Origin of the sequence: Pseudoalteromonas phenolica (assembly GCF_001444405.1) — a bacterium.
In the GTDB taxonomy this organism is placed as follows: Bacteria; Pseudomonadota; Gammaproteobacteria; order Enterobacterales; family Alteromonadaceae; genus Pseudoalteromonas; species Pseudoalteromonas phenolica.
In genome coordinates this window covers 807401-865071 of sequence record NZ_CP013187.1, presented here as the reverse complement: position 1 = coordinate 865071, position 57671 = coordinate 807401, and the positions used below count along the sequence as shown (strand labels likewise).

Annotated in this window: 52 protein-coding genes and 1 pseudogene (2 of these 53 running past the window's edge); 20 read left to right on the top strand and 33 right to left on the bottom strand. The window is 41.3% G+C overall.

All coding sequences use genetic code 11. The features are described from left to right. Together PP2015_RS22060 and PP2015_RS22180 are read left to right on the top strand one after the other, a co-directional pair. Positions 1 to 616: pseudogene (locus tag PP2015_RS22060) on the top strand (ATP-binding protein); its annotated part reaches 1808 nt to the left of the window's first position; the annotation flags it as partial. A 1017-nt stretch (positions 617 to 1633) separates the two neighbouring features. Next, positions 1634 to 1966 carry an Hpt domain-containing protein gene (locus PP2015_RS22180; RefSeq protein ID WP_418054974.1) on the top strand — a complete coding sequence of 111 codons (333 nt, stop codon included), beginning with the start codon at positions 1634 to 1636 and terminating at the stop codon, positions 1964 to 1966. Between the two features lie 293 nt (positions 1967 to 2259). Here PP2015_RS22180 and PP2015_RS03830 read toward each other — a convergent pair whose 3' ends face one another. The 7 genes from PP2015_RS03830 to proB form a co-directional block, all read right to left on the bottom strand. Beyond that, on the bottom strand, positions 2260 to 2442 hold the full coding sequence (locus tag PP2015_RS03830) for a hypothetical protein (RefSeq protein ID WP_058029026.1): 183 nt from the start codon (positions 2440 to 2442) through the stop codon (positions 2260 to 2262). A gap of 26 nt (positions 2443 to 2468) precedes the next feature. Beyond that, the gene (locus PP2015_RS03825; RefSeq protein ID WP_058029025.1) at positions 2469 to 3698 is read right to left on the bottom strand and encodes a DEAD/DEAH box helicase; all 1230 of its coding nucleotides are present in this window, start codon (positions 3696 to 3698) and stop codon (positions 2469 to 2471) included. A gap of 92 nt (positions 3699 to 3790) precedes the next feature. Then, entirely contained in the window at positions 3791 to 4483 is a 693-nt protein-coding gene (locus PP2015_RS03820; RefSeq protein WP_058029024.1) for a DUF3581 family protein, read from the bottom strand. 152 nt (positions 4484 to 4635) lie between these two features. Next, a complete protein-coding gene (gltX, locus tag PP2015_RS03815) occupies positions 4636 to 6120 on the bottom strand; it encodes a glutamate--tRNA ligase (protein ID WP_058029023.1) in 1485 nt (494 codons plus the stop codon). A gap of 96 nt (positions 6121 to 6216) precedes the next feature. Further along, a complete protein-coding gene (locus tag PP2015_RS03810; protein WP_058029022.1) occupies positions 6217 to 6582 on the bottom strand; it encodes a glutaredoxin family protein in 366 nt (121 codons plus the stop codon). 42 nt (positions 6583 to 6624) lie between these two features. After that, positions 6625 to 7629 (bottom strand): GGDEF domain-containing protein, encoded by a 1005-nt coding sequence (locus PP2015_RS03805; RefSeq protein WP_138561922.1) that lies wholly within the window; start codon positions 7627 to 7629, stop codon positions 6625 to 6627. A gap of 203 nt (positions 7630 to 7832) precedes the next feature. Next, on the bottom strand, positions 7833 to 8939 hold the full coding sequence (gene proB / locus PP2015_RS03800; protein WP_058031533.1) for a glutamate 5-kinase: 1107 nt from the start codon (positions 8937 to 8939) through the stop codon (positions 7833 to 7835). Positions 8940 to 9161: 222 nt separating this feature from the next. Here proB and PP2015_RS03795 point away from each other — a divergent pair, with 222 nt between their 5' ends. Next, complete coding sequence (locus tag PP2015_RS03795; protein ID WP_058029020.1) at positions 9162 to 9380, top strand: hypothetical protein; 219 nt, start codon at positions 9162 to 9164, stop codon at positions 9378 to 9380. Between the two features lie 18 nt (positions 9381 to 9398). Here PP2015_RS03795 and PP2015_RS03790 read toward each other — a convergent pair whose 3' ends face one another. Further along, complete coding sequence (locus PP2015_RS03790) at positions 9399 to 9899, bottom strand: DUF1543 domain-containing protein (protein WP_058029019.1); 501 nt, start codon at positions 9897 to 9899, stop codon at positions 9399 to 9401. Positions 9900 to 10079: 180 nt separating this feature from the next. Between PP2015_RS03790 and PP2015_RS03785 the strand changes: the two genes are divergently transcribed. Next, positions 10080 to 11723: an amidohydrolase gene (locus PP2015_RS03785; protein ID WP_058029018.1), complete on the top strand. Its 1644-nt coding sequence runs from the start codon at positions 10080 to 10082 to the stop codon at positions 11721 to 11723. A 72-nt stretch (positions 11724 to 11795) separates the two neighbouring features. Here PP2015_RS03785 and PP2015_RS03780 read toward each other — a convergent pair whose 3' ends face one another. Further along, a complete protein-coding gene (locus PP2015_RS03780) occupies positions 11796 to 12017 on the bottom strand; it encodes a YgjV family protein (RefSeq protein WP_058029017.1) in 222 nt (73 codons plus the stop codon). A 174-nt stretch (positions 12018 to 12191) separates the two neighbouring features. On the opposite strand from PP2015_RS03780, the gene PP2015_RS03775 reads away from it, so the two are divergent. Together PP2015_RS03775 and PP2015_RS03770 are read left to right on the top strand one after the other, a co-directional pair. Continuing rightward, complete coding sequence (locus tag PP2015_RS03775) at positions 12192 to 12845, top strand: Crp/Fnr family transcriptional regulator (protein WP_058029016.1); 654 nt, start codon at positions 12192 to 12194, stop codon at positions 12843 to 12845. Positions 12846 to 13116: 271 nt separating this feature from the next. After that, a complete protein-coding gene (locus PP2015_RS03770; protein ID WP_058029015.1) occupies positions 13117 to 14721 on the top strand; it encodes a hypothetical protein in 1605 nt (534 codons plus the stop codon). Between the two features lie 470 nt (positions 14722 to 15191). Here PP2015_RS03770 and PP2015_RS03765 read toward each other — a convergent pair whose 3' ends face one another. Next, on the bottom strand, positions 15192 to 15671 hold the full coding sequence (locus tag PP2015_RS03765) for a winged helix-turn-helix transcriptional regulator (RefSeq protein ID WP_058029014.1): 480 nt from the start codon (positions 15669 to 15671) through the stop codon (positions 15192 to 15194). Positions 15672 to 15809: 138 nt separating this feature from the next. On the opposite strand from PP2015_RS03765, the gene putA reads away from it, so the two are divergent. Both putA and PP2015_RS03755 read left to right on the top strand, forming a co-directional pair. Continuing rightward, positions 15810 to 19613: a bifunctional proline dehydrogenase/L-glutamate gamma-semialdehyde dehydrogenase PutA gene (gene putA, locus PP2015_RS03760; RefSeq protein WP_058029013.1), complete on the top strand. Its 3804-nt coding sequence runs from the start codon at positions 15810 to 15812 to the stop codon at positions 19611 to 19613. 312 nt (positions 19614 to 19925) lie between these two features. Beyond that, positions 19926 to 21134, top strand: coding sequence for an HD-GYP domain-containing protein (locus tag PP2015_RS03755; protein WP_083496508.1), 1209 nt, complete (start codon positions 19926 to 19928; stop codon positions 21132 to 21134). Positions 21135 to 21243: 109 nt separating this feature from the next. Here PP2015_RS03755 and PP2015_RS03750 read toward each other — a convergent pair whose 3' ends face one another. Next, a complete protein-coding gene (locus tag PP2015_RS03750; RefSeq protein ID WP_058029011.1) occupies positions 21244 to 22317 on the bottom strand; it encodes a general secretion pathway protein GspB in 1074 nt (357 codons plus the stop codon). An 11-nt stretch (positions 22318 to 22328) separates the two neighbouring features. Then, complete coding sequence (locus PP2015_RS03745) at positions 22329 to 23249, bottom strand: ExeA family protein (RefSeq protein ID WP_058031532.1); 921 nt, start codon at positions 23247 to 23249, stop codon at positions 22329 to 22331. Between the two features lie 100 nt (positions 23250 to 23349). On the opposite strand from PP2015_RS03745, the gene PP2015_RS03740 reads away from it, so the two are divergent. Both PP2015_RS03740 and PP2015_RS03735 read left to right on the top strand, forming a co-directional pair. Further along, on the top strand, positions 23350 to 24468 hold the full coding sequence (locus tag PP2015_RS03740) for a tRNA nucleotidyltransferase/poly(A) polymerase-related protein (protein ID WP_058029010.1): 1119 nt from the start codon (positions 23350 to 23352) through the stop codon (positions 24466 to 24468). 448 nt (positions 24469 to 24916) lie between these two features. Next, positions 24917 to 27820 (top strand): TonB-dependent receptor plug domain-containing protein, encoded by a 2904-nt coding sequence (locus PP2015_RS03735; RefSeq protein ID WP_058029009.1) that lies wholly within the window; start codon positions 24917 to 24919, stop codon positions 27818 to 27820. A gap of 297 nt (positions 27821 to 28117) precedes the next feature. Here PP2015_RS03735 and PP2015_RS03730 read toward each other — a convergent pair whose 3' ends face one another. Genes PP2015_RS03730 through folB form a run of 3 tightly spaced genes read right to left on the bottom strand, consistent with a single transcriptional unit; the run spans position 28118 to position 29765 of the window. Then, positions 28118 to 28924 (bottom strand): undecaprenyl-diphosphate phosphatase, encoded by an 807-nt coding sequence (locus PP2015_RS03730; protein ID WP_058029008.1) that lies wholly within the window; start codon positions 28922 to 28924, stop codon positions 28118 to 28120. Between the two features lie 3 nt (positions 28925 to 28927). Next, a complete protein-coding gene (gene folK / locus PP2015_RS03725; protein ID WP_058029007.1) occupies positions 28928 to 29407 on the bottom strand; it encodes a 2-amino-4-hydroxy-6-hydroxymethyldihydropteridine diphosphokinase in 480 nt (159 codons plus the stop codon). A gap of 1 nt (position 29408) precedes the next feature. Further along, positions 29409 to 29765, bottom strand: coding sequence for a dihydroneopterin aldolase (gene folB, locus PP2015_RS03720; RefSeq protein ID WP_058029006.1), 357 nt, complete (start codon positions 29763 to 29765; stop codon positions 29409 to 29411). A gap of 112 nt (positions 29766 to 29877) precedes the next feature. On the opposite strand from folB, the gene plsY reads away from it, so the two are divergent. After that, the gene (gene plsY / locus PP2015_RS03715) at positions 29878 to 30465 is read left to right on the top strand and encodes a glycerol-3-phosphate 1-O-acyltransferase PlsY (RefSeq protein WP_153188134.1); all 588 of its coding nucleotides are present in this window, start codon (positions 29878 to 29880) and stop codon (positions 30463 to 30465) included. Positions 30466 to 30474: 9 nt separating this feature from the next. On the opposite strand, the gene tsaD is transcribed toward plsY, so the two are convergent. Genes tsaD through PP2015_RS03700 form a run of 3 tightly spaced genes read right to left on the bottom strand, consistent with a single transcriptional unit; the run spans position 30475 to position 32424 of the window. Then, positions 30475 to 31488 carry a tRNA (adenosine(37)-N6)-threonylcarbamoyltransferase complex transferase subunit TsaD gene (gene tsaD / locus PP2015_RS03710; protein ID WP_058029005.1) on the bottom strand — a complete coding sequence of 338 codons (1014 nt, stop codon included), beginning with the start codon at positions 31486 to 31488 and terminating at the stop codon, positions 30475 to 30477. Positions 31489 to 31517: 29 nt separating this feature from the next. Next, positions 31518 to 32108 (bottom strand): YjaG family protein, encoded by a 591-nt coding sequence (locus PP2015_RS03705; protein ID WP_058029004.1) that lies wholly within the window; start codon positions 32106 to 32108, stop codon positions 31518 to 31520. Next, the gene (locus tag PP2015_RS03700; protein ID WP_058029003.1) at positions 32101 to 32424 is read right to left on the bottom strand and encodes a putative signal transducing protein; all 324 of its coding nucleotides are present in this window, start codon (positions 32422 to 32424) and stop codon (positions 32101 to 32103) included. Before PP2015_RS03700 ends, PP2015_RS03705 begins: the two co-directional genes overlap by 8 nt. Positions 32425 to 32461: 37 nt before the next feature. Here PP2015_RS03700 and PP2015_RS03695 point away from each other — a divergent pair, with 37 nt between their 5' ends. From PP2015_RS03695 to PP2015_RS03685, 3 genes are all read left to right on the top strand, one after another. Continuing rightward, positions 32462 to 32857: a DUF2721 domain-containing protein gene (locus PP2015_RS03695; protein ID WP_058029002.1), complete on the top strand. Its 396-nt coding sequence runs from the start codon at positions 32462 to 32464 to the stop codon at positions 32855 to 32857. A 61-nt stretch (positions 32858 to 32918) separates the two neighbouring features. Beyond that, on the top strand, positions 32919 to 34448 hold the full coding sequence (locus tag PP2015_RS03690; protein WP_058029001.1) for a DUF3369 domain-containing protein: 1530 nt from the start codon (positions 32919 to 32921) through the stop codon (positions 34446 to 34448). Between the two features lie 108 nt (positions 34449 to 34556). After that, positions 34557 to 35450, top strand: coding sequence for a LysR family transcriptional regulator (locus PP2015_RS03685; RefSeq protein ID WP_058029000.1), 894 nt, complete (start codon positions 34557 to 34559; stop codon positions 35448 to 35450). Positions 35451 to 35665: 215 nt separating this feature from the next. Here PP2015_RS03685 and ubiA read toward each other — a convergent pair whose 3' ends face one another. Next, positions 35666 to 36541: a 4-hydroxybenzoate octaprenyltransferase gene (gene ubiA / locus PP2015_RS03680; RefSeq protein WP_058028999.1), complete on the bottom strand. Its 876-nt coding sequence runs from the start codon at positions 36539 to 36541 to the stop codon at positions 35666 to 35668. After that, positions 36531 to 37055: a chorismate--pyruvate lyase family protein gene (locus PP2015_RS03675; protein WP_058028998.1), complete on the bottom strand. Its 525-nt coding sequence runs from the start codon at positions 37053 to 37055 to the stop codon at positions 36531 to 36533. The genes ubiA and PP2015_RS03675 overlap by 11 nt, the downstream gene beginning before the upstream one ends. A 238-nt stretch (positions 37056 to 37293) precedes the next feature. On the opposite strand from PP2015_RS03675, the gene PP2015_RS03670 reads away from it, so the two are divergent. After that, on the top strand, positions 37294 to 37683 hold the full coding sequence (locus PP2015_RS03670) for a flagellar basal body-associated protein FliL (protein ID WP_405127328.1): 390 nt from the start codon (positions 37294 to 37296) through the stop codon (positions 37681 to 37683). On the opposite strand, the gene glpG is transcribed toward PP2015_RS03670, so the two are convergent. The 6 genes from glpG to PP2015_RS03640 all read right to left on the bottom strand — a co-directional run bounded on the left by glpG (position 37680) and on the right by PP2015_RS03640 (position 43253). Then, a complete protein-coding gene (glpG, locus tag PP2015_RS03665; RefSeq protein WP_058028996.1) occupies positions 37680 to 38501 on the bottom strand; it encodes a rhomboid family intramembrane serine protease GlpG in 822 nt (273 codons plus the stop codon). The two genes, PP2015_RS03670 and glpG, sit on opposite strands and share 4 nt — an antisense overlap. Then, positions 38498 to 38815, bottom strand: coding sequence for a thiosulfate sulfurtransferase GlpE (gene glpE / locus PP2015_RS03660; RefSeq protein WP_058028995.1), 318 nt, complete (start codon positions 38813 to 38815; stop codon positions 38498 to 38500). Before glpE ends, glpG begins: the two co-directional genes overlap by 4 nt. Positions 38816 to 39139: 324 nt before the next feature. Then, complete coding sequence (gene tdh / locus PP2015_RS03655) at positions 39140 to 40165, bottom strand: L-threonine 3-dehydrogenase (protein WP_058028994.1); 1026 nt, start codon at positions 40163 to 40165, stop codon at positions 39140 to 39142. Positions 40166 to 40255: 90 nt separating this feature from the next. Then, complete coding sequence (locus PP2015_RS03650; RefSeq protein ID WP_058028993.1) at positions 40256 to 41452, bottom strand: glycine C-acetyltransferase; 1197 nt, start codon at positions 41450 to 41452, stop codon at positions 40256 to 40258. A 153-nt stretch (positions 41453 to 41605) separates the two neighbouring features. Further along, positions 41606 to 42160 (bottom strand): D-glycero-beta-D-manno-heptose 1,7-bisphosphate 7-phosphatase, encoded by a 555-nt coding sequence (gmhB, locus tag PP2015_RS03645; RefSeq protein ID WP_058028992.1) that lies wholly within the window; start codon positions 42158 to 42160, stop codon positions 41606 to 41608. Between the two features lie 40 nt (positions 42161 to 42200). Then, positions 42201 to 43253 (bottom strand): glycosyltransferase family 9 protein, encoded by a 1053-nt coding sequence (locus PP2015_RS03640; RefSeq protein WP_058028991.1) that lies wholly within the window; start codon positions 43251 to 43253, stop codon positions 42201 to 42203. Between the two features lie 145 nt (positions 43254 to 43398). Here PP2015_RS03640 and PP2015_RS03635 point away from each other — a divergent pair, with 145 nt between their 5' ends. Then, complete coding sequence (locus PP2015_RS03635; RefSeq protein WP_058028990.1) at positions 43399 to 44121, top strand: 3-deoxy-D-manno-octulosonic acid kinase; 723 nt, start codon at positions 43399 to 43401, stop codon at positions 44119 to 44121. Between the two features lie 70 nt (positions 44122 to 44191). Here the strand turns inward: PP2015_RS03635 and hldE are convergent, their stop codons facing one another. Genes hldE through PP2015_RS03620 form a run of 3 tightly spaced genes read right to left on the bottom strand, consistent with a single transcriptional unit; the run spans position 44192 to position 47738 of the window. Next, positions 44192 to 45634, bottom strand: a complete 1443-nt coding sequence (hldE, locus tag PP2015_RS03630) for a bifunctional D-glycero-beta-D-manno-heptose-7-phosphate kinase/D-glycero-beta-D-manno-heptose 1-phosphate adenylyltransferase HldE (RefSeq protein WP_058028989.1) — start codon at positions 45632 to 45634, stop codon at positions 44192 to 44194. Beyond that, positions 45634 to 46236 carry a D-sedoheptulose-7-phosphate isomerase gene (locus PP2015_RS03625; RefSeq protein WP_058028988.1) on the bottom strand — a complete coding sequence of 201 codons (603 nt, stop codon included), beginning with the start codon at positions 46234 to 46236 and terminating at the stop codon, positions 45634 to 45636. The genes hldE and PP2015_RS03625 overlap by 1 nt, the downstream gene beginning before the upstream one ends. A 53-nt stretch (positions 46237 to 46289) precedes the next feature. Beyond that, on the bottom strand, positions 46290 to 47738 hold the full coding sequence (locus PP2015_RS03620; protein ID WP_058028987.1) for a capsule assembly Wzi family protein: 1449 nt from the start codon (positions 47736 to 47738) through the stop codon (positions 46290 to 46292). A 153-nt stretch (positions 47739 to 47891) separates the two neighbouring features. Here PP2015_RS03620 and waaA point away from each other — a divergent pair, with 153 nt between their 5' ends. After that, positions 47892 to 49148 (top strand): lipid IV(A) 3-deoxy-D-manno-octulosonic acid transferase, encoded by a 1257-nt coding sequence (waaA, locus tag PP2015_RS03615; protein ID WP_058028986.1) that lies wholly within the window; start codon positions 47892 to 47894, stop codon positions 49146 to 49148. 18 nt (positions 49149 to 49166) lie between these two features. Continuing rightward, positions 49167 to 49718, top strand: coding sequence for a DUF1415 domain-containing protein (locus PP2015_RS03610; RefSeq protein ID WP_058028985.1), 552 nt, complete (start codon positions 49167 to 49169; stop codon positions 49716 to 49718). Positions 49719 to 49776: 58 nt separating this feature from the next. Here PP2015_RS03610 and PP2015_RS03605 read toward each other — a convergent pair whose 3' ends face one another. The 4 genes from PP2015_RS03605 to PP2015_RS03590 all read right to left on the bottom strand — a co-directional run bounded on the left by PP2015_RS03605 (position 49777) and on the right by PP2015_RS03590 (position 54620). Next, complete coding sequence (locus tag PP2015_RS03605) at positions 49777 to 50733, bottom strand: aldose epimerase family protein (protein ID WP_058028984.1); 957 nt, start codon at positions 50731 to 50733, stop codon at positions 49777 to 49779. Positions 50734 to 50809: 76 nt separating this feature from the next. Then, entirely contained in the window at positions 50810 to 52393 is a 1584-nt protein-coding gene (locus PP2015_RS03600) for a sodium/sugar symporter (protein ID WP_058028983.1), read from the bottom strand. Between the two features lie 44 nt (positions 52394 to 52437). After that, positions 52438 to 53583 (bottom strand): galactokinase, encoded by a 1146-nt coding sequence (galK, locus tag PP2015_RS03595; RefSeq protein ID WP_058028982.1) that lies wholly within the window; start codon positions 53581 to 53583, stop codon positions 52438 to 52440. A 2-nt stretch (positions 53584 to 53585) separates the two neighbouring features. Continuing rightward, positions 53586 to 54620, bottom strand: a complete 1035-nt coding sequence (locus PP2015_RS03590; protein WP_058028981.1) for a UDP-glucose--hexose-1-phosphate uridylyltransferase — start codon at positions 54618 to 54620, stop codon at positions 53586 to 53588. Positions 54621 to 54749: 129 nt separating this feature from the next. Between PP2015_RS03590 and PP2015_RS03585 the strand changes: the two genes are divergently transcribed. Together PP2015_RS03585 and lacZ are read left to right on the top strand one after the other, a co-directional pair. Next, positions 54750 to 55802, top strand: coding sequence for a LacI family DNA-binding transcriptional regulator (locus tag PP2015_RS03585; RefSeq protein WP_083496506.1), 1053 nt, complete (start codon positions 54750 to 54752; stop codon positions 55800 to 55802). Between the two features lie 128 nt (positions 55803 to 55930). Beyond that, a protein-coding gene (gene lacZ / locus PP2015_RS03580; RefSeq protein WP_058031530.1) for a beta-galactosidase, LacZ type crosses the window boundary here: on the top strand, positions 55931 to 57671 show its 5' portion. Its footprint extends 1454 nt past the window's final position; 1741 of the gene's 3195 nt are visible here — the first part of the coding sequence; its start codon is at positions 55931 to 55933; the stop codon falls past the right edge of the window.

Here is a 57671-nt window from a genome sequence, read left to right as displayed (position 1 = left end):
GCTCAATCACGCCAACATTTTCTATTTAAATGCGGCACCATTATGTAAGAGTAGTTTCATGACCTCTGTAATGGTTGCTGCTGGTTTACATAAACCAAAACAATTAAAGAAAGCCACATCACTTAATAATTTCTTAAATGTAGACAAAGCTCGCGCAGAAAATAAACTTGTACTATTAGCTGAAGATAATGTGTTAAATCAGCAAGTTTTGACCGACCAACTTCATTTACTTGGCTATGGTGTTGAAGTCGCTGAAAATGGGGAAGAAGGATTAGCAATGTGGAAGAAAAACCACTATCCGATCATTCTGACCGATTTACATATGCCTAAAATGTCAGGTTATGACATGGTTAAAGCCATTCGTGATGAAGCAGAAAAGAGTGATGACATCAAAGCTCAGCCTTATATTATTGCGGTAACAGCCAACGCCTTAAAGGGTGAGAAAGAGCGTTGTATTGCAACGGGTATGAATGATTACATCACTAAGCCAATTGAATTAAACGTATTAGAGGCAACACTTGCAAAATGGCAGCCTGAAAAACACGTTCAAATGTCGGCTTCGCAAGACAGTACAAAAGAGGAGCCTACTCTACCAGTTGACAATGAAGAAATATCGGACACGCATCCTAGTTCTCAGACTCAACAAAAACAGGATGAGAGTGAGCAATTTGAAGACATATCAGACACACACCTTGATGAGCCAAAAACAGAGATATCTGATGAAAACACGGATTTTGATTCAGACCTAAATTGGACTGGAGAAACGCCTCAACAAGCACAAAATACGATAGAAGATGATATTCATACTATAGATATCGATGCTTTAACCGAAACAGATAACGCGCATTTAGCATGGCAAGAGCCTGAGACAGAAGAGACAAAATCTACAAGCGCTCATGAAGATAATTATGACCTCGATTTATCAATACAGTCTCATGAAGCTGATGATCTAGCATGGCAAGAGGAAATATCATCTACCTCTTCTACACACACTCCATCTGAAGATGCGTTAGACCTGAGCCATTTTGACGAGAGTGACAGCGATTTAGAGTGGAAAGACGATTCCAGCAACGCAAAAGTTGATGAGCTTGAGCATGAGCATGAGATAAATATCGATAAAGTTGAAGCAGACAGCCAAGACAATCTTGATTGGCAAAACCTCAATGATATTGATGAAACTGCTTCAATCTCTTCCGAAGATAAAACAGAGAATGCTGTAACTGACACTTTAACTGAAGAAACTGAACAGGTTGGTTTTACAACTCCTTCTCAGGCAAGCGCTCTAACCGGCTCTCTAAGTAGCATTTCATTAGAATCGACATGGGAAGCAACACCTGCGACTCAATCTTCTGATAATACGATTCCAACGCCAAGCTTTAGTTTAGCACCGGAAGGGACTTCGCAAGATGCACTTAACCCTGCAAGCACTCAAGAAAATGCTACACCTGAAATTAAAGTACTCGTTGAAGATACGATAGAAGTTGATACTTCTAATGAAGTAAAAGCTATAGAGCCTGAATTTAGTGAAGTTCAGCCTGAGGTTGAGGCTACTACTGAGGATGATTTACCTGCGGAAGAAAGTATTGAAGAGCCGCAAGTCGATATCTCAACACTCGCTGTAGTCGATATTGATATGTTTGATAAATACGTCAATCACGACGAAGCGAAAAAACTGCGTTTCTTCAGAATGTACCTAGAACAAAGTAGTGAGTTAATCCGTGATATTTTTGCCAATGTCATGACACGCGAACAAGACAAAATCATCTCGGACTGCCACCAGCTCAAATCAATTTCAAAGACCGTTGGTGCAATGCAAGTGGCCGAAATCGCGATTCAATTCGAACAAGCATGTAAAGACCGTGAATTAACCATAGATGAGCTAATTAGTTTCAGAGACAAATTAGACGATTACTACACCGATGCGATGATGTTTATGCAAGACTTCATCAAGCAGCGTTCAGAGTAAGTCGTTAGATATAAAAAAGCCCGCTAGTTTTAAACTGCGGGCTTTTTTGTGACTGTTTTATTGTGATTAGCTTTAACTGAGCAAAATTTAGGTTAATTAACCTGAGCTTTGGTTAAGAGATTTACTAAAGTATTGATATTGAAATGATAAGTACTTTTTCAATTCTGCAGCCGGAGACTTTTAGCGATAACAAGGCGAATTTACGCATCAATAGCTGGCCTATTGTAAGTAAATTCAACGCTGTTAGCGCTGAAAGTAGCCGCTGGAGATAGATTTATTATCCAAAGCTCAGGTTAATTACCATGCCAAAGCATATAAATCAGTTTAATCACCAAAGACACCATCACTAAAGGCAAAATATATTTACTATATTTTTGCATCTTGTGTAGCCCTAAGCTTTCCTGATAGCGCTCTAACAGTGGGATCAAAATCAATAAGCTGATAACTAAACTGCCAATTATAATCAGTACATTCATAAAAACTCCTGTTTTACTTCGTTAGGCTATCTTCTTCTGCGTTGACGCTGCCCAAGTACACGTTTTTTATCTCTGTCTTTACGTGCTTTATTGGTATTCTTACGGTTATCTTTGACCTCTCGGGTCAAATCAGGTTCAAAACCACTTAGCCATTGTGGGGTTAATCGCTCATCTAATAAAACTTCAAGCTCTTCAAGTAACCACTGCTCATCTTGGCTGACTAAGCTAATAGCCTTACCCGAGCGCCCTGCTCGACCTGTGCGACCAATTCGGTGAATATAATCTTCTGCCACATAAGGTAGCTGAGCGTTAATCACGTAATCTAATGTGCTGATGTCTATACCACGCGCCGCAACGTCAGTCGCAACAAGCACGCGTACTTTGCCTTCTTTAAACTGAGTTAACCCTTTATCTCGAGCGCCTTGTGATTTATCGCCATGAATTGCACTGCTCGGCAAACCATCTTTGATTAGCTCTTTCACAAGGCTATCAGCCTGCGCTTTAGTGCGTGTAAATACCAGTACTTGCTGCCAGTTATTCTTACCAATTAAATAAGCAATGACAGCAGCTTTCTTCTCTTCATCTATTGCATAAAAGGTTTGTTCAATCGCCTCAACGGTGGTGTTTTGCTGCTCTATGCCTACACGCTTAGGATCTGATAACCAACGGCTAGCCAGCTTCTCAACACTTTCATCTAAAGTTGCTGAAAACAGCATGGTTTGTCGTGAGTCTGGTACATGACGCATAATGCGTTTTATCTCACCAATAAAGCCCATATCTAACATTCTATCGGCTTCATCAAAAACCAAATGCTGAAGTTGATTGAGTGACAAAGTGCCTTTAATTAAATGATCGAGTAAACGCCCTGGCGTTGCGATGACAATATCAACGCCTGCCTTCAAACGCTTCTCTTGAGGGCCAATATTTGCACCACCATACAGACATACCACTTTCAATTCAGTATTAGCTGCATATTGCTGGGTATTCTCCGCAACTTGTTGCGCAAGCTCGCGCGTTGGCGCCAAAACCAGTGCCCTCACTTGACCAAGCTGTGTGTCATAACGCAACAGATTGTTCAGGATCGGCAACATAAACGCCGCAGTTTTACCCGTACCAGTCTGCGCAGTCGCGATGATGTCTTTGCCTGTAAGAGCAAGTGGAATAGTCTGTGACTGAATATCAGTTGGGCTCTCGAACCCGAGTGTTTCAAGAGCAGAATGAATGGCTGGTGCCAAAGAAAAAGAAGAGAAAGACATAAATATCACTGCGAATAAATAAACTGTGTGCAGTATAACAAAAACGCGCCTGAGGCGCGCTTTGTAGTGTTATGACTTATTTTTGAATACTTTTAAAGCGTCGCTTTACGCTCATTGTAGTAAGCAATTAAATCGTCAATTGCCTGTTGGTCATAGGCCTTAATGCCAGATACTAGCATGTGCTTTTCGCCACGACCGACTTTTTTACCTTCACTTATGAAGTTAAATTTAAGAATGATTTTGCCGCGCTTGCCTTCGTATTCGAACTCAGGTGTATCCGTTTCTAATTCAACCGACTTTACATTGATATCATCAAAATGGATCGCCATCGACTCGTAAATAACCATAGGGCGAGCTGGATTGATCATCACCTCTTTTTCACCCATCACAGGCACTATCATATGCGGGAAAGTTGTGCCTGAGAAAGCCACATAATTTTTCGTTAAGCTTTCAATTAAAGTTGGGCATTGGCTTGTTTCGCCATCTCGCTTCACCGATAGCATCACTTTATCGTTTGATGTTACAGCAAACTCATCAGCCGCTTCAGGGAATTGAAGTTGTGACGTTTCGTCAACCATGCCTTCAAATTTGAAGTACATGTTTTCACTTACACCATAGCGAGATAATACTAATGAAAATAACAAGTCACCCGGCACACAAAACTTCTTCGCATCAACATCATGTAATGGATTAAAATCATCAGCTATTTTTTTAGCGAATTGGCTACCCTGTTCACGTGTGATCGTAACAATCTCGGCATCTTGTTGGTAGTAAGGCGTTAACATACATCTAGTTCCACAACTTTAAGGACGGGCTATATTAGCAGAATAAATTGTTAGAGAGGTCGTATCTGTTGTGAAATTGGCAAAAATGCACCAATAGAAAAGCCACTTTGAAATAAAGTGGCCTTTAAATAGCTTAAAATCAATATATTAGCCTACGCTTTTGGGTAGTCGCGATATGCTTTTTCTAACTTCTTAGCTTGCTTCTTAGATACACCAATGTGCTCAAGTGCCACACGTAAACGTGCACGAGACAGATCTGAACCTAAGATTTCCATTGCATCTACAACCGACGTTGAAGACGTTTTACCTGTGATGGCAACAAAGATTGGCTCTAAGAAATCTTTAATCTTCAACTCGTGATGCGTTGCTACTGCTTTCGCAATCGCGAAAATTTCATCTTTTGTCCAGCTACGAAGCGTTTCTAGTTCCCAAATAAAGAATTGAAGTGCCTGACGTACAACGTCCTCTTCCGCTTTGCCCGCGGTTAATAGCTCAGGGTCATATTCTGGAATACCACCCACAAAATGACCTGCAAGGTCCACTAAGTCTGACAGCTTGTTAATACGCGTTTTTGCTTGAGGTAAAATGCGTGATAACGTCTCACCGTTGAACTTCCAATCAACAAAGCGCTGAATCAGTTCTTCGTCAGATAGATTTTCGCGGATCCAAAGACCGTTTAACCAGTTTAGTTTGTCGATATCAAAAATTGGACCGCCAAGCGATACACGCTTCATGTCGAAGTGCTCGATCATTTCAGCCAGAGTGAACTTTTCACGCTCATCAGGCATTGACCAACCCATACGGCCTAAATAGTTAAGCAGTGCTTCTGGCAAGAAGCCCATTTCTTTGTAGTAGTTAATCGACGTCGGGTTCTTACGTTTTGACAGCTTAGATTTGTCAGGATTACGAAGTAATGGAAGGTGACCAAGTACAGGCGCTTCCCAACCAAAATCTTCATACAGCTTTAATAGCTTCGGTGCTGAGTTGATCCACTCTTCACCACGGAAAATATGGCTGATCTGCATATGGTGGTCATCAACAACGTTCGCTAAGAAATAGGTTGGGAAACCATCTGCTTTTAAAAGCACCTGCATATCTACATTTTCCCACGGGATCTCAATCTCACCGCGTAGGTAGTCATTAAACTTGAAGCTACCTTCAGTTGGGATCTTCATACGAATAACGTAAGGTTTACCCGCTTCAAGGTTTGCTTTGATTTCATCTTCGCTTAACAACAGACCACGACCATCGTACTTAGGACGAAGACCTTCAGCCATTTGCTGCTCACGCATCTCGTCTAGTTCTTCGGCTGTTGCGAAACAATAAAACGCTTTGCCTTCGTCAACTAGCTGCTGCGCAAATTGCTTGTACAAATCGCTGCGCTCAGACTGACGATATGGGCCAAACTCACCGCCCACATCTGGACCATGATCCCAGTTTAGGCCTAACCAACGCAGGCTATCCATGATCGCTTGCTCTGATTCAGGCGTGCTACGCACTTGGTCTGTATCTTCAATACGAAGAACAAATTCACCGCCTTGTTGCTTAGCAAAACAGTAATTGAAAAGGGCAATATAAGCTGTGCCTAAGTGCGGATCACCTGTTGGTGATGGAGCTACACGAGTACGGATAGTCATGTGATTTCTCTTAATTGATCAGACAATAAAATAATGGCGGGTATGCTAGCACACCCGCCATTATTCGACAAAAAATTACCTAGTATTTTGAGTTTTTTAAGCGGCTTTATCTAAGCCTTGCAAAAACGCAACGATGTCACTTGATTCATACATCCAAGTCACCTTACCTTGCTCTTCGATACGCAAACATGGCACTTTAACTTTACCACCCTGCTCAGCAAGCTCTTGACGATAAGCTTCGTTATTTTTTGCATCGCGCGTTTCCACTTTTAAACCTTCTCGTTTGATAGCACGACGTACTTTTACGCAGAATGGGCATGCCTCAAATTGATAGAGCTTAAAGTTCTCCGTTTTTGCATCAAGCTGTTGTTGCGCTTGCGCCTCACGTTTTTTACTTCTAGGCGTGAAAATAAAGTTTAAAAGAAGAATGATACGGCCTAAAAACCAACGAACAAATTTCATAATAACTCCAACGCTTAAAAATCTCGCGGAGTGTATCACAAATTAAAACAATTCAATATCACTGCCCGACACGGCTTGTTGCACAATATTAAGCTGCTGATAATCACTAACCTGATTGCGCCCGTTATCCTTAGAGAAATATAGTGCCATATCTGCCTTATTCACTAATTCAGATAACTGATAGTCATCACCGACTTGAATAAAGCCAATGCTCATGGTGACATTTGATACTTGAGGAAAACGCGTGTTTGCGATTAACTCTCTCGCCCTATCTAAAACCTTCCAAGCTTGGTCAGAATTGTCTGTCATGAATAAGATAGCAAACTCTTCGCCACCATAACGAAACAACAAATCATCAAAACGAAAATGAGATTTCAAGAGTTGTGATACTAACACAATCACTTCATCACCAATGACATGTCCAAAGGTATCATTCACTTGTTTAAAATGGTCAATATCAAGAATTGCCAAGAACCAATTCTGCTCTTGATCTATTTTTTTTTGCTGATAACGACCCTCACTATGCATTATTTCAGTTAGTTTTTGCTCAAAGCTCTGTCTATTCAAAAGCTGAGATAAGGGGTCAATGGAGCTATTATGTAACAGTTGCATCTGTAAAAAGTACACATCAAGCAAGTGTAAAATAAGCCCCTCTTCTTTATCTGTCAGTATTACTTTTCCCTCTTTATGGGCTTTATTTGTGATGATTAAACCACCTAGAGGATGAATGTCGGTCTTTGCAAAAAATAATGTGCGGGTCGGTTGCTTTAACAACTTAATGTGATCGGGTAAGTCATGAATCGCATTCTTAAACAACTTTAAGTACGCATCATATTCTTCTTGGTGCATCACACCTGATGCATGTACGGTAAACTGGAACTCAATTTGTGCTTTTACATGGCAGCATTTTTTACTAAAAAAATAAGCATCAAAGCGGTCGCTCAGAAGGTCTTGTAAAATTAAACTAAAGCACTGTTTAAGCTCATTCTCTTTTTTTTGAGAAACCAGTTGTTTAACTAAACCATAACCACAGTTTGATGTTTGCATAGGTGTTTGGGCTAAATTGACTTTATTAAAGTGTAGATGGCATAACACTAATACCCAAACTTTCTAGATAGCTTAACGAATTCATTTTTTGGAAAAGAGCTTGATAAAAAATAACAAGCTCGACATTTTACAAAGAAAAGTGTGTATAAATAGCTGCTCGGTCAATCTAGTAAGACATTGAGAAGCTGAATAAAAACTTTGGCTTAAGAATTGAACATAACTAAGTCATCACGATGAATAATGACATTAGAAAGCCCAAAGCCAAGCTGTTTGGCAATATCTTGACTGTGCAGCCCTTTTATCTGTTCTAGTTCCTGATTATCGAACGCGCATAACCCTTTTGCGAACACCTTGCCATCACTGTCGCTTAAAGTGACTAAATCACCTCGGGTAAATACACCATTTACTCCAATAATTCCTTTTGCTAATAAACTCGCACCTTGACAAGTTAAAGCCTCTACCGCCCCAAAATCACAAATAATTGTACCTGTGGATTTTGGACCACTTAATAGCCACTTTTTACGACCTTCAAGTGGCGCGTTAAACTTTAATACTCGAGTGCTTAGCGCTTCACCATTTAGTACATCAACTAAAATATTCGTTTCAGACCCTTTTGCAATAATAGTTTCAATACCTGCACGCTGGGCGATTTGTGCCGCTTGTAATTTTGTTGCCATACCGCCAGTACCAAGTGAGGTACCTGAGTCACCCGCTAAAGATTTTACGCTATCGTCAATTTCACTAATTTGTGTGATCAACTCAGCATCAGGGTTAGAACGAGGATCTGCGGTAAACAAACCAACCTGATCAGTGAGTAAAATAAGCTTATCCGCATTGGCTAATATCGCCACCAGCGACGATAAATTATCGTTATCTCCAACTTTTATTTCTGCCGTAGCCACTGCATCGTTTTCGTTAAAGATAGGAACCACATCATGCTTTAAAATCTGGGTTAAGGTATCTTTCGCAGTCAGATATCGTTCTCTGTGCTCTACATCGGCACGGGTCAACAGCATTTGCGCAACGGGCACATCATAAAGGCCAAACAACGACTGCCACTGATGAATAAGTTGGCCTTGACCAATTGCAGCGAGCATTTGCTTTTCACTCACTGAGTTGCCTATGGGTGTGGGAAGTTGACTCCGTCCAGCCGCAACGGCACCGCTCGAAACGATAACTACTTTATAGCCGTTTTCTCTTAGCTCAACACACTGACGCACAATATCAACCATTCTTGGTTTATTTAGATGCAATTTGCCTGCTGTTAACACACTTGTTCCCAGCTTTACCACAACCAATTTTTTGTTCATAACTCCCCCAATGAATACCTCTTTGGTTATATCAGAGCCAGTTTTTTGCACAAGTTAAATTTATTCATTTCACAGTCAATGCTAATATGCACACAGCTTAAATACGGCTAGTAATTACCGCTTTTTATTTAACCTTTATGTTTAAGATCAAAGCGACTTTTTTAAGTGCTTGCACAATAGCCAAACAGCGCAAAGCGATTGAATACAAGTGAAAGAGTAGATATGAAGAAACATTCAAAGAAAAAAGAACTAATGATGCTGCCACTGCTTTTTATCAGCATTTTGCTTTGTGTTGGCGGTCATTTTATTTTGCAACCCAACTATCAAGATAGCCACATCATTGAATACAGTTTAGCGGCACTGCCCTTTGTGATGTTTGCGGTTGTGATCATAGCCATCAAAATGGCCTTTAAAGCAGAAGAAAAAGAGCAAGACGATTAACTTGCTCTACGAGATTATTTATAAAACGTGATAACCAAACCAATCAGGCACAAGCTGTTGGGTTTTATCACTTGGCGTTAGATGAATATTGTAACCGGTATCGAATAAATCAACTGCAAAGCAATCATCCACATCATACAAGTCATCTTTATGTCGGTGCGACATGCCCTGTAATAGCTTAGATTTCGCTTTTTGTTTTGCCTCTTCAGGGGTTAATGCAACACACAACATAAACTCATGTTGTTCGGCTAAACTATCTGCTCTATACGCCCCCATATTCACAAAGAATAACTTTTCTCTTTGTAATGACGGTGTTTCACTTAATGTAATTTCATAGCCATCGACATATTTTACTGCCACATAACTATCCATATGCACTTTGCTTTTATCACCTACCCACTGTGCTTTTAACTTATCAAAACACGCTTCTATATTTTCACCTATCACAAAGCGTATATCGTGCATTTCAATATGACAGCCCGAAATGCGGCCACCCAAATAAACCATAAAAAGTTGCATAGCATTCCTTCAAAACTAAAACAGCTTAAAAACTATGTGTATATAGGTATAGTGACAAGAGAAGCTACTCACCGCAATAATGGCGCAAAACTTTAATACGGTTGATATAAAGAACACGATGGAATTAAATATTCTGCACTATTACTAAAAAACTGAAATCAACAGGTAAGAAGAAACATAATGATAAAACCTCTCACGCTCATCATAAGTATGTGCTTCAGTGCAATAAGCACAGCTCATACAACCTTAATTCATAACGTCAACGGCTACACGCCGACACTTGATGGCAAAATCGAACGCTTTTCCACACTCGTTTTTAAAGATGGTAAAGTCGTTAAATATGGCGATAAAGACACAGTCAAACAATTTCCTCAAGCTGAAGCTATTGATGGAAAAGGGAAAACTTTACTGCCTGGCCTAATTGATGCCCATGGTCATATTATTGGTCTAGGTAATAACTTGCAAAGGCTCGATTTGAGGGGTATTCCTTCAGCAGAAGCAGCTGGTAAAAAGCTGCAAGCTTATGCTAAAAACAATCCTGATAAGTGGCTAGTAGGCCGAGGCTGGGATCAAACCTTATGGGATAATAAAGTATTCCCAACAGCAGCCGATTTGGACAAGTTTGTTAGTGATAGACCCGTTGTACTTACTCGTGTTGACGGCCATGCAATATGGGTCAACAGTAAAGCCATGCTGTTAGCAGGCATTTCAAAGTCAACCCAATCACCTGAGGGTGGTGAAATAATTCAAGTTGCAGGTAAACCTTCTGGCATCTTCATTGATAAAGCAGAAAACTTAGTCTTGAAACATATTCCAAAACAGTCGATTGAACAAAAGCAGCGCGCTTTATTCGCTGCATCAAAACACCTACTTAGTTTAGGTATAACCTCAGCACACGACGCAGGCATTGACTTCGATACTTGGCGCTTATATCAAGATTTAGCAGAGCAAAACAAACTGCCATTTCGTATTTATGCCATGCTATCGGCGAGCAGCCCAAAACTTGATGACATGCTAGATGCCGGTGTCATCAAAAAGCAAAATGACTTTTTAAGTATTCGCAGTGTGAAAATTTACGCTGATGGTGCATTGGGCAGCCGTGGTGCCGCACTTATCAAGGACTATAAAGATAGAAAAAACCACAAAGGGCTCATGCTTGAGAACAAACCCGCACTTGAAGCCTTAATGAGCAAAACCTTTAAACATGGTTATAGCGCACATACCCATGCCATTGGTGACAGAGCAAACCGCATCGTTTTAGACAGTTATGAGAATCAGTTTAAAACTATTGGTGGCAAGTTACTACGAAACCGTATCGAGCACGCACAAATCGTGCACCCAGATGATATTCCTCGCTTTAAACAACTCGATATTATTCCATCTATGCAACCTGTACATGCCACCTCTGATATGCATATGGCAGAGAAGCGCCTGAGCGATGACCAGTTGGAAGGCGCTTACGCTTGGCAAACTTTCCTCAAGCAAGGTAGCAAAGTTGCATCAGGCTCTGACTTCCCTGTAGAACTTGCTAACCCATTTGATGGGCTTTATTCTGCGGTGACACGTATGTCTAAGCAGCAAGCACCTGAGAATGGTTGGCGTAATGATGAAAAGCTCTCACGAGAACAAGCATTAACCTCTTTTACCCTTGATGCTGCATATGCGGCATTTCAAGAATATAAATTAGGCAGTTTAGAAAAAGGCAAATGGGCAGACTTTATATTAATCGACAGAGATTATTTTACTGTGCCTGAAAGTGAGATTTTTAAGATTGGCGTAGAGCAGACTTGGATAGCAGGTGAAAAGCGTTTTGAGAAGAAGTAATTAGCGCGGTATTTCAATAATGGCCTTAGTAAACTTTATTGACGCTAAGGCCTCTCAGTTTTGCAATAAGGGTTATTGCTTACGCTCTTTTACTAACTTAATTAAATGATAAATATTCACTATCGCTAATAAAGCATTGGTAAATGCCACTGGCCAAGCTTGGATCATCACACCATAAATAGTAAAGCAAATACACCCTGTTAAATTTAACCAACGTAATTTAGTCACATTGGTCATCATTAACGACAAGACTAAAAAAACTGATGCCAAATACCCTAAATATTCCCAACTCATCGTTCACTCCAACAAATTTCATTCTTAATCAAAAAGTGCCACATCAAATTTTATTGAAATGCCTCGGCTGCAAAAATTAAGGTAAAAACTCAATAACCACTTAGCATAAGGCATAAGTCATGCTATCTTCGCAACATGTGATTAACTAGGACAATTGTCCTAAGAGCCTTTTAGATGTTCCAATACCACTTTTCTGCCAATCTCGTTGAACAATTGCTGCAATTTGCGGGTAATACCTTTGTACATACAAAGAAAGATATACTGATTCACCAAGATGAACCATTAAGCAAATTAATTCTGGTCAGAAGCGGTACAGTCTCTTTTAGTTACGATGTGGGTAATGGTAGACGATTATTACTCGGTCAGCTTGACTGCAATAACACCTTAATCGGTGAAATTGAAGCGCTCAACAATCACCCTTGCACTTATACTGTAACTTGCTTAAACGAAGTGCAGTACAACCTCATTGAACTTAAGCATTGGCGACAATTGCTGCTCGACCAACCAGAGCTCAGTTTATATACCGCGCAAACCATCGCGGCAAAGTTTATTGAAAACCAAAAAGTAAACTTAGATAAGCTATTACTTCCGCTTAGCTATAATATTGCCAAAGACTGTTTAATGCGCGCAGAAAACAGCAACCCAACTCTACTAAGGGCCTATAGTACGGTAAACGCGGAAGCAGAAAGATTCGCTACCACAGAGCGAGCTTATCGCAGAGTCGTAACCGAATTAGTAGATAAAGGTTTAATTGTCAGAACCCCTGATGGATTAAAGCCTGTTAACCTTGATGCGCTGGATGATTTTGTAGAAAGCTTTGCATGTTAATGGAGTTACAGAACACATTTAATAAAAGTGTTAATTTTTTCAGGTTAAAGTAGTACTTTAACCTGAAAAAGGAACTGATTTTAATCAAAAAATTCGTCTTCACAATTTGTATATGAACTTTTAATAAAGTATCATTTAGCCGCTTGACGAATAAATAATGACCTATTATTCTCTAGTTACTAATTTGCATTGCGGGGCAAGGTAACCTTATATCTGCAACATAATTAGTGCACTCTCAGTTTACTTGAAATTAAAGGAAAAGGTAAAAATCATGGGAAACAAAAAGTTTAATCTAACCAAACTTGCCCTAGCAATGGGTGTTACTCTAAGTCTTTCAGGCTGTTTCAGTGACAATGATAACAACGTTGAAATCAAACCACCTGTTGTTCCACCAACGACGGTAAAGGTACCTGTTTCAGATACTAAAGAAGCATTATCTTTCTATGTAAATGCATCTGTTGTTGATGCGACTGCTGATGACTTAACAGTTGTTCCAAACGCGACTGTAAAATTCTTCGAAAACGGTGTTGCTTCAGAAAATATCACTGATGTAAGCGGTAACGCTATCACTGAACTAACAACTGCGACAGGCGCGTTTACGTTCAATGTAGACTCAGATTCAGATATCAGCGAAGTAACTGTAATTATCTCAGCTGAAGGTTATTTTAACAAAACTTCTGTTATCGATTTCGGTGACAAAGATGCTGTTGTTGAGAGCTTAATCACTCTAGCAAAGAAAGATGCTCTAGTTGTTAAAGAAGCAACTGCTGCAGCTTCTGGCGGTAAACTATCTGAAGACTTAACAACTAAAACTGACGATGACTCTGTAACTGTTTCAATCTCTTCTGATGTTGAATTACGTGACGCTGAAGGCAACGCAGTTACTGGTGAGGAAGTTTCAATAAGCCTAGTTACTGCACCTTTAGATGCAGAAGATGGCAAAGCTGCTGCGATTGATGTTCTACCTGAAGGCTTTAGTGCTGTTGCAAATGATGATGCAACTTTAGTTGTTGAGCCTGCAGGTTATGTTGAAGTAAATATGTCTGCTGGTGACACTGCGATTAAGAGCTTCGACACACCGATTTCAATCACAACTACAGTGAAAGGTGATTTCGCTGAAGGTGATAAGTTTGCAATCACGTCTTTCAACGAAGAGACAGGTGTTTGGACTAAAGAAACAGGTGAAGCAACTCTAGGTGCAGGCAATGAAATGACTTTCCCTGCAAGTTTCACAACAGACCACTTAACTGGTTTCTTATTAAGCAGAACTAAAGAAGTATGTGACGCGCCAGTAACTTACACAGTAACAGGTTCTGATATTCCTAGTTCTGGCTTGTTCATGGTTCTGATCTCAAACTCTTTCTTAAAAATAAACAAGATCACTGAATCGTCAGGTACTCTAGTTACTCAAGCTGATTTAAAACGCTTTGGTGTTGCTAAAGACGCGACTGTTGAAGCTATTCTATTCGACGTGAACGACTTTGAATTTGGTAATGTAGCAAGCACAAATCTTTGTGGCGAAATTGAAATCGCAGCGACAGCTCCAACTACAACTCTAGTTGATGACGCACTTCCAATGACATTCTCTTGTTCAAATGCTGAAGTTGATGACCAATTGCCTCTAGGTGGTGCGGTAGTAACTTATGCACAAACAGGTAAGATCCCACTAGTTGCAAGTGAGTCAGCAAACGGTACATACGCACTAAACGGTTTAGTGAGTGGTGAAGAGTACAATGTAACTGTAAACACTCGTATCGAAGGCTTTACAGTTGACACATTCACAATCACTGCTGGTTCTACTGAAGCTCAGAACTTTGTTCGCGACAACTGTGTTGTTGAAGACAAAGAAGTAACTGGTACTGGTTCTGGTTCTTAATTCATAAAGTAAACTGAACTTAAAGCCGTGCAATGCACGGCTTTTTTATTTTAAAAGTAAGTGAATAAAAACATTGGTTTATTCACTTTTTTATACCAATTTCAGTCATTGACTAATCATTGTAGCAGGCTCGAAAAGCAACTCACTTCATCAAGAAACTCTAGTATAAAACAACTGAGTATATGAGTTACTTCCATATTATTTTCAATTTCAAGTCACCAGTTTTTCTCTGTCGTTGCGATAAAGCTGAGGTATAAAAAATTGCTATTAATCGATCTTTAATGCCCTATTTTTACCAATCTGCTTAATTAAGCGGTATATTTTGAGGCAAAGAAAACCGGTCTATGGCACCGCTCACGCGTCCTGCTACCGCTGAGGTAACTACTTCCATGTAAGCAAGGCTAACGTCTGTTTTAGGCTCTCAAAATGATTAAGTATTATTGAGGGTTAGTATTAATACATACATCACCTTATAGCACCCCTACCCCTAAATCGGGTTTTACATGCTCAATCACCATATAAGTGTGGTTTGTGCCAACGCCTGGAATTTCTACAATTTGTCCTAGCACTTCACGATAAACCGTCATATCTGGTACGCGAATTTTCACTAAATAATCAAAACCACCGGCAACCATGTCACAACTCACTACATGTGGGATCCGTATAATATGCTGTTTGAAGGTTTCAAATACCGATTCTGTAGAACTTTTTAATCGTATTTCTACATGGGCTACCAAATGTTGCCCTAATTTTTCGGGGTTTAATCTGGCACTATACCCCTCTATATAACCTTCACTTTCGAGTTTTTTTACCCTGTCTAAACACGGGCTAGGGCTTAAGTTTACTGCTTTGGCGAGGTTTACGTTCGAAATTCTGCCGTTTTTGTGTAGAGCGTCTAAAATAGCTAAATCAATGCGATCAAGCACACGTGTTTTGATTGAAGTCGTCATACAGAATTTTATGCTGAATTATTTGAAATTTGAGCCGTAAATTATCGTAAAACGCCAAATTAAACCAGCATATTCTGCTGCGATTTGTATACAATGCACAAAAATTCTATCACCTAATAATTTTAGAGGGTTCACATTATGCTATTTAAAGGCGACTTAACGACCCAGTGTCCGATCCGTCAAAAGATCAGAGACTTTTATCGCATCGATGAAGAACAAGTCATCGATCAGATTTTGCCTTTAGCAGAAGTTGGTGTTTCTGCTCGAAGCCGTGCTTGGGAGCGCGCGCGTCAAATGGTATTAAACATTCGTAAAGACCAAAAAGGTAAAGGCGGTGTTGATGCGCTATTAGAAGAATATTCTTTATCTTCTGAAGAAGGCGTGGTGTTAATGTGTTTAGCTGAAGCTTTGCTTCGTGTGCCAGACAAAGAAACACAAGACGAACTAATTCGTGACAAGCTAAGTCAAGGTGACTGGAGCTCTCACTTAGGTAACAGTGACTCTCTATTTGTTAATGCATCAAGCTGGGGCTTATTGCTAACTGGCAAGATGGTTGACTATGCAGACAAATCAAAAGAAGAGCAGTTTGGTCTACTAAAACGTACTATGGGTCGCATTGGCGAGCCAGCTATCCGTAAATCTGTGCAATATGCAATGAAGATTATGGGTCAGCAATTCGTAATGGGCACCACCATTGAAGCCGCTCTTGAACGAGCAAAAGAAAAAGAAGCACAAGGTTATGCCTATTCTTACGACATGCTAGGTGAAGGTGCGCGCACCATGGCCGACGCTGAGCGTTACTTCAACAGCTATATGACTGCAATTCATGTCATTGGTAAAGCAGCAAATGGCCGTGGTCCAATTAAGAGCCCAGGTATTTCTGTAAAGCTTTCTGCGATTCACCCGCGTTATGAATTCACACACCGTGAACGCGTTATGGAAGAGCTTGTTCCTAAACTAAAAGAACTTGCACTTGCAGCTAAACAATATGACATCAACTTCACTGTGGATGCAGAAGAAGCTGACCGCTTAGACATTTCTTTAGACATCATAGAAGCAGTATTCTCTGATGAAGCATTAGGTGACTGGAACGGTTTCGGTCTTGCAATGCAAGCATACCAAAAACGCGCTATCTGGGTTGTTGACTGGTTAGAAGCCCTATGTCGTCGCGTTGGCCGTAAGATGATGGTTCGTCTAGTTAAAGGCGCTTACTGGGATACTGAAGTAAAACTAACTCAAGCTGATGGCCTTGAAGGCTTCCCGGTATTCACACGAAAAGCAAGCACTGACGTATCTTACAAAGCCTGTGCGATTAAGCTTATGAACGCACGTGATGTGATCTTCCCTCAATTCGCAACGCACAACGCATACTCTGCTGCGACAATCCTTGAGCTAGCGAACGGCGAATACAACAACTTCGAATTCCAGTGTCTACATGGCATGGGTGACTCGCTATACAACCAAGTTGTAACCGAAGACAAAGTACAATGCCGTGTATACGCGCCAGTTGGTCAGCACGAAGACCTACTTGCTTACCTAGTTCGTCGTCTATTAGAAAATGGTGCAAACTCTTCATTCGTTAACGCAATTGTTGATGAGAGTAAGCCAGTTGAAAGTCTATTAGAAGATCCGGTAGAAAAGATTCAGCGCTTACGCAACAAGCGCAATACGCAAATCACCATGCCTATCGACATGTTCGGTGCAGAGCGTAATAACTCTAAAGGTTTAGACTTAACCAACATTAATCACATCACGCCGATGCGTGACAATTTAAATGCTTGGGTAGAGAAAAACTTAATTACGCACAACGATGTACCTGAAGGTCATGAAGCGGTAATTAACCCAGCAAACCACGATGAAGTGCTAGGTTCAATTCGTCACCAAGACGAAGCTGAAATGAAACAGCTAGTGACGAACGCAGAACAAGCATTCGAAGCTTGGTCAAAGCTACCAATCAACGAACGCGCCGACATTCTTCGTCGCATAGGTGATATCTTAGAAGATCACCGTGATGAGCTAATCGCACTGTGTATTAAAGAAGCAGGTAAAGTTGCCCAAGATGGTATCGACGAAGTACGTGAAGCGGTTGATTTCTGTCGTTACTACGCTGCAAAAGCAGAAGAGCTTTCTTTAGACGAACGTTTCTCTCCTCGTGGCGTGATTTTATGTATCAGCCCGTGGAACTTCCCACTGGCAATTTTCTTAGGCCAAGTGGCAGCGGCAATCGTGACAGGTAACACAGTTATTGCAAAACCAGCTGAGCAAACATCACTGGTTGCACTTCGCACTATCGACCTAATGAAGCAAGTTGGTTTACCAGAGAACGTGGTTCAGCCTGTTATCGCACGCGGTAGCAAAGTTGGTCAGGTGATTGTACCTGACGAGCGTATTCAAGCCGTGATGTTCACAGGTTCTACTGAAACGGGTACACGCATTTCACAAACGCTTGCTGAGCGCGGTGGCGACCAAGTACCTCTGATTGCTGAAACAGGTGGTCAAAACTGTATGATCGTTGATTCAACGGCGCTGCCTGAGCAAGTTGTTGACGATGTGATCTCTTCTGGCTTCCAGTCAGCAGGTCAACGCTGTTCTGCACTTCGTGTTCTTTTTGTACAAGAAGAAATTGCAGACAAAGTGATCAGCATGATCAAAGGTGCAATGAAAGAGCTACATGTTGGTGATCCTGCTTACCTTTCAACGGATGTTGGCCCGGTGATCGATCAAAAAGCCCATAGCGCTCTTACTGAGCACGTAGAGTACTTAAAAGGCAATGCAACACTGCATTTTGAGTGTCCATTACCTGATATGGGTGACACAGGTCATTTCTTCTTTGCACCTCGTTTATATGAGATCAAAGATCTATCTGTACTTAAGAAAGAAGTATTCGGCCCATGTGTACACGTGATCCGCTTCAAAGGCACCGAAATAGATAAAGTCATCGACCAAGTAAACAGCACTGGTTTTGGCTTAACCATGGGTATTCACTCGCGTATTGAAGAGCGTGCTAACTACCTAGCTAAACAATCTCGCGCAGGTAACATCTACATCAACCGTAACATGATCGGTGCGGTAGTAGGTGTTCAGCCGTTCGGTGGTCGTGGTCTTTCTGGTACTGGACCTAAAGCAGGTGGACCTAACTACTTAACTCGCCTAGTAAAAGAGAATAAGACACCGGATAACCGTCAAGTTACTAACGTACAAGTTGATGCTGAAGCGCTTCAGGCATTCCAGGGTGCGCAAGAGCAAGTTAGCCAGCTAATGCAAAACTCAATGCGCGATGAAAAAGTTTGGCGTGCAATGCCGCTAAATAATCGCGTATCTGTGGTACGTCAGCTATTAGCAAAACTTGCCAATGTTGAAATTATGGATCAGCTTGCGGATGACCTAGCGCACACTTTAGCTGATGCACGTGAGCAGATCATTCGTGTTGAAAAGCGTCTAAGCAAGGTTGTACAGTTGCCTGGTCCTACAGGTGAGTCAAACACTATTCGTTACGAGCCACGTGGTTGTGTTGTGTGTTTTGCTGATAAAGACACCTCATTCAACTTCTGGGTAATGTCTATCATTACTTCTCTAGCTGCAGGTAACACAGTGATCACTGTGGTTTCTGACTTATTCCACGAAGAAGCATTAGCGTTCAGAGATAAGTTAATCAGCTGCGGCGTAGCCGAAGGCGTTATGCAGGTTGCTAAGCTAAACCAACTTCCTGCGGTATTGGCTCATGATCACCTAGCAGCAGCAGTTGTAGGTAGTGGCTGTGCGCGTAAAGGTTACTTCAGCACGCAACTAGCTGCACGTAAGGGTGCAATCTTGCCTGTCATCAGTGCTGAGTACTACGACACGCTACTTAACCGTCTAGTGACAGAGAAGACTATCAGTATCGATACTACTGCATCTGGTGGTAACACCTCACTGATGACATTGGTTGAAGACGACGAATAATCGCTCTTATTCTTTGACTTTAAAAAGCCTGTACTTTTAATTAAGTACAGGCTTTTGTTGTTTTTACGAATTATACCAATTGCATTAAATTGATGACCAATTATTGCTATAGATAAATGGTTACCGGAAATGGTCAAATAACGAGAAAAATTACGGTATATAGTTATTCTATATGAGAAATTTTTGAAGAAGTTAGTGGACTATTTAGCTAGCTAGAATGTTCTAGTTAATTAATAAAATTGGTATTCCACAACTGTCTTTTTAAGTATCTTTTGCTAGGCTTAAATAACTGGCGATTAAAAAGAAATCACTGTGAAGAGCATAAGCATAAAAGAGTTACAACCCGGCATGTTTGTAGTAAGCGTGTTAGAGCAAACTGGCAGTGTTCAAGTAAAAACTCAGGGCTGGGTTAAAACACAAACTAGTATCGACAAGCTCGCCTCTGCGGGTATTCTAAAGGTTGAAGTTGATCCAGATAAAATGCTCGACTTGAGCAATAATGAACACGGCATAACTGTACCTGACTCTGATATTCAAAATGCGACTGAGCAAGAAAAAGACCCTTGGAATAAATCTACTACGATCAGTACTGAGATAAACCAAGCTGTTAAACTTGTTGAAGAAGCCAAGGCACTCCAAGCCAAAGCATTTGCGGATTTAAAAGCCGGCAACCCAATTAATGTTGAAGCATTTAAAGAAGTTGCTACTAGTTTCATCGATTCTATTTTTCGTAATCAAGATGCTCTCGCTTGCATTGCAATGATCAAACAAAAAGACGCCTACCTCTTAGAGCACTCGATTAATGTCGCAACACTTATTACTATTTTTGCAAAGCACCTGCGCTTGGATAGACAAATAATTGAAGAACTAGCGACAGGAGCTTTATTACACGATATTGGCAAAATAAAAGTTTCAGATATTGTGCTGAACAAACCAGGTAGGCTAAATGAAACTGAATTTGAGCAAATGAAGCAGCATGCACAATATAGCTATGATATTGTCAATGAAGCAGGATTATCTAAAATAAGTTGTGAAATAGCTGGTTTTCATCATGAGCGACTCGATGGTTCTGGTTACCCAAGAGGCTTAAGTAACGGCGAAATTTCAAACTATGTACGAATGGCCTCTATTGTCGATGTTTTTGACGCATTGACCGCTGAGCGTGTTTACAAAAAAGCACTTCCTCCTATCCAAGCATTCAAAATTTTAAGAGAAAATAGTCCTAACCATTTTGACGAACACCTGCTCAACGAATTTATTAATTGTATCGGCATATATCCTGTCGGCTCTTTAGTAAAGTTAAAATCTCAGAAAATTGGCATGGTTGCAAGCTCCAACTCTGCGCAGCCTCTAAAGCCCGTAGTTAAAGTTTTTTATAGTGCCAAAACGATGTATCACATCGCTGTTGAAGATATTGATCTAGCAGAAAAGCGTTGTACAGACGAATTAGAAGCTGCAATAAAACCTGAAGAGTTTGGATTAGATCTGGTTAAGTTCTTCAAGCACTCTGTACTACCATAAAGCGCTTTCATTAAAGCCAACACTGTATGCAGCTAAAAAAGCAGTCAAAACAAAGCCTAAATAACGTTATCATTTAGGCCTTAGCAATCTGAGTTTCGGGAAGATGATATTAGTATGGCTGCCAATCTTTCATGGCTTTTACTGAAAAATCATATCCTTGAAACCTGAAAACACTCTCTTCAGGTGCTATTTCTAACAAACGCATTCCATTAATTTTGTCGCCTTCATATAATTCAACTCCATTAATTTTAATCCAACGCTTGTGCTCTGACGTGGCGTAAATATGAGCTTGATAACTCAACTTACCAATTGCTGCTTGAGTTTTTCTAGGTAGGAACTCGATAGATAAACGTTCATCTTCTTGCACGATGTCTTCAGGCTCAGCCTGAGTAAAATCTTTGTCTGCCGTTTCAGCAACAGCAAGCTCAAAAGCTGCCTTTAATCTTGCTGAAGCTTCATCACTTGCTATCTCAGTAGTACTTGTTGGGTTATCTGTACGAGTATCATTGATTGATGGCGTTGTATTTGGCAGTTTAGTTTGCTTCTCAGTCTCAGCTCCTAATGGCTTCCCTAAAACACGATACTGACTCAAATCCTCTTGCGATGATGTTATCTCTGAAGAGCTTCCTGTTAAATCATTTAAACGTAAATCACTATCCAGCGGCTTGCCTAGCACCCGATACTGACTTAAATCTTCCTGTGGTTGCTCAGGTTTAAAGGCATTATTTACATCAGCAATAGCAGAAAGTGGTACCAACTGCTGTTTAAAAATAGGTACTCCTTGGTCATCTAAGCCAACTTGTACTGACATCCATTGATACTGCTCATCAGAGTGAGCTACTTCTTGATTATTTTTTACTTTAGCCGTCTGTTTTTCCTGAACTGGTTGCGAGCGCTCTATACTCTCTTCCAGTCTGCTTTCTTGCTTTACTATTGTCCCGGTTACCTCTTCAACATGCGCTTGTTGATTGTTTACATTAGCAACTGATTGAGACTGACTCTTGAAATACTGGCCACTGTAAAAACCAGCCAATGCAAAAATAACACTCAAACCAACACCCGCTAATCCAAGCGATAACTTCTTATAAAAAGCCAGCTGTTTTGTTTGTTGATAGCTTAGGTGTGCTTGCTCGGTATTATTCGCGGTTTGTGATTGCTTAAAAGCGGCATCAATAATCGACATAATTTTACTTCTTAAAATATATAAGCTGCAGCAAAGCCAATAGCATAGCTTGCCACAACCAGAGATAGGGCTGGTATGAACTGCTTCAAATTTTTCTCAGAAGCTGGTTCGCTATTCATACTCACCATGGGTAAAGCTTCTTTTGCCGCTTGCTCGACGACAGATTTATCAATAACTTGCTTTTGTGCAGAAAAAGCCCCCAATAGACACCTATCTGCCAATAAGTTAATTAATCGAGGGATCCCCTGAGTACGTTTATAAATATGCGATACAGCTTCATGGCTAAATAAAGCAGTATCACAGCCAGCTGTTTGCAAACGGTGTTGAATATAAGCAAATACTTGAGACTCAGTCAGTGCCAATAGATGATATCGAGAGGTAATGCGTTGAGCTAGTTGTCTAAGTTCATTTCGTTGCAAAAGCGTTTGAAGCTCCGGTTGTCCAATCAACGCAATTTGTACAAGTTTTTTATCGTCCGTTTCCAGATTAGTCAATAACCTTAGTTGCTCTAATACGCTTGGAGACAAATGTTGAGCTTCATCAATAACGAGTAAGGTATGGCCCCCCGCTCGATAATTATCTGTAAATCGTGACTTTAACGCATCAGTTAGGCTTTTTAATGTCGCCGTATCAGGATCATAAGAAATACTTAATTCATCGCAGACACTCGCCAATAGCTCTAGCTCCGAAAGCGCTGGGTTTAATACAAAAGCAACTTCAGTATTTTCAGGAAGCGATTTTAGCATTGAGCGTGTGATGGTAGTTTTACCTGTTCCTACTTCACCTGTTAATAATACAAATCCACCTGAATCACCTAGTCCATAGTTTAGGTGTAATAACGCCTCTTTATGGCGCTCACTCATATATAAATACTCGGGATTAGGTGCAATTGAGAAAGGCTTCTCTTTCAACCCAAAATAGCTTAAATACACGATAAAACTCTTTATTGTTATGATAGGCCCTATAATGGCAAAAAAGTGCGCAAGATAAAACCTTGAAACCAAGTGCACACCTTGAAACATTGGGACATAGATGAAAGTTTATTTAGTTGGAGGCGCCGTTCGTGACGCGCTTATAAATTATCCGGTTGTAGAACATGATTATGTTGTTGTTGGTAGTACCCCTGATGAAATGCTGTCTTTAGGCTACAAACAAGTTGGGAAAGACTTCCCTGTTTTTTTACATCCGAAAAGTAAAGACGAATACGCCCTCGCTCGTAAAGAAAGAAAAAGCGGGCATGGTTATACGGGGTTTATTTGCGATTTTGACCCAACAGTGACCTTAGAGGAAGACTTATATCGCCGTGATTTAACCATCAACGCCATTGCACAAGATGAAAATGGAAAGCTGGTTGACCCTTACAATGGCCAAGCAGATTTAAATAACCGCTTACTTAGGCATGTTGGTCCAGCCTTTAGTGAAGACCCACTCCGCATTTTACGTGTTGCTCGATTTGCTGCACGTTACTATCATTTAGGCTTTATCATTGCGCCTGAAACGCTTTTGCTTATGAAAGATATGGTTGCCAATGGTGAACTTAAAACATTAACCAAGGAGCGCATTTGGTTAGAGATAGAAAAATGTCTAAAAACCAGCACCTTTCATTTATTCTTAGAAGTAATAAATGACATTAATGCTTTGGCTGATGTCCTTCCTATTTTGCCAAGCTGGTCCAACTTAGAAACCCAAAAAATAGCAAGTGCTAATAAATTTGTAGCCACAAAAGAGATGGCAATTGATTCTGACACACTGCAAGTTTGCCACTTTTGTTTATGCCTTGAAGCCTGCTCACATGAAGACCTTAAACATTTAGAACAGACATTAAAGATCCCCAGCACTTTTGCAAACAGCTTGAGAGACTTTAAGTTATTAAATAACTTTTTAAATGAAAAAGACTTTAGCCCTGAAAATATTTTAAAGTTCTTTAACCTTATAGATCTTTGGCGTCGCCCAGAACGTTTTAACTTGTTACTAGAGATACTAAAATATGCACAGTGTCAGCAGGATATTGCACAAACGCTACAAAATTGTGCGATGGCATCTCAAGCCGTTACCGCACAACAGGTCATCGCATTAGGATATCAAGGTGCTGCGATTAAACTTGGATTACAAACAGCTCGAATTGCTGCAATAGAAAAAACACTCAGTTAACAGCTCGCTCTTTTTACATACATTTAGAGGTGCTTTTTTATTCTACACCTCTAAAGTTCCCGCTATTTTTTATTTTTATTCTTAAGTGCTCATTATTGAAACAGCCAAATTAACATTAACAAGAACAACAAAGTTACATTTTAGAACACTAAAAACACAATAGATTTAATGAAAGTTTGCACACACTAACAAAAAGTTAAATAAAACAACAGCACCCCCTCAAAAAAACCTCACTGTAAAGCTAAGATTACAAATACAAAAACCGCAAACCACTGTTAGTAAACAGGAAAAACAATTAAAACCCAAAATAAAAACACAATTCACAAAAAAGGAACATTTAACACAAACCCAATAAAGAATTAAGTAACAATTACTTATGCTAAAAACAGTACCTGACCTATGGCACATGCAACGCATGTGAGATTCAAAACAAATAGAGAAAGGTTATATGTTGAAGAAGTTAAACCTATTAACAGCAAGCATTCAGGCTGCTGTACTAGCAGGTACTGCAGCAGGCACTGTTGCGGTAGCAAATACAGATTCTGAGGCGCAAAAAGTAGAGCGCATTCAGGTTACTGGTTCTAAAATTAAGCGTTTTAACCTAACGTCTCCAACTCCAGTGACGGTGATCGGTGGTGTAGAACTAGAAAACCAAGGTATTACTAATGTAAACGACCTACTTGAAGAAATGCCTCAAGCAACAGTCGGTCTTTCTCCTGAAACAACGACTAACTACATTTATGCTTCTGGCCTAAATACAACTGACCTTCGCGGTTTAGGTTCAGAGCGTACTTTAGTGCTTGTTAACGGCCGTCGTTTCGTACCTGGTTCTGTAGGTGATACTGCGGTTGACTTAAACAACATCCCTACTTCAATGATTGAACGTATTGAAATTGCAACAGGTGGTGCTGCAGCGGTTTATGGCGCAGATGCTGTTGCAGGTGTTGTGAACATCATTACTAAAAAGTCTATGGACGGCATCGAAGTTGACGTTTCAACAGTTCGTCCGGAGCAAAGTGGCGGTGAGGCAAATTACTTCTCAATTACCGGTGGTATGGAAGCGGATAAACTATCTTTCATCGCATCTTTAAACTACACAGAAAACGAAAGTTACTCTAAGCTTAGTCGTGACTTCTTCGCAAACCCAGTAAATTCATATGGCAACCCAGCAAACGCGGATGGTGAAGATAATATTCCTGGTCGTGTAATTCTTGGCAAACCAACTGCACTTGCGTATTACTCTGAAGGTGGTGACTTCTTCACAAAAAACGCATTCACTACTGATGGTTACTTAAACCACCATTACACATTTGACGAAAATGGTAACATCCGCGCATTTGATAATGGCCTTGGTATGATCCCAAATCCAGGTGTTGGCCGTGATGCAAACCGTTATTTCACTGATGTAAACAACATGGGTGATGGTATCTTTAGCGATGGCTATAAGTCTTACTTCCAAACTCCGCTAGAGCGTGTAATTGCATCTGCTTACGGTACTTATCAGCTAAATGATGAGCATGCATTAACGTTTGATTTCACTTATTCAAATACAGACTCAACAACCGAAAGCTCCCCAGCTTTCTTCCGTCACACCATTCGTCGCGACAACGCATTCATCAAAGATGATATGGCGAAACTAATGGATGACAATGGCCTTACATCTGTAACGCTTCGTCAAGCAAACGAGCACCTTTGGGGTGACCGTATGTACAATCAAGAGCGCGAAGTATTTCGTACTTCTTTTGGCGCTGAAGGTTACTTAACCGATGATTGGGGTTACAGCACATATGTTCAGTATGGACGTATCGAGCAAGATACACTTTGGACAGGTGAAGTTTTAACACAAAACCTTGCAAATGCCATTGATGCAGTTGAATACAATGGTCAAATCGTATGTGCTGATCGCGATGCAGAAGGCAACGTTGTTGGTGCAATTGAAGGTTGTACTCCGTTCAATACTATGGGCGCTACATCTGCGACAGCAGCTCAACAAGATTACATCGCAACAACGGCAACTCGTTTTGCTAAGCATGACCAAGTTGTATTTGCATTAACTGTAGATGGTTCTTTATACGAGCTACCTGCAGGTTATGTAGCTGCAGCATTCACAGCGGAGCACCGTCGTGAATCAGCAACAACTGCACCATCTGAAAACATGGAAAAAGGCTTAATTTTCGGTAACTCTAGCCTTCCGATGGACGGTGAAATTGAAGTTGACGAACTATCAGCTGAAATCTCAATCCCACTTCTTGAAGATGCTTTCCTTGCGACAGATCTAACACTAGAAACTGCGTTCCGTTACATGGATTACTCTGTAACTGGTTCTGATAACGCGTGGAAATTAGCACTTAACTGGGGTGTAACTGACGACCTACGTGTGCGTTTAAACCGTTCAAAATCAGTACGTGCGCCAAACCTAGGTGATTTATTCACACCAAACTCAAAAACGTTTAGCTCGGGTCGTGCGGACGTATGTCGTGCAGATACAATTGCAAGTTCTGGTAGCAAGTACAAAGACAATGTCATCAAGAACTGTCAAGCTGATGGTCTAGCTGCTGGTTGGATGCCAACTGATGAGTGGATCGGTGGTGGTAGTCTACCTGGTTATATTCAAGGTAACCAAAACCTTGAAAATGAAGTATCAAATGACTACACAGTTGGTGTGATTTACACGCCTTCATTCGTAGACGGCTTAGACTTCACTGTGGACTACTGGTCATTTGAAGTTGATGGCGCGATTGAATACTTCGGTCGTAACAGTGTTGCACTATGTTATGAATCATCTTCTTTAGATAACCCATTCTGCGGTAACTTTGAGCGTGACGAGAAGACAGGTAATATCACCCACTTCTACACACGTCCAATCAATGCTGCACAAATCACTAAGAAAGGTATGGACTTCGAGTCGGCTTACCGTACAGACGTATTCAACGGTAGCCTATCTCTTAAGCTAACTGCAACTTACCTGATTGATGACAACCAAAACTCAACTGGTCGTGAAGAAGACTTCCGTAACTACGTTGGTGAAACTGCGTCTCCACGCTGGAAAGGTCGTTTAAGCGCAGTTTACTCTCAAGATGATTCATCTTACGTATTAACTGCAAACTACCGTCATGCAACTGTAAATGACAACGACTGGACTGCAGAAGATAACAACTATAACGATATCCCGTCTTACACGACATTTGATTTCATGTACAAGACGTACCTAATGGATGAGTTACAGTTACGTGTAGGTATTAACAACCTACTAGACCGCGAGCCACCACGTAACCCGTTCACTTATGATGATGGTGAATTCTTTGATGTGAAAGGTCGCCGTCTATCAATCGGTGCTAAATACACTTTCTAATCTAATTAGAAGTTAGTATTTCAAAACGCCTCTTCGGAGGCGTTTTTTATTGCTTCAAACTGACTGACACCTGAGCATGAAAATTTTAAAGCCAAGCTATTATTACTAGAGCTAATGAAAATTGAGGATATTTGCCTCTCGTCTCTCGTCTCTCGTCTCTCGTCTCTCGTCTCTCGTCTCTCGTCTCTCGTCTCTCGTCTCTCGTCTCTCAAGAGATTATTTGCTATTTTGTTTTAGACATAAAAAACAGCGCCGAAGCGCTGTCTAATAACGATGCTTAAAAGCTTACATCAATGTTTACCACATTAAGAAAGCAAATAGCCCTAGACCTAAAAGTAAGCGGTAAACGACAAACGGGAACATGCCCATTTTCTCAATCACTTTTAAGAAGAAGTAGATACACGCATAAGCTGCAATAAACGATAACACAGCCCCTAAAATAATCGCGTTCCAATCAATCAGTTCATCGCCTGTCGATAGCTTATAAATGTAGTAAGAACCCGCGGCTGCGATAACTGGAATAGACATCAAGAAAGAGAAACGTGCTGCACTTTGCTTATTCAAGCCAAGTAATAGACCTGTTGTCATAGTGATACCTGAACGAGACGTGCCCGGGAATAACATAGCAACCACTTGCGACAAACCAATCAATAGCGCCATTACCCAGTTAATTTGATAAATGGTTTTGATTTGCTTCGCTTTTGCATCGGCATACCAAAGTAATAAACCAAATACGATGGTCGTTGTGGCGATGATCCACGCATTACGCGAGTATACTTCTACGAAGTCCTTTAATAAGTAACCAATAATCAATGACGGTAAGGTTGCCAAAATGATCCACCAACCAAGCTGGCTGTCATCCGTTTTTTTGCCCTGTGCACCAAATGAGTTAAACCAAGCAGTTAAAATATCTACAACTTCTTTTCTAAAATAGATAATCACCGCCAACAATGTACCGACGTGAACAGCAACATCAAATGCTGTGCCTTGATCTTGCCAGCCAAATACTTGTGACGGCAGAATTAAATGTGCTGAACTCGAAATAGGTAAAAACTCTGTCAGACCTTGTACTAAGGCCAACACGATAATTTCAATAATGCTCATGGGTTAAAACTCCACTTTCCATAGCTTTTGGTTTAGGTTGTTATAATTTTGCCAAAGTTCACCTATCGTTTGCTCTGCAACGGGGTGGTGAAAGTCTGCTGCTAACTCAGCGAGCGGTTGAAGAACAAAGGCATTCTTAGTAATTTCATCACGAGGTAATTGTGCAGGTGAGTCGCAAATGACATCATCATAAAATAGTAAGTCTAGATCGAGCGTTCGTGGGCTAAACTTTTTATCTGACGGTGTTCGACCATTGTCTCTTTCGATTTGCTTAAGCAAAGCACACACCTGCTCAAGCGGCATATCAGTTTGTGCTGCAAAGACAGAATTAAAAAAGTTATTACCATTAAATCCAACGGCTTCACTCTCAAAGACACTAGAATGTTGATACTCTGGAAAGTTTGCAATTAGGGCTTTTAAACCGGCGCGTAGGTGCTTTTCTCTATCAACATTTGTGCCTAAACTTATAAAAATCTGTGCCATATTAAGCTGCTTTTGCTCGAGTGATCTCTACACCAACCGTTTGTGCTGCATGCACAGCCGCAGGCTTACTTACCTTGATAGTCACTTGGCTGACGTTATATTGTGCTAAGATGAGCGCAGCAAGCTGCTCAACTAATGTTTCTAATAGTTCGACAGGTTTTGCCGTCGTATGCGCAATAATGTCTTCACTGACTTTAGCATAATCAACGGCCAAATTGATGTCATCACTCTGTGCTGCGGCTCGAATATCGGTCAGCATTTCCACATCAAAGTATAAACTTTGTTTACTCTCTTTCTCAAAATCGTACACGCCAATAATGGTTTCAACATGTAGCTGAGAAATATAGACCTTATCCATTCACGCCCCACTTTGGTATTTTGTCTGTGACAAATAGATTGGTAACTTATATAGTTACATTCGAATCGGGAAATAATAGCCGAAATACGCTGAAGACAAAATAAGGAAAACTGTGTTAATTACGTTAATCTGCATATGTGCCTATTTAATTGGCTCTGTATCGTCTGCAGTGCTCGTGTGTCAGCTGTTCAAGTTACCCGACCCTCGTTTTGCAGGCTCTAATAACCCTGGTGCAACTAATGTACTTCGATTAGGTGGTAAACTACCCGCTGCATTAGTTTTAGCTTTCGACATCTTGAAAGGTACCATACCTGTTTGGGGCGCATACTTTTTAGGCGTAGAGCCAAATTGGTTGGGCGCAATTGCTGTTGCCGCTTGTCTTGGTCATATCTACCCTGTATTCTTCCATTTCAATGGAGGAAAAGCCGTTGCAACCGCGTTTGGGGCACTTTTGCCCATTGGCTTAAGTCTAGGTGGACTGTTGATTGCTACGTGGGCTATTGTAGTTTGGCTGACGAGATACTCGTCACTCGCCGCAATTATCACTGTCGCACTCGCGCCTTTTTACACTTGGCTTATTAAACCCCTTTACACTGTTCCGGTCAGCTTTTTAACCTTACTGATTATCTTTCGCCATCGCGCCAATATAAAAAGGCTCCTTCAAGGGAAAGAGCCTAAAATTGGTAAAAAGAAGCCTTAGTTTTCACGCCTACAACGGTGGTAAACTTTCAATCGGCCAACGTGGCTGCGTTTTCATATCAAGTGTTGCATATTGCTTGGCTTTCAACCTCTGCATACCAGCAAAAGCAATCATTGCGCCATTATCAGTACAAAATTCAGTGCGAGGATAAAACACCTGCCCTTTCATACCTTGCATCATGCGCTCAAGCTTTTGGCGAAGTTCAGTGTTTGCACTCACACCACCGGCAATGACTAAACGTTTAATACCCGTATGTTTTAAAGCCCGTTTGCACTTAATCGCCAGTGTATCGATCACAGCAGTTTGGAATGCATGAGCAATATCAGCTTTAGTCTGTTCGTCATCACCTTCGCTACGAATGGTGTTAGCTGCTGCTGTTTTTAAACCACTAAAACTAAAATCTAAGCCAGGTTTATCTGTCATGGGACGCGGAAAAGTAAAGCGACCTGGTGTCCCCTGCTCGGCCATTTTTGCCAGAAGCGGGCCGCCTGGATAGTCTAAACCTAATAATTTAGCTGTTTTATCAAATGCCTCTCCTGCGGCATCATCCACAGACTCTCCTAGCACTTCGTATTCCCCGATACCTGCAACTTTCACCATCATAGTGTGGCCACCAGAGACAAGTAGCGCAACAAACGGAAATTCAGGTTGCTCGTCTTCAAGCATTGGTGCTAGTAAGTGACCTTCCATATGATGTACTGCAACAGCAGGTTTATCCCATGCAAATGCCAACGAGCGGCCAATTGAGGTACCCACTAATAAGGCGCCAACCAAGCCTGGTCCTGCAGTATACGCAACACCGTCTATGTCTTTTGGACCACAGCCAGCCTCTTTAAAAGCTTCATCAATAAGCGGTATTGTTTTACGAACATGGTCTCGAGAAGCCAACTCTGGAACAACACCGCCGTAGTCAGCATGCACTTTTACTTGGCTGTAAAGCTTATGGGCAAGCAGCCCTTGTTCATCATCGTAGATTGCAATTCCCGTCTCGTCACAAGATGATTCAATGCCTAGAATACGCACTAATAATTCTCCAGTTTTTAATCTTTACGCTAAATTGCAATGCCGATATTAGTTTGCCCATCAGCAATTGCTTGTTGTTTAAGCGCTTTCACATTGTCACTGCTGATTCGGCCCATATTCTCTACGAATTCAATTAACTCGCCTAACACGTCAATTTCATACTGCATGTAAGGATGTTCACGAACCAGTTTGTTTTCAGGTTCTAGTCCATCGCTTTCAATCAATAGCTCGACATAGCGAGCAACGGTTGCTTGCGAAATTTTCGCAACACTCACAAATTCATGCTCATCTTTGGCCATTAAACCATGAATTAAACCAAGTAAAGCGGTTGCAGCATCTATGGCTGGATACGTACCAAACATCGGATAATCGTTTAATTCTGGAACATTCGGTTCAATTTTTTCTACCTGTTTCTCTAAACTGATCTTACTCTTTGGAAATAGGATTTTTTCCCAGCATACGTTTAACGCACTGCGTAACGTACTGGCATCACCAAATTCTGTGGCCTCACTAAATAATTCGTAGTTAGGCAACATGCGTTCTAAAACTGCAGCAGCCAGCACAGCCTTTTGTAAATAATTTAACTCTCTAATTCGCTGAAAGTTATTCGCTTTACTCATAATCTTTTCCACATTGCCAGCATGCTTGAAACGCTGGCCCGTTAAATTCGTCACACTGTGGGCATTGCCATTCAGTGTCTTTTTCTTGTTGTTGGTAGTTTACCAATAATTCCTGCGCTTGGCGCAATTTTATCTTGTAAACCCACACAGAAACTTTTGCCTGATCTAGCGGAATTTCTCCAAGTGCCCCTTGTAAAGCCTCTCCTTTAAGTAATACATCTATGTTTGCCTGCTCTAGTAACCCTTTTATCAAATGAGCTTCTATTACATTATCTGAGTTAAAAACTTCACACCACTGCCAAGAATTATCTGTCATAATAAACTTTGAAATCACCTAAAACATTAAGACTGCAATGACACTTACAACACCTGCGCTGCTATTTCCTGCCATTTCATTATTACTATTAGCTTATACCAATCGGTTTTTAGTGCTAGCGCAATTAATTAGAGAGCTCAATGCGCGAGAAGGAAAAACTAATCGACCCGTCGTTTTGGCACAAATCGATAATTTAAAAAAGCGTATAAAGTTAATTCGTGCCATGCAGGTCTGGGGCGTTTTTTCTTTTTTACTCTGTACACTCTCTATGTTTAGTTTGTTTATTGAGCAACAATTACCGGGCATTATCTTATTTGGAGTGAGTTTGTGTTGTTTGACTTTATCTTTGATTATTTCACTCTACGAAATACATATTTCTTGTGATGCCATTGAAATAGAGTTACAAAATATCGAAAAAAAGCCGATAGACTAATTAAGCAAGCTCACCTTTTCCTGTCTATACTCATTTTGAGCGGCTATGGGCAGGATGAAGTGTGAATAATTTCCTATTTTCTGACGAAAATTTAAATCAAGAACATGAATCAAGCAATAATAAGGAAGATTATTGGGACATACTTGTTGTTGATGATGAAGAAGACATTCATCAAGTGACTAAATTGGTGCTCTCAGGCTTTGAATTTGAGAATAAAGCACTGCGCTTTCACCACGCATACTCAGCGAAAGAAGCAATGGACTTATTAAATCAGCAAGAGAATATATCTGTTGGTTTGATTGACGTTGTCATGGAAAGTAACCATGCAGGTTTAGACCTCATAAAATACATACGCCAAGATATGGGTAACCATGATATTCGTCTTATTCTAAGAACAGGGCAACCAGGCGAGGCCCCAGAAGAGGCTGTGATCCGTGACTACGACATTAATGATTATAAAAATAAAACTGAGCTGACTGCGGTCAAACTTAAGACTTTACTTTATTCTGCACTTCGCTCTCATCGAGACATCCAAACAATTGGCAAACATAAAGCAGGGCTTGAGCGAATTATTGATGCTTCAGGCTCGTTTTTACGTTGCAATAGTGTGCGAGAATTCGCCTCAACAATTTTGTCCCATGTCTCAGAGGTTATGGGCCTCTCTTCAAGCGATATTTACTGTGCTGCAGCTGTTAATAGCCAAAGTGCACAAGCTGAACACTTCAGGCTTCTTGCTGCCTCCGGTGAAGGTGTTGAACCTAATACTGAAGCTATTCCACAAAATGTCAAACAGCTATTCATGGAAACCCACAATAAAAAACACTCTCACCAAACTGAATTTGAATATATTGGTTACTTCCCTTCTCAAGAAGGCAGTGAGACCATGCTGTATGTCAGCAAAGACTCAGCATTGCAGCAAACTGACAGGCAATTGCTGGCTTTTTTTGCCAATAATATAGCGATGGCTTATGACAATATTAGGTTACGAGAAACAGTCAGGGAATCTCAAAAAGAGCTATCTTACATTCTTGGCGAAGCTGTCGAAAAACGCTCTAAAGAAACAGGCTCGCATGTTAAACGCGTGGCAAATTATAGCCACCTTCTCGCCAAATTATACGGCCTAAATGAATACCAATCTGAAATCATTAAATTGGCATCGCCTCTACATGACATTGGCAAAATTAGTATTCCTGATAATATTTTAAATAAACCAGCAAAGCTTGACGATAATGAATGGAAAATTATGCAGACGCATGCCAAAGTTGGTTACGAGATTCTCCATAATTCAAGTAATGATATTCTCAAATGTGGTGCAATTATCGCCTATCACCACCATGAGAAGTGGGATGGCAGCGGATACCCACAAAGCTTAAAAGGTGAACAAATTGATATAGTTGGTCGTATTACAGCGCTAGCTGATGTATTTGATGCTTTAGGCAGTGATCGGTGTTATAAACCAGCTTGGCCTTTAGAAAAAGTTATTTCGCTGATACAATCTGAACGAGGCAAACATTTTGACCCCAAACTCGTTGATTTATTTATAAATAACTTAGATGAGTTTATTTTTATTAGAGATAGCTACCCCGACTAGTTATTTGTAATTTTAATGTAAAAAAGTATTTCCCCTTATTGCATTTTGTATTACTATTGGGTAAATACGTAGTTCTAAAAGAACCGTTGAAATTAAAAGGAATTTCAAATGAGATTTGAACAACTTGAGCAATTTGTTGCTCTAGGCAATTTAAGACACTTTCGCCAAGCCGCTGAACAAACTAATATCAGTACTTCAGCCCTCACCCGCAGCATCCAAACACTCGAAGATGAAATTGGTTGTGAACTAGTCAAGCGTTCTACACGCTCAGTTCGTCTTACCGAGCAAGGTGAGCTTTTCCTCACATACTGCAAAGCAACTTTAAATGAACTTGAAAATGCCAAAAAGAATATAAAACAGAGTCTATTTGGTAATGACCAAGATAAATTAGTCATTGGCTATACGCAACAAATGAGCAGTGTTGTGCCTGTTGTTTGTGGGCAATTTCTGGCTCATCACCCAAGTGTAAAAGTAGAGATGCAAATGCTTGATGAAGCTGATTTAATGAATAAACTTCAGCTCGGAGAAATTGATATCAGCGTTTGTATGCACTCTTCTGAGTTAGCTAGTTCGGACATCTACATTCCTGATCAATTAATCATGTTTGTTGCGAAAAACCATCCTATACTTCATAAAGACTCTGTTACTAGACAAGATCTTATTCATTACCCAATGTTTGGCTGCCTATCTCAGTCAAGACAAGTTCAGCATATGGTCAATGAAACAGCTGATAGTTTCAACAAAGCCACTTCAATGCGCGTTGGCAACATCAATGAAGTACTTGATAACATTAAAAATAGTGATTTATTTGCAATTGCGGGTATTGAGCACTCTAAGCTAGTTGCTCAAGACCCAGACGTTGTTTTAATTAAAACAAATAAAGACCTTCCAACAGAACAGGTACTTGTCAGAACAAACCACACCTTGAGTGAAGATGTTAATATTAAAGAACTGGTAAATTTAATAGAAAAGTTTGAACAAAAACATAGCATCAGCGCTTAAAACGGCCTAATAATGAAGCCTGCTTCTTTTGCAGGTTTCATTATGAATAAATTCATTAAGATTTAAGCAAAGGTTTCAAGGGACTAAACCTTACTCTTATTGTAATTCAGATTTCTTTTTTGATAGAAAATGGTTCAAGGTAACTAATCTATATCAGGGAGCGTCACTAATACTATCGACAAGTTGCCTTGTATCAAAATGACATATCTATATATCTAGCTAAGCCATATAGAAAGCGCCAACCCCAAAAATACCAACAACCCAACATAATGATTATTTAAAAACGCTTTAAAACAGTTTTCTCTCTGTCTCTCATGGATGAGTTTTTGTTGATAAACAAGTAAACAAGCAGCAAATACCAACCCCAAATAAGCCCAAAAAGTCGCTTCAACTGCTTGGTAGATTGCAATCATTATGACTAAAAACATGATATTCAGAAGCGCAATAATGTGTCTGTCGAACTGACCAAATAACACTGCCGTCGACTTCACACCTAGCTTTAAGTCATCGTCTCTGTCGACCATGGCATACATAGTGTCATACGCCACAGTCCAAATTAAATTTGCAGCAAATAGCCACCACGCAATTATTGGAACTTGTTGCTGCGAGGCCATAAATGCCATCGGGATTGCCCAGCTAAACGCTGCACCCAATACTACCTGGGGTAAGTTCGTATAACGCTTCATAAACGGATAACAAGCAGCTAATGCAAGTGCACCAAATGACAACGCGATGGTCTGCCAATTCAATGAGAGTACCAAAGCGAACGCTACGATAATCAACAATACAAACAAACTTAATGCTTCTCCAGCTAAAACCTTACCTGTTGCAAGAGGCCGAGTAGCTGTTCGTTTTACCGAGCCATCAATCTTTCTATCAGCAAAGTCATTAATTACGCATCCGGCACTGCGCATGACAAATACACCAAGCGAAAACACCAATAATAGATCCCAACTCGGTAATCCATCATTTGCTAACCATAACGCCCAATATGTTGGCCACAGTAACAGTAATGTACCGATTGGTTTGTCGGTGCGCATTAATTGCTTATAGGCATTAAAGTTTTGCCATTTTAGGGCTTCAAGCTGCATCTAATACCTCAGGTAAAAATACTTCACACACCATCACATGGGCCTCTGATTGAGAGAAAATACGTCTTCTAGCAAAAATAGGCATGCGAGTAATGTCATTCCTCTTCAACAGTTGAGCTAGCTCTTCTCGAGATTCTACTTCAGCCATTTCTAATTCAGAACGTTGCCAAAGTTCGTTCTGAAATAACACCTCCCCCAAAGGCGTGTCTCCCAACTGCTCTACACCTCTTTCACAAGCTGGAATAGAGATCCAACTTTGAGCATAAACTTGAACAACCTCATCACAATATAGTAAAACTTCACGACAAATATAATCATGGGCCGTCTCTCCCCATAATTTTGCTGTGATTGGCTGTTCGTTCAGGACAACCACTTTGAAGTCTGTACTTTTTTGCTTTAAACGTTCAGTGAGTGATCCTGTGTCGCTTAAAACAGGCTTTAAAGCAGCAGGTACAGAAAGCTCCGAGAGTGAGCTTTGCCATGAAAAATCGATTGAAAGAGGATGCTTTAACACAATAATATCTTACCCAGAATACAACCGACACATAATAACATTGCTCAGTACGGCAACAAAGTTCAGTCTATGGTTTTTATTTTTTACCTTAGTTAAAAGTTTCATTAGCTAAAAAACCAGCAACTTTTTACTCTTTTTCTATACTTGTAACACACTCAACAGAGTATAATTTTTTTTAAAATACAGTTACAATCGCTTTCAAGACAGTTACATAACAGGAACTTCACCCACTATGAAAATGCTCTCAAGCCTATTTGCATTACTTCTACTGACATTCAGTAGCACTTCAGTTCGAGCTGAAGCAAATGTGGGTTACTTTGGTTTTGAACCAGATATCATCACCAACTATATTGGTCAATCTAACAAGAAATTGGGTTATATTCGCGTCACTGTAGATTTAATGCTAAATGATGTGAAGAATATTGCGATTGTAGAGCACCATACGCCACTGCTTCGTGATGCTATAGTGCAAATCTTAAGTAAAGAGCCTGAAGAAACTATAAAGTCATTAACGGGTCGAGAAGAAATACGTCAGCGCTGTGCTGAGAAATTGAAAAAGCTGCTGAAAGATGAGACCGGCGAAGAAATCATTAGAGAAGTATTATTTACTAAGTACCTCTATCACTAACCTGTTTTTGATTTTGGCAGTTGTAATGAAGCAATTGCCATTCCGCTCAATAAACCAAACAAGTGCGCCCAGTTCGCCATACTAATAAATAACACGTCAGCAAAACCCAATACCATCCATACCAACATGAAACCGACGATTGGTTTAGTAATCAATTGCTCTTCTTCGGGCAATTTTGTGCTGTAGATCCACGCAAAACCAAGCAATGCATACACCACTCCACTTAATCCACCAAAGCGATTATCAACCAATAAATACTGCGCCCAATTACTCACGAATGCAGAAATAAAAAACAGTAAGAATAAGCTCGTATTGCCTGCTTGCTTCACAATTTTATTGCCTAAAAACAGCCACCAACTCAAATTAAAAATAAGATGCAATGCGCCAAAATGAATGATGGCAGGCGTCAACCAAGATAAAGGTTCGGTTGGATTAAACAGAAGTTTATCTAGCCATGATTGCGGGTTTTCTATCAAGAAGAAGCTAGCAAAAACGGTGATACAAACAATAAACATGAGCTTTAAAAACCAATGAAGTCCGACAAACCGCTGCGCCAAATTTAAATCTTTCCCCATGTAGTTAAATTTTACTTGGGTATCGCCAGTTTGCCATGACGCCGCTAAATAACGTTCATGGTAAGGGTTACTTAAAAATTCTTGCCACAACTGCGCTGCACGCTCTGCATCTTGTTCTGACACCCACACTTGTGCTGTGCGGTTGTCTAAATAGGTCAACTTAACCTTGATACCCTGACTTTTAAAATAGTCAACTGCGCCTTGCAAGGCTCTAGGCTCTGAGTGTTGACCTAATAAAATCATTGGCTTACTGACTCTGGCTGCTCAAGCGCCCACTGCGTAAAACCACCGTCCATGCTATACACATCTTCAAAGCCTTGCTCGATAAGATAATTAGCAGCACCTTGTGAACTCACCCCATGGTAGCAAACCACAACGATTGGCTGCTCATAGTCTTTCTCAACCATAAATTGGCCAATGTTTGCATTTGATAAATGAATGGCACCTGGCATATGACCTGATGCAAATGCATTTGGATCACGAATATCGGCAATAACGACATCATCGCGCTGCATAAGCTCTATAGTTTGTGCAACTGAAATATGTTTAAACGGCATAAATTACTTCTCAAAAAAACAAAAAGGCGACATTTGCCGCCTTTAACACAAATGGACTTAAGAGCGTGCTTTTCTTTGTTGTGTGTTTTTTGCAGCAGTGAGTTGGATATTTAGGCAAGGCAGAGGCTATGTAGCATAGTTATTCTATGTAAACTAGCCGATAACGCCGAATAAATATTCAAATCGCGCTGCTCAACGAGCTCAAAAAAAGGCTTTACTCTATTTTTAATTGTTGTACATGCATAAACATTGACGCGTATAGCTTAACCCAATATTTAAAGCCTTTTATTTGAGCAAAATGCATACATCAAAGGTAAACTCGCTCTAATCCCAGTTTAAGATCACTTTACCTGATTGACCAGAGATCATGGTATCGAAACCCGTTTGGAACTCATCAATATGGAACTGGTGTGTGATGATAGGATCAAGATTTAAACCTGATTGGATAAGGCTTGCCATCTTGTACCAAGTTTCAAACATCTCGCGACCATAAATACCTTTAATCACTAAGCCTTTGAAAATAACTTGGTTCCAATCAACCGCCATATCCGATGGTGGAATACCTAACATGGCAATCTTACCACCGTGATTCATGTTGTTTAACATTGAGTTAAACGCCACTGGTACACCTGACATTTCTAGACCAATGTCAAAGCCTTCAGTCATACCAAGCTCAGCCATCACATCTTCAAGCTTTTCTTCTGCCACGTTAACTGCACGCGTCGCGCCCATCTTACGCGCAAGCTCCAGCCGGTATTCGTTCACATCAGTGATCACCACATGGCGTGCACCTACGTGCTTAGCCACAGCCGCAGCCATAATACCAATTGGACCTGCACCTGTGATCAATACATCTTCACCGACTAGGTCGAATGACAGAGCTGTGTGTACTGCATTACCAAATGGGTCAAAAATTGAAGCTAATTCGTCAGAAATATTATCAGGGATCTTAAATGCGTTATAAGCTGGAATAACTAGGTACTCAGCAAATGAGCCTTCGCGGTTTACACCCACACCAATGGTGTTACGACATAAATGTACGCGGCCTGCACGACAGTTACGACAATGGCCGCAAGTAATATGGCCTTCACCAGATACACGGTCGCCAAGCTCAAAACCACGTACCTCTTGGCCCATACCAACCACTTCACCGACATATTCATGACCCACAACCATAGGGGTAGGAATAGTGTTTTGCGCCCACTCATCCCACTTATAAATATGTACGTCTGTGCCACAAATCGCAGTTTTACGAATTTTGATTAATAAGTCATTGTGCCCAACCTCTGGTTTTGGTGCATCTGTCATCCAAATCCCAGGTTCAGCTTTTAATTTCGATAATGCTTTCATTGTTACGTCCCAAGCAAAAAACAATTCGCCAGATCATACTTATGATTTGGCGAATTTCAGTATTAATAAGCGTATTGCTATTTAATAAATTTAGATGATACCTAGCTCTTTACCAATACGGGTAAAGGCATCAATTGCTTTATCTAGCTGCGCTTTAGTATGCGCCGCTGAAATCTGTGTACGAATACGTGCTTGACCTTTTGGTACAACAGGGAATGAGAAGCCTGTTACATAGATACCTTCGGCTAATAACTTATCAGCCATAGCCGCAGCCACTTTCGCATCACCAAGCATTACAGGGATAATTGCGTGATCTTTACCTGCACAAGTGAAACCAGCAGCTTCCATGTTTTCACGGAAGTAAGCTGCATTTTCCCAAAGTTGATCACGTAGTGCTTTACCGTCTTTAAGCATATCAAGTACAGCAATTGATGCTGTTACGATTGAAGGCGCTAAAGAGTTTGAGAATAAATAAGGACGAGAGCGCTGACGTAACCAATCAATCACTTCTTTCTTACCAGACGTGTAACCACCTGACGCACCACCTAGTGCTTTACCTAAGGTACCTGTGATAATATCAACGCGGTCAATCACGTTGCAGTATTCGTGTGTACCACGACCGTTTTCACCCACAAAGCCAACAGCATGAGAGTCATCAACCATCACAAGTGCATCGTACTTATCAGCTAAATCACATACAGCTTCTAAGTTACAAATAACGCCGTCCATAGAGAACACGCCATCAGTCGCGATTAGTTTTGTTTTTGCGCCCGCTTCAGTTGCGGCAATGAGTTGCTCTTCAAGTGCTGCCATGTCGTTGTTTGCGTAGCGGAAACGCTTCGCTTTACATAAACGCACACCATCAATGATTGACGCGTGGTTTAAGGCATCAGAGATGATTGCATCTTCAGGACCTAAGATTGTTTCGAATAAACCCGCATTTGCATCAAAACAAGAAGAGTAAAGAATAGTATCTTCAGTTTGTAAGAACTCACTGACTTTTGCTTCTAGTGTTTTATGGATGTCTTGTGTACCACAAATAAAACGTACTGACGCTACACCAAAGCCATGGGCATCTAAGCCTGACTTAGCGGCTTCAATTAAACTTGGATGATTCGCTAAACCTAGGTAGTTATTTGCACAGAAGTTAATTACTGAGTCACCACTTGCTACTGCAATTTCAGCCTGCTGAGAAGACGTGATAATACGCTCGCTTTTGTATAAGCCTTCTGCTTTTACCTGCTCAAGCTGCTCTTGTAGTTGACTATAAAATGCCGATGCTCTCATGTAGAGTCTCCAATAAATTGCACGGTGTGCCTGTTTTCACACAGTTTTTGTTGTCTGCTAAATATAGTAATAATTTTAAACAGGCGTATTGTAAGGGCTACGCACTATAAATGCACGGAGCCATTGTTCAAAAATTGAGGCGAATGTAAACGTTTATGAGACAAATGCAACTGTTTCTTTAATAGAAACACAGACTTGATCTGCTTCTGCTGCATCTTGTTCTGAAAAAGCTTGTCCTGAATTGACTAAAATAGCCGTTTTCACGCCGGCTGCGCGCGCTGCCTGAATATCTGATACTTTATCGCCAATCATGACGCTTTGTGACACATCAATATCAAATGCATCAATACCTTGCTGCAACATACCCGGGTTTGGCTTACGACAGTCGCAGTCTTGCAAATATTCAGGTAGCGCCTTTTTAGGATGGTGCGGACAAAAATACACCTCAGTTATTGGGCATTGCTGCTCAATAAATTGTGCTTTCATCCACTCAGTCAGCCGATTAAACTGCGCTTCATCATAATAACCTCGACCAATGCCCGATTGATTGGTCACCACAATTAAAATATAGCCCTTAGCGATAAAATCACGACAAGCGTCGAATACCCCATCGATAAACTCAAAATCTTCAATTTTATGCACATAGGCGTGATCATGATTGATCACCCCATCTCTATCGAGAAAAACGGCTTTCTGTTTCGTTGTCATGATGATTACTAATTCGTTTAGTTTTAAGAATAAAAGGCTATTAAATAAGGTTTTGCTCTTCGCAAACTCGGTCGAACATAGCTTTTACGTCTGCTACGTTAATTTGCGACATCAAGGTTTTGCCTTTGACACGCGTTCCCCACGGCAATTGTTCTGCACTTTTCTTAAACTGTGCTTGAAGATTTTTATGATATACCTCAACCACATAATCTTGATAAAGATATGGGCCTGTTCGAGCAGGATTTGAATGAGCATATAAACCTATCACAGGCGTGCCCATAGTAACCGCCATGTGCGCGGGACCAGTATCTGGTGCAATGACCAATTTAGCTTGCTCTAAAACACATACAAGTTGTTTCAACGTGGTTTTACCAACCAGATTCAATACTTCAAAATCTAAGTAAGAGATAATCTCAGCTGCCAGTTGGCGCTCCATATCTGTAGGACCACCTGTGATCACTACATTAAAACCTTTCTGCTTTGCATATTTGGCAGTTTCGGCATAGCGCTCTGGCAACCAGTTACGCTCCTCTTTACTCGCTGCAGGGGAAATAACTAAAACATCTTCAAGCCCAGATAGTAACTCTGCAGAAACGTTCTTATCGTTATCACTTACTGGCATTTGCCAAGTTGGCTCATAATGTGGCACACCAATGGCTTTAGCAAACCCTCTAAAACCCTCGAGTACGTGCGCTGATTTTTCTGCTGCAATGCGTTTATTGGTAAATAAGAAGTGCCCCTCTTTGGCACGGTGCCAATCAAAACCTACTTTTACCTTGGCAGGAATGCAACGAGCCGCAAGGTTGGCGCGAAGCGCCACTTGCATGTGCAGTAGCACATCAAACTGACGGCCTTTAAAGGTCTCTTTTAACTGTTTAAATGCTGCTTTACCTTGTTTTTTATCGAAAATAACAAACTCAACTCCTGGCATATCTTGTAATAACATGGCTTCGATTTTGCCCACCACCCAAGTAATTTTCGCCTCAGGATAATGACGCTGAATAGCCTGTACGGCCGACACGGCATGACACACATCACCAATCGCCGACAAACGTAAAATACAAATATCTTTAGGAGTTGAAGATAAAACCACAACAGTCTCTTATGCTTGTAAAAATAGTTGGCAGCAGTTTAACTTAATTTACTACCTAGCCCAACTTGTTAAAGCAAACGCCCTCACATCTCGTATACCGATCCCTTTTAAGTATATACTTAGCAAAAAACTGATTTAGAACTTTATGCGCGTCACTCACCCCTCTGCCAATACACATATTTTATTACCCGATAACTCACCTTTACCCGTTGAAGAAAACTGGTTCGAGCCTAGATACTGGCAACAACAAAACAAAGTAGTGGGCGAAAAAAAAGGTCGCGCTAAAACCTACTTTTTGAACCTAGGTGAGCAAATCGGTGTGTTGCGCCATTATTGGCGTGGCGGCTTAGTGGGCAAGGTTTTATCTGATCAATATCTATTTAGCCGATTAGAAAACACCCGTACCTATCAAGAGTTTCAACTTCTGACACAATTAGAAGAATTAGGCTTGCCTGTATCCAAACCGATTGCTGCAAAAGTTCAGCGCAGCGGGTTTATTTACCGTGGCGATCTGATCACAGAAGCCGTTTCAGGCGCTCAAAGTCTGCTCGACAAACTAAAACAAGCTCCTCTGACTGAGAGTGAGTGGCAAGCAACCGCAGAAACCTTAGCACGCTTTCACAACGCAGGCGTATTTCACGCCGACTTAAACATCAACAACATCTTGTTTGACGAGCGTAGTAAGGTTTTTCTAATCGACTTTGATAGAGGCGAAATCCGCAAGCCCTCTCAACAAACCGTTGAAAATAATATGGCGCGTTTAAAACGCTCTTTTATAAAAGAATTAAATCGAAATACTGAGTTTTATTGGCGAGAAAGCGAGTGGGATAAGTTTTATGCGTTATATCGTTCATTTCTCACTATCTAGTAAAATTTCTTGAATCAAAAAAGAAAAACCCAAGCACAAGCTTGGGTTTCTGCTTAAAGTTCTTGGTAAATTAATTACTTTGAATTTTCTTAATCACATTCGAAGTTGAGCAGCCATTCACAAATTCTAGTACTTCAACAGTGCCGCCGTTTGCTAATACAAAATCAGCACCAGCGATTTCCTCTACTTTGTAATCACCGCCTTTGACTAATACGTCAGGTTTGACTTGCTCGATAAGCTTGGCTGGTGTGTCGTTTTCTTCTACCGCACCGAATGGGATCACCCAATCAACTGATGCAAGTGCGCCAATTACGGTCGCACGTTCATCTAATGGATTAATTGGGCGCTCAGGGCCTTTCAAACGACTGATTGAAGCATCGTTATTTAAACCCACAACTAACTTGTCACCTCGCGCTTTGGCCTGTGCCAAATAACGAACATGGCCAGCATGTAAAATATCAAAACAGCCATTCGTGAAGACAATTTTCTCGCCGCGTTGACGAGCAAGCTCAATATGATGCAAGATTTCTTGCGTCGGTGCTTGGTATTGCTCACCGGTTTCACGTAGGTATTGAGTCAGTTTTGCTGATAGCTCTTCAGGTGATACTGTTGCAGCACCTAATTTCGCAACTACTAAACCCGCTGCCACATTAGCAACTTCAACAGCTTGTTTGGCTGGCATGCCTGTACCAAGCATGACTGCTAAGGTTGCAATTACCGTATCGCCTGCGCCTGTCACATCCGAAACTTCTAGTACTTGCGCCGCAAAATCATGTTTCTCACTTGGTGTGATCAAGGACATGCCCTGCTCAGAGCGAGTCAATAACATGGCGCCAATGCCACATTCGGCAATAATCTTACGCGCACAATCAGCAAGTACTTGCTCATCGCCTTTAATACCACCCGCAGCAGTGTACTCATTAAGATTCGGAGTAATAAAATCTGCACCACGGTAATCGGCAAGTTGTTTAGATTTAGGGTCGACTAAAACAGTTTTACCAGCCGCTTTTGCTACTTGGATCATCTCGCTGATTTTCGCCAATGACCCCTTGTTGTAGTCTGAGAAAAGTACCACATCGAAGTCATCAACAATCTCAGTGAGTTTTTGTAACAGTAGCTCTGAATGTGCTTCAAGGAAGGTTTCTTCTAAATCAAGACGCACAACTTGCTGATGACGGCTAATCACACGCATTTTAGCAATGGTCGGTGCATCATCTTGGGAAATGAGCTGAGAGTTAATTTTCTCGCTTTTCAATAACGCTTGTAGTGAGCTGCCGTTATCATCATTACCAATAATCCCTAATAGGCTAACTTGACCATCTAAATAAGCAATATTCTTGGCTACGTTGGCTGCACCACCGGCCTTATCTTCAAGCTTGCTGACTTTAACAACAGGCACTGGTGCTTCTGGTGAAATGCGGCCAGTGTCACCATGCCAGTATCTATCGAGCATTACATCACCAACGACCAGAATTTTAGCTTGTGATAGCTTTTGAAAATAACTTAAATCCATTATTCGCCTTTCTCAATTGCTAAATCGATTGCTTCACATAACCAGTGACCGATAAACATGTGCGCTTCTTGAATACGCGCGGTTTCATCATTGGCAATGATAATAGGCAGTTTAGCGATATCTTTGACTAAACCACCTTCGCGACCTGTTAGCGCTACCGAGTATGCGCCAATCTCATTTGCAGCTTGAAGCGCTAAATTAATGTTTGGACTCGTCCCAGAGGTCGTTAAACCGATTACAACATCTTCAGGTTTACACAATGCTTGGATCTGGCGTTCAAAAACCGTGTCGAAGTGATAGTCGTTTGAGTGCGCGGTTAAAATAGAGGTATCTGTGGTTAAGGCAATCGACGCTAAAGGACCACGCTCTAATTTATAACGTACAACAAACTCAGCCGCTAAATGCTGTGCATCTGCCGCGCTGCCGCCATTACCACACCAAATTACTTTACCACCTGATTTAAGCGCTTTTTGACAAGCAGTTAAAAGCTGCATTGCTTCACTTTGGTATTTATCTACTGTTGCAAACAGCGCTCTGTGGCGCTCAAGGCTTGCTAAAAAACTGTTTTCAAGCATGTTGTCTTTTTTAATATCTTGCGACATGTGCGTTCCTACTTTTCCCGCTGTTGTCAAAAATCTATTGTCTTACCACTGGTCTACCAGTATACATTGACCGCTAACCAAGTATAGTTTTCACCAAATACGTCTTTACCTAAGGTGAGTGTGGTTTCTAGGCGCTTGTCGTCATAGGCTCGATTATTAATTAGTTGAAGTTCATGTGAAGTTTCATATTTGCCACCCACATCGCCAAATTCATTGATATGATTACTCGCATTTCTTATTAGAGAATATTTCACTTTCCAATGACCTTCTGCTAAGAAAACATCGCCTTCAATAGAGTGAATACCGCTCGGAATTGCATCTTTAAATTTTCTTCTATCAGCTGCGAAGTGGCCAACGACCGAACCGTTAAAAGAATTTCCGATACCAGGGTAGATATAATTTACATACCAAAATGTATTTAGCTTTGTATATTCATATCTAAATGCAAGACGATCTGTCATTTCAGGAATAAAAATACCAAAACTATTTGCCGTATTCCCTAACTGGTAGTTTCGATGGTACTTGGTATCTTCCCCAGCATGCTCAAAATACCACTCAATTGGAGTAAACCAATTCGTTCTTATTGTCGAAGTGATTGAAGCCCATTGATCGCCAAGTTCATTATCTGCACCACCAGTAAGCGCCGAATTATCATTCCCTGCTGGGTCGAAGTAGGCTTTAAAAACATCTTTCGTTGATACTTTTCTTGGACCGCCACCAAATTGCATCATTCGATTAGCCCCGATCTTCCAGCCTTCAATAGGCTCAATAGACAAATGTGTGCCTGCTAACTTAGGCGTACCACTGTGTAAAGTATCTTTATATAAAATGCCGTTTTCAACATGCTCAGCTTTTGCATAAAAAAGCTCAAAATCAAAATTCCACCAATTCTGTAATGGCGCGTTTAAACCCAATGAAATAGACAAAGGCGCTTGCGCGTTGTTAGAGTAAACTTGCGCAAATGTTTTAAACGGCGAGAACCAATGCTCTTTGTAGCCTAAATTCAGCTGTAAATTATCACCACCTAACGCATAGAAGCTGTTATAAGCCACCAACTTACCTTGCTCAACACGATACTCTGCGCCTAGTTGCATTAAACTATGTTCACCACCGCGCCAAATACCGTCAAAAGACACTTCAGCATACTCACTTGAGCTGTTGCTACGGTCGTTGGCCAGCTTTATTTCAGCGCCAGAATCTGCTCTGAGCTTTACGCCCATGCGTGTGACTGCATCACGACTCATATAAGGTTTAATACCTGATAAAATCTGCGCGTGCAGGTCTGGGTTTGATTGTTTTATTTGTCTAAGGGCAATTTGCACATCATAAATGCGGTACGGCTTCGCCATAGGCGTGCCTGTTGAGATGGCAAACATTCTGTCAATTTGATGCTCTAGTACAGGGTGCTTACCCAGAGGTAAATACGCAGTTGGCGCAGCCATCGCCTGACCTGCGATACCCAAAGCCGCAGCAAATAAGGTTGAAAATAGCTTTAACTTCATAATTCAATTCTTCTCTAATGAACTTGCCATAGTAACAAATTCAATAAACAGGAGCACGACCCTAAACTGTTTAAATTTGTTAATTCGTTTTCATAAACGATTGAGCGGGTTAAAATGGCGGTTGTTTACATACTTCAATAATAACGGTTGGTTATGGCGCGCTTTTTATATTCCTTGTTTTTATACGCACTCAGCCCTCTCATTGTGTTTTACCTTTATGTAATTCGAGGCAAGAAAAATGCGGGCTACCGTGACTTTTTTACCGAGCGATTTGCTTTAAGTTTAAAAAAATTGCCTAAGAACGCGGTTGTGTTTCACTGTGCTTCTGTCGGTGAAGTGTTGGCAGCTGCGCCGCTTATTAAAGCGTTCAAAACTAAAAACCCAAACCAAGCGATTATCGTTACCAGCAATACCCCTACAGGTCGTGCGCAAATAAAAAATAGCCTGCCCGATACACCACATTGTTATTTACCCATCGACTTTTGGGGTGCTAGTAAACGCTTTTTAAAGACATTGACTCCAGTGCAGCTTGTGGTACTTGAAACTGAGCTTTGGCCAAATTTATTTGCCGCAGCCCATGCGAAAAATATTGCAGTCAATGTTGTTAATGCTCGCCTGTCAGAAAAGTCACTACAGGGCTATCAAAAAGTACTACCGCTTGCCAATGGCATCATGAACCACATAACGACTTTAGCGAGTCATAACGAAGAAGATGCTAAGCGCTTCTTACAGCTAGGGCTCAATAAAGATAAAGTCACAGTAACAGGCTCAATTAAGTTCGATATTCAAATCGATGAAGCTGCCAAATCGACCGTCGCTGAATTTAAAAAATGCTTCAATCGCAGCAAAGTCTGGGTTGCCGGTTCAACCCACCCAGGTGAACATGAGCAAGTTCTAGCGGCCCATCAACAAGTGCTTGCAACCCACCCTGATGCGCTACTGATTATTGCACCTCGACACCCTGAGCAATTTATAAAAGTTGCAGAACTTCTCAAAGAATCAAACTTGTCGTTTTCTAAGCGCTCAGGGGAGTTTAACCCGAACAGCCAAGTCCTATTAGCTGATACCTTAGGCGAACTAAAATACTTGTTTGGCAGCGCAAACATTGCCTACATCGGTGGCAGTTTAATTGAACGCGGTGGTCACAACCCATTAGAAGCGGCGGCATTTTCAGTAGGCACTTTGACAGGCCCTCATGTCTATAACTTTGCTCATATTTACCCTGATTTAGCGGCGCATCAAGGCTGTATTACCGTGCATTCTAGTAACGAATTGACGGAGCAAATAAATAGACTTTTCAGCAGCCCAAGTGATTGTGCAGAACTCGGAGCGAATGCCCTTGCCTGCTTACAAAAAAATCAAGGCGCGATAGCCAAAACCGTTAACTTAATCAGCACACATCTTTCTTAATTAATCGAGCAATATTTTATGACAACTGAACACACCTTAATTACCCAAGCAATGCAAAACTGGGTTAAAAGCGTCATTGTAAAATTTAACTTTTGTCCATTTGCTCGCAAAGAAGTCGAAGCAAATACCATCGCTTATATTGTCTCTGATGATGAAAAACACGAAGACGCAGTGATGACCATGCTTGAACAACTGGCTCATTTAGACGCGCATCCAGAAGTAGAAACCACCCTACTTATTTTTGCTGAAGGGTTTAAAGATTTTGATAGTTACTTAGACTTAGTCGACCTAGCTAACGCACTTCTAGCTGCACAAGGCTATGAGGGTAAATATCAAATCGCTCACTTCCACCCAGACTATGAGTTTGCCGACAGTGAATCGGGCGATGCTGCCAATTACACCAACCGTGCACCTTACCCAACACTGCATCTTATTCGTGAGGAAAGCATGGCCGAAGCACTGGCTAATTACGACGACCCAGAAAGCATTCCTGAAAACAATATCCGTTTAGCTCGACGCAAAGGCGAAGCATTCTGGCAGCAACTTTTAGCTAACTGCCATAAGTCTTAAACTGCATATAATTAGCTTCAAAACATTACTATTGATTGGCTTTTAAAAAGTATCAAAGTCAATCAAGTTCAGTAAAACTCAATATCATAGTGTTTTTATATTGCTGTTCAGGCTGAACTAGAATGCTATCAAACTGCTCATGATTTAATGCATCAGGGAAATTATGTAGCTCTAAACATACGCCTGAGTACGGCGTAAATGGAGCTGATAGAAATCCCCCCATATAGCATTGCAGGCCATTTTGGTCGCTAAAAACACTCATCCGCACGCTATTATTTTTTGATACCAGTTGCGCCACTAATCTCATACCTTGAATCGCTTTGTGAAACACAAAATAATGATCTAGACCATCAACCTGCTGCAACGGTTTTGGCTCGCGAAAATCAAATTTTGAGGTCAATAACTCGCTGTTATCGACCTCAAGTTGTTTGCCGGTTGGAATATTGTCCGCATCTTTTTCTAACACTAATTCAGCATCAATACACAGCTCTAGATCTAAAGTAGAGCGCTCTGCTAGGTTAAAATAAGCATGGTTGGTTAAATTAAGCGGTGTGGTTTTATCTGTATTTGCACAAATCTCGATTTCGAGTTTGTTGTCTTCAGAAAGACGATAGATGACTTGAATATTCACATTACCTGCAAAGCCATTATCGCCATCCTCTGATCTTAGCGTCAGCGTCACTGATGAATGCGATTTTTCAGCGATGTACCAAAACCGCTTATCAATACTCTGCGCTCCGCCATGCAAACAATGCTCGCCATCATTTTGAGAATATTGATAAGTGTGCCCATCATAACTAAAACGGCCTCGACCAATTCGGTTTGCAACTCGCCCGCAAATAGCGCCGACATAAAATGGGTCATCAACAAACTGACTTTCATTTTGATAGCGCATGAGCATTTCTTTTGACCCATGACATGTCGGGAAAATAATAGAACACAAACGAGCACCAAAGTCAGATACCACAACCTGCATGCCATTGTTATTTTTGAGGGTAATTAAAGTTTGTTTCATGAGTTAACGTGTATAAAGAAAACAGCAGGTACTTCACTTAAAAGTGACATACCTGCTGTTTAAAAAGAAATGACGATTACCACCAAGTAGCGTAGAGAGCGATTAAGATCACCACCACACCCAAAGCGGCCACATTGAAGCCCGTTTTAGTTACAAAACTAACATCACTGAGTTGCACGCACTCTGAAGTACCTTCAGAGTCACGCTCATGTGCTTTAAACAGCTTTGAAACCACAAAGCACAGCAGTAAACACAACATAAACACTAACCCCACACGGTCCATGAAAGGTAAGCTTGGCATGGCAAACTTCAAGCTTAATGAGAACAGCGCAGAGCCAAACGCCGCAGCCAGCGCACCATTGGCAGTTGTGCCTTTGTAGAACATGCCCATCACGAAGATCACCACAATACCCGGGGTAAAGAACCCGGTGAATTCTTGAATGTACTGGAAAGCCTGCTCAAATTGACCCAACAGTGGCTTTGCAACTAACAGTGCCACTATTAAAGCCAACAAAGCCGTGACGCGCCCAACATTCACGTAATGAGATTGGCTTTTTTCAGCATGGAGTTTTTTATAAATATCCATGGTGAAAATAGTCGAAATACTGTTGGTCATAGACGCTAAAGACGACACAATCGCCGCCACTAACGCAGCAAATACCAAGCCTTTAATACCCACAGGCATCAATGACATCATTGACGGATAAGCTTTATCTGGGGCGGTTAAATTAGGATATAACACCACAGCAGCAATGCCCGGCAGTACCACAATCAAGGGCATCAATAATTTTAAGTACGCCGCAAAGGCAATGCCTTTTTGTGCTTCGTTTAAATCTTTCGCCGCCAGTGCTCTTTGAATAATGTATTGATTAAAACCCCAATAACTAAAGTTCATGACCCACATGCCGCCAATTAATACCGACAGTCCAGGTAAGCTCATATAATGTGCGTTATCAGGTGACAAGATCATGTCAAAATGCGTAGGCACTTGTTCGGTTAAAACACCAAAACCAGCTAACACACCTTGTCCATCAGATACCGCATCCAGCGCTAAATAACTTAAGAATAAGCCGCCAAATACCAGCAGGGTGACTTGCAAAATATCGGTAAAGGCCACGGCTTTTAAGCCGCCATAAAGTGAATATGCCACCGAAAATACCACTAAAAACATCATGCCATACAGAGCATCAACCCCAGCGACAGTTTCAATCGCAAGGCCGCCAAGCCATAGCACCGCGGTTAAATTCACAAACACGTAGACGGCCAACCAAAACACCGCCATGGTGGTTTTTACACGGTCATCGTAACGCTGAGCTAAATACTGCGGCATGGTATAAATTTGCTGTTTTAAGAATATCGGTAGCATGTATTTACCGACTAAAATAAGCGTGATCGCCGCCATCCATTCATAAGATGCAATCGCCAATCCCATGGCATATCCAGAGCCAGACATACCTATTATCTGCTCGGCCGAAATATTGGACGCAATCAATGACGCGCCTATCGCCCACCAAGGTAATGCTTTAGAGGCTAAAAAGTAATCTTCGGTATTGGCACCTTCTTTTTTCTCGCTGCGGGAGATCCATAGCGCAATCGCCAGCAAGCCGAGTACATAAGCGCTAAAAACAGCGATATCTGTACTGTGTAAACTGATATTCATGATGTTCCTCGTTATTCTTTTTCTAATTACTAGGGTTATATTGACTAAGCTCTAAAAGCCCCTTGCACGGCTTCGCACACATACACATCGGCTCTTAACCCAGTCTGTTTATGGTACTCGGCTTTAACAGCCTGAGTTACTGCTTCAACCAAGGTTTTTGGCATCACAGCCACCACGCAACCACCAAAGCCGCCGCCTGTCATTCGCGCACCACCTTGCTCAGCAATTTGTGACTGTATGAGCGCAACTAAACAGTTCATTTCAGCTGTGCTGGTAGCAAAATCATTCTTTAATGAGTCATGAGACTCATTCATCAAACGCCCTAAATGGCTGACATTATTTGCTTTAAGTGCCTCTAATGCATCTAAAGTTCGCTGATTTTCGGTGATCACATGCCTTGCTCTTTTATAGTCCAGCTCAGTTAAATTTGCTCGCTCTGACTCTAATTCAGCTAAAGTCAGCGCTCGTAGTGCTGAAGCGTTAAAGTGCTTGGCCACTCGCTCACATTGCTCGCGCCTTTGGTTATATTCACTCTCTACTAAGCCGCGTTTAACGTTTGAATTAGCAATCACAATGGCCAAGCTTTCTGGAATGGGGGCGTCTTGAAAGGTTAAATCTTGGCAATCGAGTAACATGGCATGACTATGCGCGCCCATTGCCGAAATGCTCTGATCCATAATCCCGCAGTTGCAGCCTACAAATTCATTTTCGGCTTGTTGCGCGAGCTTGGCCGCTGTAAAGCCGTCTATCTGCAACTCAAATAAATCCGAAAACGCTTTGATCAAAGCGACTTGCAAACTGGCCGACGAGCTTAACCCCGCCCCTTGCGGCACGTTACCTGAGATGACAATGTCAGTGCCTTGCAGTACAAAGCCGGCTTTTTGCAGGACATACACCACCCCAGCGACATAATTCACCCACATCAAATCGGGGTTAAACAAAAGTTCTGTTCGCTCGAACTCGCATATTTGATTATCTAGATCATGGGCTAATACCCGTATTGTATTGTCATCACGCTTTGCGATGGCTACATCAGTGCCAAAGTTAATTGCTGCGGGCAGCACAAATCCCAAATTGTAATCGGTGTGGTCACCTATTAAGTTCACTCGCCCAGGCGCGTGGCTTACTTGCTCGGCTTGATAGCCAAACTGCTGAGCAAAAACCTGTTTAATCATTTCAGTACGGCACATTATTATTTCTCGCTATAATGCGTTAAAGGCTGAGTTCTTAATCGTTCAGCGGCTTGCTCTGGGGTTAAGTCGCGTTGTGGTTCTGCTAACATTTCATAGCCAACCATAAACTTGCGGACACTGGCTGAGCGAAGTAAAGGCGGAAAAAAGCTTGCATGCAGTGTCCATTCTGGGTGAGCCTCTCCATCAAATGGTGCGCCGTGCCAGCCCATTGAATAAGCGAACGCACATTCAAACAAATTGTCATATTTAATGGTCAACTCAGATAGAATAGCTGCTAGACTCAGTCCTTGCGACTCGGTGAGTTGTGTCATACGCTGAACCGAAAAGCGCGGTAATAATAGGGTTTCAAACGGCCATGCCGCCCAAAATGGCACCACCACCAGCCAATCATCATTAATAGCGACTATTCGTGTTTGTTCCTGAATTTCTCTGGCCACATAATTGGCGAGTAAATTCCCGCCTCGCTCTGTAAAATACTGAATTTGCGCTTGTTGCTTTTTTTCAACCAAGGTCGGTAAAGACTGCTGCGCCCAAACTTGTCCATGAGGGTGCGGGTTTGAACACCCCATCATCGCGCCTTTGTTTTCAAACACCTGCACCCAATGATAAATTTCACCAAGTTCGGCATATTGCGCCTGCCAGGTTTGCACCACTTTATGAATTTGCTCAACCGAAAGCTGCGCCAATGCCTTACTGTGATCCGGTGAAAAACAAATGACACGACTTTCACCTTGTTCAGACTGCATGGTAAATAAAGGGTCGTCGCTATGATGAACTGGCAGCTCACTTTGTAATGCGGCGAAGTCATTGTTAAATATAAAGGTATGGCTGTAGTTAGGGTTTTGTTCACCGTTAATACGTGTATTACCCGCACACAAATAACAGCTTTCATCGTACGACGCAGTTGCTAATACTGGCTGTTTTTCTGTTTGCCCCTGCCAAGGTCGTTTGGCTCTATGAGGCGATACCAGCACCCACTCATTGGTGAGCGGATTTAACCGCCTATGGGGGTGCTCAGTTGCATCAAATGTCATGTTTAAATCACAAAAGGATAATGTATACAAAAAATGTAAACGGTTACATTTTTTTTAGCAAGTAAATTTACTTAAAAAAATCACTCTGCTACCATCGCTCAGAATTAAGCCTTTTTTAAGCGAAAAAACATGGCCACCATTAAAGACGTTGCCCGAGAAGCCAAGGTATCTATTGCCACCGTGTCTCGCGTGATAAACCAAGATGACAAAGTAAGAGACAAAACCCGCGAGCATGTACTCATGGTGATGAAATCCTTAGGTTATCAGGTAAACGTCAATGCACGCGCACTCTCCACACAAAAGACAGCCACACTCGGCTTAGTGGTGCCCGACATCAGCGATCCATTTTTTGCCTGCTTAGCAAAAGGCGTCGATAGCATAGCCCGTCAGCATCAAAGCCAAGTACTGCTGTGTACCGCCCAAAACAGTAGTGACTCAGAACAACAAGCCATTGATTCATTATTACAACGTCGCTGTGATGGCATAATTTTGTACTGTACACATTTAGCCGACAGCGCATTAATCGATATCGTAGAGCGCTATTCAAACGTGGTCGTGGTGGCACGAAATATTCCAGAAATAGCCGAGAACTGTATTTACCTAGATGATGAACTTGGTGGCCAATTGGCCGCTGAGCACCTACTCGCCTTAGGCCACAGCCGTTTTGCGAGCATTATGAGTGAGCTGCCAATTCAAGATCCCAAACACAGGCTATCAGGGTTCAATTCGGCTTTATATAAGCAAGCACTTACATTAACTGAAGATCAAGTTGTTTATGGCGCACCAGATCAACTCGGTGGCGAGCTAGCAGCCAATACTTTACTCAAAAACCAGCAAGTATTTACGGCACTTTTCGCCTACAACGATGCCATGGCAATTGGTGCAATTTCAGCGTTAGAAGAAGCGGGCTTTAAAGTGCCAGACGATATTTCGGTGATTGGCTTTGATGACATTTGCCTTGCTCATTACAGCAGACCTAAGCTCACCACCTTGCACTACCCTGTCGAAGCCATCGCCAAACACGCAGCACTGCTGGCCATTAATAAGCACACTCAGTTAGATAAAACAGCACATTCGCATCGCTATCAGCCAACATTAGTCGAGCGACAATCAACGGCATTTGCGCCAATAGCGGCTTCAAAACAGAGCCTAAATGAAAACCAAACTGAGCGGCAAAATTAAACTTTAACCTTAAGGCTAGCTAGCAAAAACAGAGCAACATAAAGCCTTTGGGAAGAACTATAAAAAATAATTGTATATTGTATTTAAAGCGCAGTTTAAAAATAAACAACACAGCCAAGATGACAACAATGAAAAATAAACCTTTTGTAATATTTAGCCTGAGCATACTCACTACACTGGTATGTCAGAGCGTTTTCGCCAAAGCGCCATGGCAAGATCACCAAGTGTTTGCCATAAATAAACAAGCCCCTCGTGCCTCTGGGTTTAGCTACCAAAGCTTAGCGGGCGCCATGCAAGATGATCCAGCTCAAAGCGATAACTATTTGCTACTTAATGGCATGTGGCAATTTCACTGGCAACGCTCTGCGATTAATCCACCTAAAGGGTTTGAACAGCCTAATTTTGATGATTCTAGCTGGGGGCAAATTCCCGTACCGGGCAACTGGGAGGTTGAGGGCTATGGCTACCCGATTTACTTAGATGAGCGCTTTCCGTTTACCACCAAATGGCCCGATGTCCCGCTTGAGTACAACCCAACAGGCTCGTATCGAAAGCCTTTCACCTTGTCTGATTCGTGGCAAAATAAGCAAGTGTTTTTACATGTAGGCGCGGCAAAATCATCGCTCGATGTTTGGCTAAATGGTGAAAAGGTCGGCTTTAGCCAAGGCGCTAAAACCCCAGCTGAGTTTGATATTACCGAGTTTGTGCAACAAGGCGACAACTTACTCGCGCTTAGGTTACGTCGATGGAGTGATGCCAGTTATCTAGAAAGCCAAGATATGCTGAGAATTTCGGGCATTGAGCGCGATGTCTATTTGTACGCCACGCCAAAACAGCATATTTTTGATTTTCATGCCAAACCACGTTTAAACAAACGCTTTGATAAAGGCACATTAGAACTTGAGTTAGACGTTAAAAACTACCAAAAACACAAGGCACAACTTACTGCAAAATTTGAGCTACTCGACCCCAAAGCAAGCTATGCAGTTGTCACCAAAGCCACAAAAAAATTCACGGCAAACGCCCATGGCACAGAGCAAATCAGCTTTTCTGAACAAATAGCACATCCACAACTTTGGTCGGCAGAAACCCCAAACCTCTACACCCTAGTGATGAGTCTATACAATCAACAAGGTGAATTACTCGAAGTCATACGTGATGAAATTGGCTTTAGACACATTGAGATTATAAATAAACAACTGACTATCAATGGTAAGCCTATTGTTATTCGCGGTGTTGACCGCCATGAAACCTCGCCAACTCGCGGCCATGTCGTCGACAAAGCGTCAATGGAGCAAGATATCAAACTGATGAAGCAGTTTAATATCAATGCGGTGCGCTCTAGTCACTACCCAAACCACCCATATTGGTATGATTTAACCGACAAATATGGCTTATATGTGATCGATGAAGCAAACATAGAATCGCACCCGCTTGCTATTGACGAGAAAACCCAACTAGGTAATGAAATGAGTTGGTTGCCTGCACACCTTGAACGTACTCAACGTATGTTTGAGCGTGATAAAAATCACCCTTCTATCATCATTTGGTCGTTAGGCAACGAAGCTGGCCACGGCGAGGTATTTGCCAACACCTATCAATGGTTAAAAGACAATGATGATCTGCGCGTGGTGCAATACGAGCCAGCCGAGCTTGAGCATTACACCGATATTTTTGCGCCTATGTATCCGTCAATCGAAAAACTGGTTAACTACGCCAGCAATAATCCAGATAGACCCGCTATTATGATTGAATACGCCCATGCTATGGGCAATTCTGTAGGCAATTTGCAAGATTATTGGGATGCCATTGAAAAATACGAAGTGCTTCAAGGGGGCTTTATTTGGGACTGGGTTGACCAATCTCTAG

What these genes read in the sequence shown, in the direction of transcription:
- PP2015_RS22180 (WP_418054974.1), top strand. Translation starts at nt 1,634, where the DNA reads ATGTTTGATAAATACGTCAATCACGACGAAGCGAAAAAACTGCGTTTC.
- PP2015_RS03830 (WP_058029026.1), bottom strand. Translation starts at nt 2,442, where the DNA reads ATGAATGTACTGATTATAATTGGCAGTTTAGTTATCAGCTTATTGATT.
- PP2015_RS03825 (WP_058029025.1), bottom strand. Translation starts at nt 3,698, where the DNA reads ATGTCTTTCTCTTCTTTTTCTTTGGCACCAGCCATTCATTCTGCTCTT.
- PP2015_RS03820 (WP_058029024.1), bottom strand. Translation starts at nt 4,483, where the DNA reads ATGTTAACGCCTTACTACCAACAAGATGCCGAGATTGTTACGATCACA.
- gltX (WP_058029023.1), bottom strand. Translation starts at nt 6,120, where the DNA reads ATGACTATCCGTACTCGTGTAGCTCCATCACCAACAGGTGATCCGCAC.
- PP2015_RS03810 (WP_058029022.1), bottom strand. Translation starts at nt 6,582, where the DNA reads ATGAAATTTGTTCGTTGGTTTTTAGGCCGTATCATTCTTCTTTTAAAC.
- PP2015_RS03805 (WP_138561922.1), bottom strand. Translation starts at nt 7,629, where the DNA reads ATGCAAACATCAAACTGTGGTTATGGTTTAGTTAAACAACTGGTTTCT.
- proB (WP_058031533.1), bottom strand. Translation starts at nt 8,939, where the DNA reads ATGAACAAAAAATTGGTTGTGGTAAAGCTGGGAACAAGTGTGTTAACA.
- PP2015_RS03795 (WP_058029020.1), top strand. Translation starts at nt 9,162, where the DNA reads ATGAAGAAACATTCAAAGAAAAAAGAACTAATGATGCTGCCACTGCTT.
- PP2015_RS03790 (WP_058029019.1), bottom strand. Translation starts at nt 9,899, where the DNA reads ATGCAACTTTTTATGGTTTATTTGGGTGGCCGCATTTCGGGCTGTCAT.
- PP2015_RS03785 (WP_058029018.1), top strand. Translation starts at nt 10,080, where the DNA reads ATGATAAAACCTCTCACGCTCATCATAAGTATGTGCTTCAGTGCAATA.
- PP2015_RS03780 (WP_058029017.1), bottom strand. Translation starts at nt 12,017, where the DNA reads ATGAGTTGGGAATATTTAGGGTATTTGGCATCAGTTTTTTTAGTCTTG.
- PP2015_RS03775 (WP_058029016.1), top strand. Translation starts at nt 12,192, where the DNA reads ATGTTCCAATACCACTTTTCTGCCAATCTCGTTGAACAATTGCTGCAA.
- PP2015_RS03770 (WP_058029015.1), top strand. Translation starts at nt 13,117, where the DNA reads ATGGGAAACAAAAAGTTTAATCTAACCAAACTTGCCCTAGCAATGGGT.
- PP2015_RS03765 (WP_058029014.1), bottom strand. Translation starts at nt 15,671, where the DNA reads ATGACGACTTCAATCAAAACACGTGTGCTTGATCGCATTGATTTAGCT.
- putA (WP_058029013.1), top strand. Translation starts at nt 15,810, where the DNA reads ATGCTATTTAAAGGCGACTTAACGACCCAGTGTCCGATCCGTCAAAAG.
- PP2015_RS03750 (WP_058029011.1), bottom strand. Translation starts at nt 22,317, where the DNA reads ATGTCGATTATTGATGCCGCTTTTAAGCAATCACAAACCGCGAATAAT.
- PP2015_RS03740 (WP_058029010.1), top strand. Translation starts at nt 23,350, where the DNA reads ATGAAAGTTTATTTAGTTGGAGGCGCCGTTCGTGACGCGCTTATAAAT.
- PP2015_RS03735 (WP_058029009.1), top strand. Translation starts at nt 24,917, where the DNA reads ATGTTGAAGAAGTTAAACCTATTAACAGCAAGCATTCAGGCTGCTGTA.
- PP2015_RS03730 (WP_058029008.1), bottom strand. Translation starts at nt 28,924, where the DNA reads ATGAGCATTATTGAAATTATCGTGTTGGCCTTAGTACAAGGTCTGACA.
- folK (WP_058029007.1), bottom strand. Translation starts at nt 29,407, where the DNA reads ATGGCACAGATTTTTATAAGTTTAGGCACAAATGTTGATAGAGAAAAG.
- folB (WP_058029006.1), bottom strand. Translation starts at nt 29,765, where the DNA reads ATGGATAAGGTCTATATTTCTCAGCTACATGTTGAAACCATTATTGGC.
- PP2015_RS03705 (WP_058029004.1), bottom strand. Translation starts at nt 32,108, where the DNA reads ATGAGTAAAGCGAATAACTTTCAGCGAATTAGAGAGTTAAATTATTTA.
- PP2015_RS03700 (WP_058029003.1), bottom strand. Translation starts at nt 32,424, where the DNA reads ATGACAGATAATTCTTGGCAGTGGTGTGAAGTTTTTAACTCAGATAAT.
- PP2015_RS03695 (WP_058029002.1), top strand. Translation starts at nt 32,462, where the DNA reads ATGACACTTACAACACCTGCGCTGCTATTTCCTGCCATTTCATTATTA.
- PP2015_RS03685 (WP_058029000.1), top strand. Translation starts at nt 34,557, where the DNA reads ATGAGATTTGAACAACTTGAGCAATTTGTTGCTCTAGGCAATTTAAGA.
- ubiA (WP_058028999.1), bottom strand. Translation starts at nt 36,541, where the DNA reads ATGCAGCTTGAAGCCCTAAAATGGCAAAACTTTAATGCCTATAAGCAA.
- PP2015_RS03670 (WP_405127328.1), top strand. Translation starts at nt 37,294, where the DNA reads ATGCTCTCAAGCCTATTTGCATTACTTCTACTGACATTCAGTAGCACT.
- glpG (WP_058028996.1), bottom strand. Translation starts at nt 38,501, where the DNA reads ATGATTTTATTAGGTCAACACTCAGAGCCTAGAGCCTTGCAAGGCGCA.
- glpE (WP_058028995.1), bottom strand. Translation starts at nt 38,815, where the DNA reads ATGCCGTTTAAACATATTTCAGTTGCACAAACTATAGAGCTTATGCAG.
- tdh (WP_058028994.1), bottom strand. Translation starts at nt 40,165, where the DNA reads ATGAAAGCATTATCGAAATTAAAAGCTGAACCTGGGATTTGGATGACA.
- PP2015_RS03650 (WP_058028993.1), bottom strand. Translation starts at nt 41,452, where the DNA reads ATGAGAGCATCGGCATTTTATAGTCAACTACAAGAGCAGCTTGAGCAG.
- gmhB (WP_058028992.1), bottom strand. Translation starts at nt 42,160, where the DNA reads ATGACAACGAAACAGAAAGCCGTTTTTCTCGATAGAGATGGGGTGATC.
- PP2015_RS03635 (WP_058028990.1), top strand. Translation starts at nt 43,399, where the DNA reads ATGCGCGTCACTCACCCCTCTGCCAATACACATATTTTATTACCCGAT.
- hldE (WP_058028989.1), bottom strand. Translation starts at nt 45,634, where the DNA reads ATGGATTTAAGTTATTTTCAAAAGCTATCACAAGCTAAAATTCTGGTC.
- PP2015_RS03625 (WP_058028988.1), bottom strand. Translation starts at nt 46,236, where the DNA reads ATGTCGCAAGATATTAAAAAAGACAACATGCTTGAAAACAGTTTTTTA.
- PP2015_RS03620 (WP_058028987.1), bottom strand. Translation starts at nt 47,738, where the DNA reads ATGAAGTTAAAGCTATTTTCAACCTTATTTGCTGCGGCTTTGGGTATC.
- waaA (WP_058028986.1), top strand. Translation starts at nt 47,892, where the DNA reads ATGGCGCGCTTTTTATATTCCTTGTTTTTATACGCACTCAGCCCTCTC.
- PP2015_RS03610 (WP_058028985.1), top strand. Translation starts at nt 49,167, where the DNA reads ATGACAACTGAACACACCTTAATTACCCAAGCAATGCAAAACTGGGTT.
- PP2015_RS03605 (WP_058028984.1), bottom strand. Translation starts at nt 50,733, where the DNA reads ATGAAACAAACTTTAATTACCCTCAAAAATAACAATGGCATGCAGGTT.
- PP2015_RS03600 (WP_058028983.1), bottom strand. Translation starts at nt 52,393, where the DNA reads ATGAATATCAGTTTACACAGTACAGATATCGCTGTTTTTAGCGCTTAT.
- galK (WP_058028982.1), bottom strand. Translation starts at nt 53,583, where the DNA reads ATGTGCCGTACTGAAATGATTAAACAGGTTTTTGCTCAGCAGTTTGGC.
- PP2015_RS03590 (WP_058028981.1), bottom strand. Translation starts at nt 54,620, where the DNA reads ATGACATTTGATGCAACTGAGCACCCCCATAGGCGGTTAAATCCGCTC.
- PP2015_RS03585 (WP_083496506.1), top strand. Translation starts at nt 54,750, where the DNA reads ATGGCCACCATTAAAGACGTTGCCCGAGAAGCCAAGGTATCTATTGCC.